Annotated in this window: 45 protein-coding genes and 1 pseudogene (1 of these 46 running past the window's edge); 28 read left to right on the forward strand and 18 right to left on the reverse strand. The window is 73.7% G+C overall.

Going from position 1 to position 44,456, the window contains the following annotated elements:
- The 4 genes from metX to AB0O53_RS25895 all read right to left on the reverse strand — a co-directional run.
- Positions 1-925, reverse strand: the 5' portion of a protein-coding gene (gene metX / locus AB0O53_RS25880) for a homoserine O-acetyltransferase MetX (protein WP_350995570.1). The gene continues 152 nt to the left of window position 1, outside the view; only the first 925 of its 1,077 coding nucleotides appear in the window; it begins with the start codon at positions 923-925; its stop codon lies beyond the left edge, outside the window.
- A 107-nt stretch (positions 926-1,032) separates the two neighbouring features.
- Entirely contained in the window at positions 1,033-2,352 is a 1,320-nt protein-coding gene (locus tag AB0O53_RS25885) for a bifunctional o-acetylhomoserine/o-acetylserine sulfhydrylase (protein ID WP_365198584.1), read from the reverse strand.
- 466 nt (positions 2,353-2,818) lie between these two features.
- Positions 2,819-3,256: a DUF4259 domain-containing protein gene (locus AB0O53_RS25890; protein ID WP_350995574.1), complete on the reverse strand. Its 438-nt coding sequence runs from the start codon at positions 3,254-3,256 to the stop codon at positions 2,819-2,821.
- 133 nt (positions 3,257-3,389) lie between these two features.
- Positions 3,390-3,773: a VOC family protein gene (locus AB0O53_RS25895; RefSeq protein WP_350995576.1), complete on the reverse strand. Its 384-nt coding sequence runs from the start codon at positions 3,771-3,773 to the stop codon at positions 3,390-3,392.
- A 413-nt stretch (positions 3,774-4,186) separates the two neighbouring features.
- Here AB0O53_RS25895 and AB0O53_RS25900 point away from each other — a divergent pair, with 413 nt between their 5' ends.
- Positions 4,187-4,615 (forward strand): CBS domain-containing protein, encoded by a 429-nt coding sequence (locus tag AB0O53_RS25900; protein ID WP_350995578.1) that lies wholly within the window; start codon positions 4,187-4,189, stop codon positions 4,613-4,615.
- A gap of 185 nt (positions 4,616-4,800) precedes the next feature.
- Here the strand turns inward: AB0O53_RS25900 and AB0O53_RS25905 are convergent, their stop codons facing one another.
- Positions 4,801-5,385 carry a TetR/AcrR family transcriptional regulator gene (locus AB0O53_RS25905; RefSeq protein WP_350995580.1) on the reverse strand — a complete coding sequence of 195 codons (585 nt, stop codon included), beginning with the start codon at positions 5,383-5,385 and terminating at the stop codon, positions 4,801-4,803.
- Between the two features lie 124 nt (positions 5,386-5,509).
- On the opposite strand from AB0O53_RS25905, the gene AB0O53_RS25910 reads away from it, so the two are divergent.
- The 4 genes from AB0O53_RS25910 to AB0O53_RS25925 all read left to right on the forward strand — a co-directional run bounded on the left by AB0O53_RS25910 (position 5,510) and on the right by AB0O53_RS25925 (position 8,313).
- Positions 5,510-6,247, forward strand: a complete 738-nt coding sequence (locus AB0O53_RS25910) for an SDR family oxidoreductase (RefSeq protein ID WP_350995582.1) — start codon at positions 5,510-5,512, stop codon at positions 6,245-6,247.
- Between the two features lie 60 nt (positions 6,248-6,307).
- Positions 6,308-7,417 carry a YihY/virulence factor BrkB family protein gene (locus AB0O53_RS25915; protein WP_365198590.1) on the forward strand — a complete coding sequence of 370 codons (1,110 nt, stop codon included), beginning with the start codon at positions 6,308-6,310 and terminating at the stop codon, positions 7,415-7,417.
- Positions 7,418-7,549: 132 nt separating this feature from the next.
- A complete protein-coding gene (locus tag AB0O53_RS25920; RefSeq protein ID WP_350995586.1) occupies positions 7,550-7,963 on the forward strand; it encodes a phage holin family protein in 414 nt (137 codons plus the stop codon).
- On the forward strand, positions 7,960-8,313 hold the full coding sequence (locus tag AB0O53_RS25925) for a DUF3618 domain-containing protein (protein WP_365198594.1): 354 nt from the start codon (positions 7,960-7,962) through the stop codon (positions 8,311-8,313). Before AB0O53_RS25920 ends, AB0O53_RS25925 begins: the two co-directional genes overlap by 4 nt.
- A gap of 105 nt (positions 8,314-8,418) precedes the next feature.
- Here the strand turns inward: AB0O53_RS25925 and AB0O53_RS25930 are convergent, their stop codons facing one another.
- The gene (locus AB0O53_RS25930) at positions 8,419-8,829 is read right to left on the reverse strand and encodes a hypothetical protein (RefSeq protein WP_350995590.1); all 411 of its coding nucleotides are present in this window, start codon (positions 8,827-8,829) and stop codon (positions 8,419-8,421) included.
- 258 nt (positions 8,830-9,087) lie between these two features.
- Here AB0O53_RS25930 and AB0O53_RS25935 point away from each other — a divergent pair, with 258 nt between their 5' ends.
- The 5 genes from AB0O53_RS25935 (at position 9,088) to AB0O53_RS25955 (ending at position 14,691) form a co-directional block, all read left to right on the forward strand.
- Positions 9,088-9,258, forward strand: a complete 171-nt coding sequence (locus AB0O53_RS25935) for a hypothetical protein (protein WP_350995592.1) — start codon at positions 9,088-9,090, stop codon at positions 9,256-9,258.
- Between the two features lie 227 nt (positions 9,259-9,485).
- Complete coding sequence (locus AB0O53_RS25940) at positions 9,486-10,346, forward strand: MIP/aquaporin family protein (protein WP_350995594.1); 861 nt, start codon at positions 9,486-9,488, stop codon at positions 10,344-10,346.
- 95 nt (positions 10,347-10,441) lie between these two features.
- The gene (gene glpK, locus AB0O53_RS25945) at positions 10,442-11,959 is read left to right on the forward strand and encodes a glycerol kinase GlpK (RefSeq protein ID WP_350995596.1); all 1,518 of its coding nucleotides are present in this window, start codon (positions 10,442-10,444) and stop codon (positions 11,957-11,959) included.
- Between the two features lie 148 nt (positions 11,960-12,107).
- Entirely contained in the window at positions 12,108-13,781 is a 1,674-nt protein-coding gene (gene abc-f / locus AB0O53_RS25950; RefSeq protein WP_350995598.1) for a ribosomal protection-like ABC-F family protein, read from the forward strand.
- 166 nt (positions 13,782-13,947) lie between these two features.
- Positions 13,948-14,691: a class E sortase gene (locus AB0O53_RS25955; protein ID WP_365198601.1), complete on the forward strand. Its 744-nt coding sequence runs from the start codon at positions 13,948-13,950 to the stop codon at positions 14,689-14,691.
- Here the strand turns inward: AB0O53_RS25955 and AB0O53_RS25960 are convergent.
- The gene (locus tag AB0O53_RS25960; protein WP_365198604.1) at positions 14,688-16,760 is read right to left on the reverse strand and encodes a SpoIIE family protein phosphatase; all 2,073 of its coding nucleotides are present in this window, start codon (positions 16,758-16,760) and stop codon (positions 14,688-14,690) included. The genes AB0O53_RS25955 and AB0O53_RS25960 overlap by 4 nt on opposite strands.
- Positions 16,761-17,005: 245 nt before the next feature.
- Here AB0O53_RS25960 and AB0O53_RS25965 point away from each other — a divergent pair, with 245 nt between their 5' ends.
- Positions 17,006-17,545, forward strand: coding sequence for a hypothetical protein (locus tag AB0O53_RS25965; protein ID WP_350995604.1), 540 nt, complete (start codon positions 17,006-17,008; stop codon positions 17,543-17,545).
- A gap of 147 nt (positions 17,546-17,692) precedes the next feature.
- On the forward strand, positions 17,693-18,814 hold the full coding sequence (locus AB0O53_RS25970) for a hypothetical protein (protein WP_350995606.1): 1,122 nt from the start codon (positions 17,693-17,695) through the stop codon (positions 18,812-18,814).
- Here the strand turns inward: AB0O53_RS25970 and AB0O53_RS25975 are convergent.
- Positions 18,808-19,650 (reverse strand): class I SAM-dependent methyltransferase, encoded by an 843-nt coding sequence (locus tag AB0O53_RS25975; protein ID WP_365198607.1) that lies wholly within the window; start codon positions 19,648-19,650, stop codon positions 18,808-18,810. The genes AB0O53_RS25970 and AB0O53_RS25975 overlap by 7 nt on opposite strands.
- Before the next feature lie 213 nt (positions 19,651-19,863).
- Here AB0O53_RS25975 and AB0O53_RS25980 point away from each other — a divergent pair, with 213 nt between their 5' ends.
- From AB0O53_RS25980 to AB0O53_RS26015, 8 genes are all read left to right on the forward strand, one after another.
- Entirely contained in the window at positions 19,864-21,054 is a 1,191-nt protein-coding gene (locus AB0O53_RS25980) for a cytochrome P450 family protein (RefSeq protein ID WP_365198609.1), read from the forward strand.
- A 79-nt stretch (positions 21,055-21,133) separates the two neighbouring features.
- Positions 21,134-21,697: an RNA polymerase sigma factor gene (locus AB0O53_RS25985; protein ID WP_350995612.1), complete on the forward strand. Its 564-nt coding sequence runs from the start codon at positions 21,134-21,136 to the stop codon at positions 21,695-21,697.
- Positions 21,694-22,551: a zf-HC2 domain-containing protein gene (locus AB0O53_RS25990; protein ID WP_365198613.1), complete on the forward strand. Its 858-nt coding sequence runs from the start codon at positions 21,694-21,696 to the stop codon at positions 22,549-22,551. The genes AB0O53_RS25985 and AB0O53_RS25990 overlap by 4 nt, the downstream gene beginning before the upstream one ends.
- Positions 22,548-23,381 carry an ABC transporter ATP-binding protein gene (locus tag AB0O53_RS25995; protein WP_365198616.1) on the forward strand — a complete coding sequence of 278 codons (834 nt, stop codon included), beginning with the start codon at positions 22,548-22,550 and terminating at the stop codon, positions 23,379-23,381. The genes AB0O53_RS25990 and AB0O53_RS25995 overlap by 4 nt, the downstream gene beginning before the upstream one ends.
- Positions 23,378-24,760, forward strand: a complete 1,383-nt coding sequence (locus AB0O53_RS26000; RefSeq protein WP_365198618.1) for a hypothetical protein — start codon at positions 23,378-23,380, stop codon at positions 24,758-24,760. Before AB0O53_RS25995 ends, AB0O53_RS26000 begins: the two co-directional genes overlap by 4 nt.
- Positions 24,757-25,332, forward strand: a complete 576-nt coding sequence (locus tag AB0O53_RS26005) for a hypothetical protein (protein ID WP_350995620.1) — start codon at positions 24,757-24,759, stop codon at positions 25,330-25,332. The genes AB0O53_RS26000 and AB0O53_RS26005 overlap by 4 nt, the downstream gene beginning before the upstream one ends.
- 140 nt (positions 25,333-25,472) lie before the next feature.
- Positions 25,473-26,225 carry a hypothetical protein gene (locus tag AB0O53_RS26010; RefSeq protein ID WP_350995622.1) on the forward strand — a complete coding sequence of 251 codons (753 nt, stop codon included), beginning with the start codon at positions 25,473-25,475 and terminating at the stop codon, positions 26,223-26,225.
- Positions 26,226-26,255: 30 nt separating this feature from the next.
- The gene (locus AB0O53_RS26015; protein WP_365198620.1) at positions 26,256-27,503 is read left to right on the forward strand and encodes an FAD-dependent oxidoreductase; all 1,248 of its coding nucleotides are present in this window, start codon (positions 26,256-26,258) and stop codon (positions 27,501-27,503) included.
- Here AB0O53_RS26015 and AB0O53_RS26020 read toward each other — a convergent pair.
- The gene (locus tag AB0O53_RS26020) at positions 27,490-28,596 is read right to left on the reverse strand and encodes a barstar family protein (RefSeq protein ID WP_365198652.1); all 1,107 of its coding nucleotides are present in this window, start codon (positions 28,594-28,596) and stop codon (positions 27,490-27,492) included. The two genes, AB0O53_RS26015 and AB0O53_RS26020, sit on opposite strands and share 14 nt — an antisense overlap.
- A 345-nt stretch (positions 28,597-28,941) precedes the next feature.
- Between AB0O53_RS26020 and AB0O53_RS26025 the strand changes: the two genes are divergently transcribed.
- On the forward strand, positions 28,942-30,447 hold the full coding sequence (locus tag AB0O53_RS26025; protein ID WP_350995625.1) for a SpoIIE family protein phosphatase: 1,506 nt from the start codon (positions 28,942-28,944) through the stop codon (positions 30,445-30,447).
- A 50-nt stretch (positions 30,448-30,497) separates the two neighbouring features.
- Here the strand turns inward: AB0O53_RS26025 and AB0O53_RS26030 are convergent, their stop codons facing one another.
- Positions 30,498-32,324 carry an ABC transporter ATP-binding protein gene (locus tag AB0O53_RS26030; protein WP_365198623.1) on the reverse strand — a complete coding sequence of 609 codons (1,827 nt, stop codon included), beginning with the start codon at positions 32,322-32,324 and terminating at the stop codon, positions 30,498-30,500.
- 70 nt (positions 32,325-32,394) lie between these two features.
- Here AB0O53_RS26030 and AB0O53_RS26035 point away from each other — a divergent pair, with 70 nt between their 5' ends.
- Positions 32,395-32,979: a TetR/AcrR family transcriptional regulator gene (locus tag AB0O53_RS26035; protein WP_350995630.1), complete on the forward strand. Its 585-nt coding sequence runs from the start codon at positions 32,395-32,397 to the stop codon at positions 32,977-32,979.
- Between the two features lie 281 nt (positions 32,980-33,260).
- Positions 33,261-34,835 carry an alkaline phosphatase family protein gene (locus tag AB0O53_RS26040; protein WP_365198627.1) on the forward strand — a complete coding sequence of 525 codons (1,575 nt, stop codon included), beginning with the start codon at positions 33,261-33,263 and terminating at the stop codon, positions 34,833-34,835.
- Positions 34,836-34,850: 15 nt separating this feature from the next.
- Here AB0O53_RS26040 and AB0O53_RS26045 read toward each other — a convergent pair whose 3' ends face one another.
- Entirely contained in the window at positions 34,851-35,819 is a 969-nt protein-coding gene (locus AB0O53_RS26045; RefSeq protein WP_350995636.1) for a polysaccharide deacetylase family protein, read from the reverse strand.
- 150 nt (positions 35,820-35,969) lie between these two features.
- Positions 35,970-36,437 (reverse strand): ribosomal maturation YjgA family protein, encoded by a 468-nt coding sequence (locus AB0O53_RS26050; RefSeq protein ID WP_350995639.1) that lies wholly within the window; start codon positions 36,435-36,437, stop codon positions 35,970-35,972.
- 129 nt (positions 36,438-36,566) lie between these two features.
- Here AB0O53_RS26050 and AB0O53_RS26055 point away from each other — a divergent pair, with 129 nt between their 5' ends.
- The gene (locus tag AB0O53_RS26055) at positions 36,567-37,001 is read left to right on the forward strand and encodes a VOC family protein (RefSeq protein WP_350995642.1); all 435 of its coding nucleotides are present in this window, start codon (positions 36,567-36,569) and stop codon (positions 36,999-37,001) included.
- Between the two features lie 61 nt (positions 37,002-37,062).
- On the opposite strand, the gene AB0O53_RS26060 is transcribed toward AB0O53_RS26055, so the two are convergent.
- Together AB0O53_RS26060 and AB0O53_RS26065 are read right to left on the reverse strand one after the other, a co-directional pair.
- Complete coding sequence (locus AB0O53_RS26060) at positions 37,063-37,551, reverse strand: GNAT family N-acetyltransferase (RefSeq protein ID WP_350995645.1); 489 nt, start codon at positions 37,549-37,551, stop codon at positions 37,063-37,065.
- Positions 37,552-37,650: 99 nt separating this feature from the next.
- Positions 37,651-38,220: a helix-turn-helix domain-containing protein gene (locus AB0O53_RS26065; protein WP_136232124.1), complete on the reverse strand. Its 570-nt coding sequence runs from the start codon at positions 38,218-38,220 to the stop codon at positions 37,651-37,653.
- Between the two features lie 128 nt (positions 38,221-38,348).
- On the opposite strand from AB0O53_RS26065, the gene AB0O53_RS26070 reads away from it, so the two are divergent.
- The 4 genes from AB0O53_RS26070 to AB0O53_RS26085 are packed head-to-tail and all read left to right on the forward strand — an operon-like array spanning position 38,349 to position 42,057.
- Positions 38,349-39,128 (forward strand): ABC transporter permease, encoded by a 780-nt coding sequence (locus AB0O53_RS26070; protein ID WP_350995648.1) that lies wholly within the window; start codon positions 38,349-38,351, stop codon positions 39,126-39,128.
- Positions 39,125-39,841, forward strand: coding sequence for an ABC transporter ATP-binding protein (locus AB0O53_RS26075; protein ID WP_350995651.1), 717 nt, complete (start codon positions 39,125-39,127; stop codon positions 39,839-39,841). The genes AB0O53_RS26070 and AB0O53_RS26075 overlap by 4 nt, the downstream gene beginning before the upstream one ends.
- A 55-nt stretch (positions 39,842-39,896) precedes the next feature.
- On the forward strand, positions 39,897-40,904 hold the full coding sequence (locus AB0O53_RS26080) for an ABC transporter substrate-binding protein (protein ID WP_350995654.1): 1,008 nt from the start codon (positions 39,897-39,899) through the stop codon (positions 40,902-40,904).
- A gap of 31 nt (positions 40,905-40,935) precedes the next feature.
- Positions 40,936-42,057: an aryl-sulfate sulfotransferase gene (locus AB0O53_RS26085; protein ID WP_365198633.1), complete on the forward strand. Its 1,122-nt coding sequence runs from the start codon at positions 40,936-40,938 to the stop codon at positions 42,055-42,057.
- A 117-nt stretch (positions 42,058-42,174) separates the two neighbouring features.
- On the opposite strand, the gene AB0O53_RS26090 is transcribed toward AB0O53_RS26085, so the two are convergent.
- The 4 genes and pseudogenes from AB0O53_RS26090 to AB0O53_RS26105 all read right to left on the reverse strand — a co-directional run.
- Positions 42,175-43,044, reverse strand: coding sequence for a glutathione S-transferase C-terminal domain-containing protein (locus tag AB0O53_RS26090; protein WP_350995659.1), 870 nt, complete (start codon positions 43,042-43,044; stop codon positions 42,175-42,177).
- Positions 43,045-43,166: 122 nt separating this feature from the next.
- Entirely contained in the window at positions 43,167-43,331 is a 165-nt protein-coding gene (locus tag AB0O53_RS26095) for a hypothetical protein (protein WP_365198636.1), read from the reverse strand.
- A gap of 170 nt (positions 43,332-43,501) precedes the next feature.
- Positions 43,502-44,386 (reverse strand): ABC transporter permease, encoded by an 885-nt coding sequence (locus AB0O53_RS26100; protein WP_350995665.1) that lies wholly within the window; start codon positions 44,384-44,386, stop codon positions 43,502-43,504.
- Positions 44,373-44,456: pseudogene (locus AB0O53_RS26105) on the reverse strand (ABC transporter ATP-binding protein); the annotation flags it as partial. The pseudogene AB0O53_RS26105 and the gene AB0O53_RS26100, both read right to left, overlap by 14 nt.

Genomic DNA, 44,456 nt, shown 5'->3' on the forward strand with positions numbered 1-44,456 from the left:
GCTCCTCCTGCTGGAGGAGGGGGTAGAGGCGGTCGGAGTCCACCCCGGCCACCACCGTCCGGGCCCGTACCCGGCCCAGGGCCGCGCGCGTACCGCCCCGGCCCCGCCCGACGTCGTGGGTGTTCATGGCCTCGACGAGGGTGACGTAGCTGGCCGCGTCGAACCGCCGGACGAGCCCCGCGGCCTGGTGGTCGAGGTAGGACTCGACGCCGTACCGCCCGCCGAGCCAGGGCTGTTCGCCCTCCTGGGCGCGGTGGCCGAACCGTGCCTCCAGCTCCGCGGCCGACCGGTAGGTGATGTGCGCGATGCGGCGGGCGAGGCCCAGCCCGGTGTGCGGACCCCGCCCCGGCCCCGCCTCGTGGTAGTCGCCGCCCCGCCAATGGGGGTCGGCGCGGATCGCGCGGACCTGCGCGGTGGCCCACGCGATCTGGTCCGCGCCGGCCGCCGCGGGGCAGGCCAGCAGCAACAGGGAGGCCACGCGCGCGGGTTGCGCGACAGCCCACTCCAGCGCCCGCATCCCGCCCATCGAGCCCCCGATCACCAGGGCCCAGCGCTCCACGCCGAGCGCGTCGGCGAGCCCGACCTCGGCGCGCACCTGGTCCCGCTGGGTCAGACGCGGGAAGGAACCGCCCCAGGGACGCCCGCCGGGGCCCGCCGAGGCGGGGCCGGTGCTTCCCTGGCAGCCGCCCAGGACGTTCGGCGCCACCACGAACCAGCGGTCGGTGTCGAGGGCCCGGCCCGGGCCCACCAGCGCGTCCCACCAGCCCGCGGTGGGGTGCCCGGGCCCGGCGGCGCCCGCGACGTGGCTGTCCCCGGTCAGCGCGTGCAGTACGAGGACCGCGTTGGAACGGTCGGGCGCGAGCCGCCCCCAGGTCTCGAACGCCAGCCGCACCTGCGGGAGTACGCCGCCGGCCTCCAACTCCATCGGCTCCGCGCACCGGTGCCACCGGCGGCGGCCGGGCGGGTCCCCCTCCCGCCACGCACCGGTGGCGGGAGGGGGACCCGGGGTGGCTCGGGCCGGTGCCTCCGGGTTCAGGACGCTTCCTTCGCGGCGCGGAACCCCGCCTCCAGATCGGCCTTCAGGTCGGCCGGGTGCTCGATGCCGACGGACAGGCGCACCAGCCCCGGGGTGGTGCCGGTGGCGGCCAGCTGCGCCTCGTCGAGCTGGCTGTGCGTGGTGGAGGCCGGGTGGATGACCAGGCTGCGCACGTCACCGATGTTCGCGAGGTGGCTGAACAGCTCCAGGCCGTCGACGAACCGGCGGCCCGCCTCGACACCGCCCCGCAGCTCGAAAGCGAGTACGGCGCCGGCGCCGCGCGGGAGGTAGCGGCGCCCCGCCTCGTACCAGCGGTTGGACGGCAGGCCCGGGTAGTGCACCGCCGAGACCTCGTCGCGCCGTTCGAGCCACTCCGCCAGCGCCAGGGCGTTCGCCGAGTGCCGCTCCAGGCGCAGGCTCAGCGTCTCCACGCCCTGCAGGAGCAGGAACGCCGAGTGCGGAGCGATGGCGGGGCCGAGGTCGCGCAGCAGTTGCACCCGCAGCTTGACGGCGTACGCGCCCGCGCCGAGAGCGGGCCAGTACCGCAGGCCGTGGTAGCTGGGGTCGGGTTCGGTGAAGTCGGGGAAGCGCTCGGGGTGCGCGCCGAAGTCGAAGGTGCCCGCGTCGACGACTACGCCGCCGATGGTGGTGCCGTGACCGCCGAGGAACTTGGTGGCCGAGTGGACGACGACGTCCGCCCCGTGCTCGATGGGGCGCAGCAGGTACGGCGTGGGCACGGTGTTGTCGACGACGAGCGGCAGGCCCGCCGCGTGGGCGACGTCGGCCACGCCACGGACGTCGAGGACGTTGCCGCGCGGGTTGCCGAGGGTCTCCGCGAACAGGGCCTTGGTGTGCGGCCGTACGGCGGCCCGCCAGGCGTCGAGGTCGTCGGGGTCCTCGACGAAGGACACCTCGATGCCGAACTTCGGCAGGGTGTGGCGGAACAGGTTGTACGTGCCGCCGTAGAGGGAGGCACTGGAGACGATGTGGTCGCCCGCCGAGGCCAGGTTGAGGATCGCGAGGGTCTCCGCGGCCTGGCCGGAGGCGAGGGCGACGGCGGCGACGCCGCCTTCGAGGGCGGCGATGCGCTGCTCCAGGGCGTCCTGCGTCGGGTTGTGGATGCGGGTGTAGATGTTTCCCGGCTCGGCGAGCGAGAACAGGTCGGAGGCGTGCTGGGTGTCGCGGAAGACGAACGAGGTGGTCTGGTAGATCGGGACCGCCCGGGCCCCGGTGGCCGGGTCGGGGGCGGTGCCGGCGTGGAGCTGCCGGGTCTCGAAGGACCAGGCCGGGTTCGCGGTGTCGGTGTGCTGGCTCATGGATCTCCTCGGAGGCGAGCGCGAGCGGCGGGACGGCAAACAGCCGCCGGCCACCGGGCAGGGGAAGGTACGGCGGGGTACGGGGGTCACGGGCGCGGGCGGCGCGTGTGGGAGGCCGCCGGGGTCACGGTCACCGGGTCACCGGGTTCACGGGGCCCCGGAGCGGCCGGGCATGGCGGGAACCACGTACGACGGGCGACGGGTACGCGGGGTACGGGGAGAAGGGCGCGGGACGAAGCCGCGCGGCGCCGCGTCAGACGGTGACGGGACAACCCGTGGTCGTGACACGCACGTAGTCGACGTGGCGACGGGTCACGAGTACGGTCATGGCCCCAGACAATCACAACCGGGGCACCCTGCACCAGGCCTTCCGGCCGAACCGCCGGAGCACGGCGCGGCGGAGCACCTGCAATCGAGTTGGTGCGTCGATCGAATGGCCCTGCTGTGCAAGGCAGATGAACGACTGTCAGTCGCCGTATGGCGGGAGCTCGAAGAGCGTGAGGGGAGACGGCGGGTAGAGCACCGCGCGAAGGCGGGCGAGCATGGCCCGCCACTCCTTCCCGTCCGCCGGGTCCACCCAGTTCGAAGCAGGCCCGTCCGCGTCGTCGGCCACGCGGACGAGGGCCTCGTCGGCGAGCGCCCGAAGGTCCGCGGAGAAGGCGGGCATGGGGGTCTCCGGGCCGTAGTGCGTCTCGAGGGCTTCGCCTCCCGGGTACTGGGCCGCGACCAGTGCCGCGGCCGCCACCGCCTCGTCGGCCTGCCAGTGGTGGCCGGTGGCGTCGACGGTCCGGACGAGGACGACGCGGACCATGGCCTCGCGTGCGCCGGGCTCGGCACCGTCGAGCGCGTCGGCGAAGTCCGCGGCCGTGTCGTTGTCGAACGGGCCGGTGCCCCAGGTGCCCATGCCGATCTCCTCACGCAGGTTCGCCGGGATCCTCGCACCAGGCGCTGACAACGGGCCGCGGCCGGTGGGATGCCTGGTGCGCGTCCGTGGGCCGCGTGGCCGCGTGGCCGCTCGGCCACGCGGTGAGGGCGGCCTAGCAGTCGTCGTGCGCGTGGTCGGCGTCTCCGCGCAGGACGCAGAATTCGTTGCCCTCGGGATCGGCGAGGACGGCCCACCCCGAACCGTCGGGGTCGCGGCGATCGGTGACGAGGGTGGCCCCGAGACCCAGCAGGCGCTCGACCTCGTCGTCGCGTGTGGTCTCGGGGCGCAGGCACAGGTGGATGCGGTTCTTGATCGTCTTGGGCTCGGGCACCTGGTTGAAGTACAGCACCGGGCCCTCCGCCAGCATCACCAGGGTCTCCTGGTGGCCCGGCTTGGAGTCCGGGTAGATCGGGCGGCCCGTCACCTCGCTCCAGAAGCGGGCCAGCTCGTAGGCATCCGCGCAATCGATCGCTACGTTCTGCAATATCGAAACCATGCGCGCCACCCTTGCCGATCTTGGTGCCGAGTGCCACCCGGTTGCGGGAACAACGAGGGGTTGTTGAGCGTTCATCTTTGCGTGGGGTGCGGGAAGGGTTGACGTCCCCGGGCCCGATCCGGCGCCCGCGATGCCTCCCCGTCGAGGCGGCGCGATGCCCCTCCCGCCCCCCGCCCAGGACGCCCCGGCCCGCCTCCCCCCCGGCCGGCCGGGGCCGCCCCGACCGGCCCACCCCCCCCGCCGGTCGGGGCCCGCTCGTCCACGGGTCCGGGCCGCCGCGCGCGGCCCGCCGCCCTCCCCCGGATACTGGAACAGCCCGTCTCGGGCCTCTCGGGCCTACCTCGCCGGTGGACGGGTAGGCGCGGCGCAGCAGGTGCCGTGTCGCACGGCGGCTTCGACCATCGGGAGGACCGATGACCCGACGAGTGCACGAGGTGATGACGCGCAACCCGGTGACCGTGGAGCGCCTGACCTCATTGGCGGAAGCGGCCCGGGTAATGCGGGACGCGGGCATCGGGGACGTATTGGTCGTCGACCGGGGCAGGCTCTGCGGGATCCTCACCGACCGCGACCTCGTCGTCCGCGGGCTGGCGGAGGACCGTGACCCAGTCGAGACGACCGTGCAGGCGATCTGCAGCGCCGAACCGCGCACGGTCGGGCCCGACGACCACGTCGACGAGGCGGTCGACCTCATGCGCCGGCACGCACTGCGGCGGCTGCCCGTGCGGAACGGGAGCGGCGAGCTCGTCGGCATCGTCACCCTCGGTGACCTGGAAGTCGAACGGGACCCGGGTTCGCCCCTCGCCTCCATCGCGGCGGCGGAGGACGACCGCGACGGGTGACGGTCGAGAGGGCGGCGGCCGGGCCGGCCGGAGGCGGGTGCTTCCGCCCTCCGTGAGAAGGAGCCGTGATCCGGGGGTTTGGGCCCCGGAGGAGTGGCCATAAGCGTGTTCACGGGGGTCCGCGGCGGTGAGCGGCGCGGACCCCCGCGAACGGACCCGGGCCGCGTGGTGGCCTCCCCCCGCCATCACGCGGCCGGGTGCCGTACGGCGAGACCGTCCAACGTGAGGTCGAGCAGGCGCTCCGCCTGTGGGCGGTGCTCCGCGCCGGCCGAGGTGAGGGCGATGCCTTCGAGGGCGGCGGCGACGTCGGTGGGGCCGATGTCGGTACGGATCGCCCCGGCGGCCGCGCACGCGTCCATGAGCGTGGTGATGGCGGCCCGGATCATCTCCCGACTCTGGCCGTACGGGTTGCCCCCCGTCGCGGCGATGGCCCGTAGGGCGTCGATCATGCCGTATTTGGCGGTCACGTAGTCGAGGAAGAGTCGCGTCCAGGCCCGCAGGGCCTCGGTGGGCGAGTCCCGGCTCGCGAGCAGGGCCGGCGCCGCTTCGCACAGGTGCGCCAGCTCATTGCGGTAGACCGCCTCGACCAGGGCCTCCCGGGTGGGGAAGTTCCGGTACAGCGTGGCGCTGCCCACGCCCGCCTCCTTGGCGATGCGCTCCATCTGTGTGTCCAGCCCCTGCTCCGTGAACACGCGCGCGGCAGTGGCGAGGATCTTCTCCCTGTTGCGCCGTGCGTCGGCACGCAACGGTCGCTCCGCTCCGTTGGCCATCGGTCTCGCCGTCCCCTCTCGTCATCGAGTGCCCATCGGCTTGCTAAGTGGGGGACTCCCCACTTAGCCTGACGCTAAATGGGGGACTCCCCGCTTTCACTCTAGGTCAATGAGGGAGCCGGTCATGTCGGGTATCCGGGGCAAGGTCGTCGCGATCACAGGTGCCAGCAGCGGTATCGGGGAGGCGACCGCGGTCCACCTCGCCGAACGCGGCGCCCGGCTGGTACTCGGCGCGCGCGGGGCCGACCGGCTGAACGCCGTCGTGGACGGCATCACGGCCCGGGGCGGCACCGCCACCGGCGTCGTCGTCGACGTCACGCGCCGCGAGGACCTCCAGCGGCTGACGGACACCGCCGTCGCCCGGTTCGGCCGGCTCGACGTCCTCGTCTCCAACGCCGGCACGATGGCCGTCTCACCCTTCGACGACCTGCGCCAGGACGACTGGGACGCCATGGTCGCCACCCACATCACGGGCCTGCTCAACGGCATCGGGGCGGCGCTGCCCGTCTTCCGCGGCCAGCGCTCCGGCCAGTTCGTGAACATCGGCTCCACCGCCGCCTACGTCGTCAAGCCCCCGCAGGGCGTCTACGCGGCCACCAAGACGGCGGTGAAGGTGCTGACGGAGGGCCTCCGCCAGGAGTCCGGCCCCGACCTGCGCGTCACCCTCGTCTCGCCCGGCTTCACCCACACCGGGGGAGTGGGCAGAGGAGCGAGCCCGGAGGTCGCGGCCGCGATGATCCGGCAGCGCGACGAGATCGCCATGCCGCCCTCCGCCGTGGCCTCCGCCATCGCCTACGCGATCGAGCAGCCCGACGGGGTCGACGTCAGCGAGATCGTCGTCCGGCCCACCGTGCAGGCCTGACCGCGCCGCAGGATCCGGGCCGGGGGACATGAGTGGCGCGGGGGCGGACAACCGGTGGGTATGACACGTCCACCGAACCAAGGCCACCACCGCGGCGACCGATCGCGTACCGACACCGACACCGACACCGACACCGGGACCGACATCGGCGCCGGGTGTGAGCCCGAGCACGCGGCCGGGCACGACGCCGACGCCGGACCGGGGGCGCTGGTCGAGGAGCGGGCCCCGGACCGGCCCGCCGAGCTTCCCGCCCGTGCCTGGCGGGCGGTGCTCCGGGGCACGGCCCGGGAGTTCCGCGACGACGAGCTGGCCGACCGGGCCGCGGCCCTGACCTACTACGGAGTGCTGGCGATCTTCCCCGCCCTCCTGGTCCTCGTCTCACTGCTCGGTCTGGCCGGCGAGGCGACGGCCGCGCGGGTGCTGGACAGCCTCCAGCAGCTCGCGCCCGGCTCCGCCCGTGACGTGATCCGGGATGCCGTCGGGCAACTGCAGGGCCGCAGCGGCGTCGGGTCGCTGATGGCGGTCGTCGGTCTGGTCGCGGCCATGTGGTCCGCCTCCGGCTACGTCGCCGCGTTCATCCGGTCCGCGAACGCCGTCTACGACGTGCCCGAAGGCCGCCCGGTGTGGAAGGTGCTGCCGTTGCGGCTGGCCCTCACCGTCACACTGGTGCTCCTCGCCTGCGCCGGCGCGCTGATCGTCGTGTTCACCGGCGGCCTGGCGCGCCAGGCGGGTGCGGCCCTGGGCATCGGCGACGGAGCCCTGACGGTGTGGTCGATCGCGAAGTGGCCGGCCCTCGTCCTCCTCGTCACGGTCATGATCGCCCTTCTCTACTGGGCGGCGCCGAACGCCAAGGGCCGCGGATTCACGTGGGTGACGCCGGGCAGTCTCCTGGCCCTGCTGATCTGGGCCATCGCCTCGGCCGGCTTCGCGTTCTACGTCGCGAACTTCGCCTCCTACAACAAGACCTACGGAGCCGTCGCCGGCGTCGTCGTCTTCCTCGTCTGGCTCTGGATCACCAACCTGGCCGTCCTCCTGGGGCTGGAGTTCGACGCGGAACTGTCCCGTCAGCGGGCGGTGGCGGGAGGGCTGCCCGAGGGCGAGGAGCCGTACGTCCGGCCGCGCGACACGCGTGCGTGGAACGCAGGGGACCGTCGACGCCTGGCCAGGTGACAGGTGACAGGTGACAGGTGACAGGTGACCGGGCGGCCCGGGGGCCGGACGGGCAGATCCGTGGGTGCGGGGGCGTTTACCGGGTAGGCGCGCCTCGACAGAGGCATGTGCATCGTGAAGGGGATACTCGGCATGAGCACGATAGAGCGACCGACCCACGTGGCCGATGAATCCGTGAGCGTGCTCGTCTCGCGCGCTTCGCGGCAGATCTCGGAGCTGGTCCGCGAGGAGATGCAGCTGGCGCGGGCGGAAATGACGCAGAAGGGCAAGCGTTTCGGCAAGGGCGGCGGCCTCTTCGGCGGGGCCGGCCTGCTCGGCTTCCTGGCCTCCCAGGCCTTGACGGTGACCTGTATCGCGGCCCTCGCGCTGGTGCTGCCGGTGTGGGCCGCGGCCCTGATCGTGGCGGTGGTGCTCGCCGCCGTCGCCGCCGTGCTGGCCCTGGCGGGGAAGAAGCAGGTGGCCGAAGCCGGCGCCCCCGTTCCGGCGCGGACCATCGACAGCGTCAAGGCCGATCTGGCCGTGATGAGGGAGAAGGCGCAGCGATGACGCGGGAACCCGACGGAACCCGGCCCGGTGCCGGTGCGGCCACGCCCGACGAACTGCGCGCACAGGTCGAGCGCACGCGTGACGAACTGGGGCAGACGATCGAGGCGCTGGCCGGCAAGGCCGATGTGAAGGCGCAGGCCAAGGAGAAGACCGCGCAGGTCAGCGACCTGATCCAGGAGAAGGCCGCGCACACGGCACAGCTGGTGAAGGACGCGACGCCGGAGCCGGTGCTGGACACCGCGGGCCGGGCCGCGACGGCGGTACGAGCCCACCCCAAGCCGTTGCTCGTGGCCGGCTGCGCGGCCCTGGTCGTCTTCCTGCTGGTGCGGCGCGGCTGCGGACACCGCTGAACACCGCTGACGCCGCTGACACCGCTGACGGCCCCGGGTGCGGGGGCGTAGGCCCCGGCGATCGCGGGGCGGCGGTGGCCGAACCGTCCCCGCCCGGCCGGCGGATCAGCGCGGCGCGGCGCGGTGGCCGAACCAGTGGCCGCGGCTCCGTGGGGCGTCGGCCGCCCGAGGCCCGGTGTCCGTACCCGTGTCGTCGCGTACGGGGCCACCCTCGCCCGCGCGGTCGGCGGCGACGGCCTCGCGCCGGGCCGCGTCGAGTTCCCGTCGGGCCCGTGCCGAACGCCGGGCGGAGCGGCGGGCGCCGATCACGACCAGGGCCAGGCCCAGGAGGGCCGCAGCTCCGACGACGATTCCGCTCAGGAAGAGGGATCCGGTCGAACCGGTGGCGTGGTAGCCGAGAACCGAGAAATCGCCTCCGGCGCCCAGTTCGTGTCCCGCACCGGCGTTGCCGAAGACGCCGGCCAGGCCGACGACGATCGCCGCGATCAGAATGACGAGTCCGAGAACGAGAATCATGGGTCGCTCCTTGCCTCCGCGCCCGGGCGATCCGCCGGACACGCCCGGCGCCTACCCGGTCCTCGGACGTTGACCCCGCCGACCCGTACCCGGCCGACCCCTGCCCCGCCGCACGCGCACCGCGTCGACCGCGTCTCGTAGTCGAAATAATGCGGAAAGTGACCGGCCGTGTCAGCGTGAGGGGGAAGAAGACCGGGGGATCCGCGGAATCCGACGGATCCGAGGGATCCTCACCCCCCTCAGAAGGAGTCTGCCGTCATGGGCGGAATGAAGGACAAGCGCCAGGAACCGGGCAAGGGCCGCGAGGAGCAGCGGCGCCCGCAGGGCCCCGGACTGGATCCGGTCCATCCCGAGCCCCGCCGGCCGTCCCGTCGGCCGGGCCACGAGGGCGAGTCCCGCGAGGACGGCCCGCAGGGCGACGCCTTCTGACCCGGAGCCGCTGAGCCGCACCAGCGCCGCTCCTGAGCATCACCCCACGCACGCAGGGCCCGGCCGGAGCCTGTAGTCACCCCGGCCGGGCCCTGTCACATCCGCGGCGGATCCGCCGGACGAGGGAGGAACGAGGTACCCGCGGCGCGGCAGGGCCGCCCTGCGGTCGCACGAAGCACTCGGGACAGTTCGAAGCCGGTCTTCGGCCCGGCGGGAAGCGGGCACCCATGACGGAGCGCCTCAAGGGATCGGGGCTGGTCGGCGAACTCTTCGCCGAGTTCACCGGCACCATGGTCCTCATCCTGTTCGGCTGTGGTGTGGTGGCCCAGGTGGTCGCCGGTGGAGCCCTCACGGATCCCGCCGGCGGCCTCGGAAACCACGACAGCATTGCCTGGGCCTGGGGTCTCGCAGTGACCCTGGGCGTCTACGTCGCGGCGAGGCTGAGCGGTGCTCACCTCAATCCGGCGGTGAGCGTCGCACTGGCCGCGTTCAAGGGTTTCCCGTGGAAGAAGGTGGGCCCCTACGCGCTGGCCCAGGTGGCCGGTGCCTTCGTGGGCGCCCTGATCGTCCGCTGGAACTACACCGAGGCGCTGGCCGCGGCCGACCCCGGCCACACCATCAAGACGCAGGGCGTCTTCTCCACCCTCCCGTCCAACGGGAACACGAACCTGCCGGTGACGGAGTGGGGCGCACTGCGCGACCAGATCATCGGCACCGCCATCCTGCTCCTGCTGATCTTCGCCGTCACGGATCTGCTGGGCACGCCGCCCGGCGCCAACCTCGCCCCGTTCATCGTCGGTCTGATCGTCGTGGCGATCGGCATGGCGTGGGGCACGAACGCCGGATACGCGATCAACCCGGCGCGTGACCTCGGCCCCCGACTTGCCAGCTATCTCACCGGCTACGGCACCGCATGGAGAGACCAGTACGGGCAGCTCTACTTCTGGGTTCCGATCGTCGGCCCGTTCATCGGCGCCGTGCTCGGCGGGGGCCTCTACAAGGTCCTCATCGGCCGGTTCCTGCCGGAGGCCGAGGCGGAGCCCCCCGGACTCGTGCCGGAACCCGAACCGGAGCCGGAGAAGGGCTGACCGCGCACGGGACGGACCGGCCGCGGCCGTCCGTCCCGGCTGGGCCCCCCACGCGGAACCCCCCACACGCGGAACCCCCAGAGGAGGCGCACCCCATGGCTGACTTCGTCGGCGCGGTGGACCAGGGCACCACGAGCACCCGATTCATGATCTTCGACCATGCCGGCAACGAGGTGGCGAGGCACCAACTGGAGCACTCCCAGATCCTCCCGCGCTCGGGATGGGTCGAACACGATCCGGTGGAGATCTGGGAGCGCACCAACTCGGTGATCCAGAACGCCCTGCGGCACGGCAACCTCGACGCCTCCGATCTGGCTGCCGTCGGCATCACCAACCAGCGCGAGACGACCGTCGTCTGGGACCCGCGCACCGGCCGCCCGTACTACAACGCCATCGTCTGGCAGGACACCCGTACGGACTCCATCGCCGCGGCGCTGGAGCGCGGTGGCCAGGGCGACGTCATCCGCCGCAAGGCGGGGCTGCCCCCGGCCACCTACTTCTCCGGCGGCAAGATCCAGTGGATCCTGGAGAACGTCGACGGGGTGCGGGAGGCCGCGGAGAAGGGCCACGCCCTCTTCGGCAACACCGACTGCTGGGTGCTGTGGAACCTGACCGGAGGACCCGACGGAGGCGTCCACGCCACGGACGTCACCAACGCCAGCCGCACCATGCTCATGGACCTGGAGACCCTCGACTGGGACGACGAACTGCTCGGCTTCTTCGGCATTCCCCGGTCCATGCTGCCCACGATCAACCCGTCCTCCCACCCCGAGGCGTACGGACGGACCCGCACCTCCCGGCCGCTGCGGGAGGCCATTCCCATCACGGGCGTCCTCGGCGACCAGCAGGCGGCCACCGTCGGCCAGGTCTGCTTCGCGCCCGGCGAGGCGAAGAACACGTACGGGACCGGCAACTTCCTCGTCCTCAACACCGGGACGGAACTCGTGCGCTCACAGCACGGGCTCCTGACCACCGTGGCCTACCAGTTCGGCGACAGCCCGGCGGTCTACGCCCTCGAAGGGTCCATCGCGGTCACCGGCTCCGCCGTGCAGTGGCTGCGCGACCAGCTGAAGATCATCACCGACGCCGGCGAGAGCGAACGCCTGGCCCGCACGGTCGAGGACAGCGGAGGCATCTACTTCGTGCCCGCCTTCTCCGGTCTGTTCGCCCCGTACTGGCGCTCCGACGCCCGCGGCGCCATCGTCGGCCTCGCCCGCTACCACGACAACGGCCATCTGGCGCGGGCCACTCTGGAGGCCATCTGCTACCAGAGCCGTGACGTCGTGGAAGCCATGGAGCAGGACTCCGGCGTGCACCTCGACGTGCTCAAGGTCGACGGCGGGGTCACCGCCAACGACCTGTGCATGCAGACGCAGTCCGACGTCCTCGGCGTACCGGTCAGCCGTCCCGTCGTCGCCGAGACCACCGCGCTCGGCGCCGCCTACGCCGCCGGCCTCGCGACCGGTTTCTGGCGGGACACGGACGAACTGCGCACCCACTGGCAGGAGTCCAAGCGCTGGGAGCCCCAGTGGTCCGAGGAGCGGCGCGCGGAAGGGTACGAGGGCTGGAAGCGGGCGGTGGAGCGCACCCTCGACTGGGCCAAGGTCGAATAGCCGCGGAGGCGGCGTAAATCGGTTGAGACGAGACGCATCGTCTTGCTATGGTCGACGCATGTCCTTCTACCGCTTCCCCTGAGTCCGGGTCCGGCGGCCCCGCCGCCTCCGCCGCCCGTCGACCCTTCACGTCACCAGGGAAAGCCCCATGCGCGAACGCGCCCACACCGCCGTGCCCGCTGCCGTGGCACAGCTGTCCGTCAAGGACGTCACCAAGTCCTACGGCACCCGCACCGTCCTCGACCAGGTCTCCTTCACCGTCCGCCCCGGCGAGAGGGCCGCCGTCATCGGCGAGAACGGCTCCGGGAAGTCCACCCTGCTGCGGCTCCTCGCCGCGGCCGAACCGCCCGACACCGGCGAGATCACCGTCAGCTTCCCCGGCGGGACCGGACACCTCGCCCAGACCCTCGACCTCGACCCCGGCCACACCGTGCAGGACGCCGTCGACCTCGCCCTCGCGGACCTGCGCGACATGGAGCGACGACTGCGGACGGCGGAGGAGGGCCTCGCCGACGCGTCCCCCGCCGCCCTCGACGCCTACGGCGAGCTGCTGACCGCGTACGAGGAACGCGGCGGCTACGAGGCGGACGCCCGCGTCGACGCCGCCCTGCACGGCCTCGGGCTCGCCGGGACCACCCGCGACCGTGCCCTCGGCTCGCTCTCCGGCGGGGAGCAGTCCCGGCTCGCGCTCGCCTGCGTACTGGCCGCCGCCCCCGAGCTGCTGCTCCTCGACGAGCCCACGAACCACCTCGACGCCCCGGCCGTGCACTGGCTCGAAGAACACCTGCGCGGCCACCGGGGCACCGTCGTCGCCGTCACCCACGACCGCGGCTTCCTGGAACGCATCGCCACCACCATCCTCGAAGTCGACCGGGATACGCGCACCGTGCACCGGTACGGCGACGGCTGGCCGGGCTACCGCGCCGCGAAGGCGGCCGCCCGGCGGCGCGCGGAGCAGGAGCACGCGGACTGGCGCGCGGAGGTCGGCCGTGGCGAAGAGCTGCTCGGAGCCGCAGCCAAGCGCCTGGCCACCACCGGCAAGGACCCGCGGCAGGGCTTCGGCAAACACCGCCGGTCGCACGAGGCCAAGCTCGGCGGACAGGTCCGGGCCGTCCGGGAGCGGCTGGCCCACCTGCGGCGCAACCCGGTGGCGGCGCCGCCGGAGCCCCTCAGGTTCACAGCGGCACTGCCCGCCGCGGACGACCGGGACCAGGACGCCGCCCGCAGCGGGGACCCGGACGCCGCCGCCCCGCTCGCCGAACTCGACGGCGTGGCCGTCGGGGACCGGCTGCGCCTCGACGGACTGCTGGCCGTCGCGCCGGGCGAGCGCCTGCTGGTCACGGGCGCGAACGGGGCCGGCAAGACCACCCTGCTCCGCGTCCTCGCGGGCGACCTGGAGCCCGACGCGGGGACCGTGCGCCGCCCGGCCCGGATCGGGTACCTCGCGCAGGAGCTGCCCGCCCGCTCCACCCGGCTCCCGCTGCTCGCCGCCTTCGCGGCCGGCCGGCCCGGCCCGCCGGAGGAACATGCGGGGCCGCTGCTGGCGCTCGGCCTGTTCCGCGAGGAGGACCTGCACGTGCCGGTCGCGGCGCTGTCCGCGGGCCAGCAGCGGCGCCTTCAGATCGCGAACCTGGTGACCCGGCCGGCGGACCTCCTGGTGCTGGACGAACCCACGAACCACATCGCCCTCGACCTGGTCGAGGACCTGGAGGCGGCCCTCGCCGCCTACCCGGGAGCGGTGGTCGCAGTCTCGCACGACCGCGGCTTCCGCCGGCGGTTCCCGGGGGAGCACCTGGAGCTGCACGCCGGCCGCAGGCACTGACCGCGGTCCCCTCCCCGCCCCCGGTACCTCCCTCCCCGCCGGGGGCGGGGAGGGAGGTCACAGCCCCGGACCCTTATGGACCTCTTGCTCCGTATGTCACCCTGGCCGTCAACCGGGTCACCCACCTGCCGCTCGACCCGGGCGACCGACCCCCACGGATGCGCCCATGCCCCCGTCGTTCCCGTCCCGAGCCGTGCCCGTCGTACTCGCCGGCGCCGTGACCGCCCTGCTGGCGGCCTGCGGGCCCTCGGCCGCCGCCGGTCCCGCGGCGCCGCCCCGGACGGCCGCGGCTTCCGCGACCGCCGCCCCGGCCACCGGCCCGGCGTCCGCCCTGCCCGCGGCCACCGCCGCGCAGGCCCCCGCGGCCACGCCCGCCCAGGATCCCGCCGACGCCCGCACCCGGGAGTCGACGCTGTCCATACCCTCCGCCGGGATATCCGGGCTGCGCGTGGTGCCGTACGAGGGCACCACCGACGACGTGCCCGGCACGCGCATCCAGGACCGCGGGCACGCGGCCAGCCCGTACGGGAAGAAGGGCGGCGTCGGACCCGGCCAGGTGGGGAACTTCCTGGTCACCGCGCACCGCCTGTCGGCCGGTGGACCGCTGCGGGACCTGCCCGCCGTGGGCGAGGGCGACACGGTGACCGTGACGGCGGGCGGGGTGCGGTACACCTACGAGATCACCGCGACCCGCAAGACGTCCTTCCGGTCGCAGCGCTCCCTCGACGAACAGCGGGCGGCGGTGCCCGGTGAACCCGGAGCGACCCCCACCCAAGCCATGATCACGATCTCGACCTGCGCGACTCCGGAGGACCACGCCGAGGGGAACTTCTGGAGCGACGCCCAGGGCAACCCCGAGCACCGCATCGACAAGGTCGGCGTCCTGCGCGGGACGACGGCCGCGCCCTAGGGTGCGGCGCGGCGGATCCGGGCCAGGACCAGGACCGTGTCGTCGGTCGCCTCGGCGGGCAGCAGGTTCGCGATGATCCGGTCGGCGGCCTCCTCCAGGGGCCCGGTCACCGTGCGCAACTGTTCCCGCAGCGCGTCGAGCCCGGCCTCGATGTCCTGCCCCCGCGCCTCGATGAGGCCGTCGGTGTAGAGGGCGAGGACCGCACCCTCGGGCAGGTCGATCGCCGACGACCGGTAGGGGACGCCGCCCACCCCCAGCGGGATCCCCAGGCCGGCGCCGATGGTCCGGACGGTGCCGTCGGGGTGGCGCAGCAGGGGCGGCGGATGGCCGGCGTTGGCGATGCGGGCACGGCCGGTGTGGGGGTCGTAGACGAGGTAGAGGCAGGTGGCCAGCTGGATGCCGGACTCCTGGGCGCACGTGTCCAGCTCGGTGAGCAGCGCCTCGGGGGTGCGGCTGTGGGCGGCCACGGCCTTGGCCGTGATGCGCAGCCGACCCATCGACGCGGCCGCCGGTACGCCGTGCCCCATGACGTCCCCGACGACCAGCGCGACCCGGTCGCCCGGCAGGTTGATCACGTCGTACCAGTCGCCGCCGACCTCCGTGATCCGGCTGCCCGGGAGGTAGCGGTGGGCGACGCTCACGTGGGCGCCGGATGCCACGGCGCTCGGCAGCAGGGCGCGCTGGAGGGTCAGTGCGATGTCCTGGACGCGGCCGTACAGGCGCGCGTTGTCCAGGCACAGGGCGGCGCGGGAGGCCAGCTCGCCGGCGAGGGTGACGTCCTGTTCGCTGAAGGCCGGGCGGTCGGTGGACCGGCCGAACATGGCGATGCCCTGGACCGTGCCCCGTGCGATGAGCGGGGCGAGGACGATCCCGCCCAGACCGCTGTCGAGCAGCAGGCGGGCCCGGTCCTGGTGGGCGGCCGTGCGGGTCGCGAAGGCCTCGTCGACGACGACGGAGAGCGGGCGGCCGCTGCTCAGCATCTGGTGGATGCCGGAGCCCGGCGGGTACGTGATCCGCTCCAGGCCGCCGACCAGCTCGGGGGCGGGCGGCGGGAGGACGGTGTCGGCGGCGATCCGGCGGGTGGTCAGCGGCAGCGCGGGGTCGAACCGTTCGTCCTCGTACATCCACTCGACCATCTCCACGACGGCGCCGTCGCAGAAGTCGGGCATGACGGCGTCGATCAGCTCGCGGGCCGTGACCTCCACGTCCAAAGTGGTGCCGACCTGGGCCGACGCGCGGTCCAGGAGGTCGAGGCGCTGCCGGGCGGCCGTCGCTTCGAGCAGCGCCTGTTCCCGGTCGGTCACGTCGACGAGCAGTCCGCCCACGCCGGGCCGGGTGTCTCCCGCGCCGCTCAGCGGGAAGAAGCTCACGGAGCGCACCTGGTCCCGGTCGGGCCGGCCGGGTGTGCGCAGCCCGACCAGCGCGCCGACCAGGGGGTCGCCCTTCTCGGCCACGGCCCGCAGCATGCGTTCGTACTCGCCGCCGTCGGACGTGATCATGATGTCGGTCATGCGCCGCCCGAGGTGCTCCAGGACCGGGAGCCCGTCCATGTCGGCCAGCACCTGGTTGAGGTGGACGTACCGCAGCTCCTCGTCGAGCATGACCAGGCCGATCGGGCAGGTCTCGAAGAGGGCGTCGAGGAAGACCAGGTTCGTCTTGACCCGGTCGAGCTCGTCGCCCCTGCTGGCCAGGCCCATGAGCACGGAGTCGCCCGCGGTCCCGGTGACCGGGAACACCCGGAAGCCGCAGTCGAAGACCCCGGCGTCGCGGTGCCGGGCGGGCATCCGGACCCGCCAGTAGCCCAGGCTCCGGCCGCGTTCCAGCAGCCGGGCCGCCCCGCCCGGGGCGCCCGGAGCCGGGTCGGGGAAGAGGACCGAGGCCGGCCGGGACAGCACCTCTTCGGCCTTGTAACCGAACAGGTTCCGTGCGCCCGGGCCCCAGTAGCGGACGCGCTCCTCGTCGTCCATGCCGAACACGGCCACCGACACGTGTTCCAGCAGCGACCCCGGTTCGGACCGGATCGGACCAGGGGTGTCGTCGTCCGCACCCCCTGGCCGGTCCGTTGGCATCGGAGGTCCCCCTTCGATCGAGGTCTCTCCTCATTGTGCCCGTCATCCGGGAGCCGGACCTCATGGCGGGGCTCGGGCCGGCCCACTCGTACCGACCGGTAATTCAAGCCAAATATTGCCATGCACCTGACAGGCCCCTGACACTTCGAGGTGGCTGTGGGACGCTCCCGGCACGCACTCCGCACCCCCTGAGAGGCCCAGCGCCTCGCCCACCCCCACCAGTACGTGGCATGGAGGAGCGACCCATGAGGCACACCACGCCCATCTCCCGCACCACACGACTCGCCCGCGCCGCCGGGATCGCGGCACTCGCCGTCGCGGCGGGCCTGGCCGGCACCGGCACCGCCCTCGCGCACGGGTCCGCCGCCCCGGCCGCGGACCAGAAGGTCGACGGCGTCATGGTCGTCGCCGGCAACAGCTGCAGCTGGACGAACGGGAGCACCAGCGCCGCCGCCCCGAACGCGCTCACCGTCGACCGCACCACGATCAACGCGCCGGGAGGCAATCTCGCCTGCGGCGGCGGCATCGCCGCCACTCTCAACAACAACCCCGCCTTCACGTTCGACGACACGGCGGGTACGGCACGGACCGATCTCATCGACATCACCGGCAGGCAGAGCTTCATCTCCTGCCGCTACAAGGCGACGAACATCGTGTGGGACCGCGACGGCACGAGCCGGAAGTACATCAACCGGGCCTTCACCGCGACCAAGGCCTCGGGCAGCTTCCTGTGTCCGGGCTCGGTGACCACCCCGGCCGGGGACGCGTCCATGCTGTTCCGCTGAGCCGGCCGAGCCACTCGCCCCACGCCCGCCTGCCTCCCGGTCCCGCACCGGGAGGCAGGCCGGTGAGAGTGTGCCGACCGGCCCCGTCGGGGGCGGCGGAGCGGGCCCGGCCGGGGCCCGCCGAGGGCCGGATCCTAGACTGCGCCGATGATCACACCCGACCCGGCGGTCCGCTCCGCCGTAGAGTCCTTCGACGCCGCGATCGCGCAGCACAGCATCTCCCGCCTGGAAGCGGCGTACGAGAGCCTCGCCACCCTCCCCAAGGAAACGCTCGCCAGGAGTTCCCGGGAGCTGGGACCGCACCTGGCCGCGCAGCTGGACGGGATGCCGCAGTGGCACGCGGCCGTCTACAGCGTGTTCGTGGGCGCCCTGGTCGAGTGGAACGCCGACGCCGTGGCCTGCGCGCGCCCCCTCCTCGCGGGGCTGCGCGCGAGCATGGAGCAGGCCCTCGAGTTCGCCCGGCTCTGGCAGGAGCACTACGGCGATGAGGAGGAGCTTCCGGATCCTTCCGGCATGCCCAGTCCGGAACAGCAGAAGGCCTTCGGCGCCGACTACGCACAGGTGTGGCACGCCCCGTACTTCGGCTGGCTCACGGTGGACCAGTGGGAGCGGGCCGCCGTGGCCGTCCTCGCCGACCCCCGGGTCCGGGCGAGCCTGATCGGCCCCGACGCGCCGGCCGACCGCGACGCGCTGGTGGAACTCACCCGCAGGCTCGAACCGCACATCGGTGACCTGCAGTGCGCACAGCGGGCGCTCCTGCTCCTCGACGACGAACCGCTCCTGGTCCTGGACCGCGCCTCCGGACGAGCCTTCCGCATGCGGATGAGCGGCATAGCCGACAACTACCAGCTCCAGACCCTGCTGGCCGGGGTGCTGATCGGTGGCGGACACCTTCCCGGGCACCGCCCCGCGGACGTCCCGAGCGCCGAGGCGCTCGCGCTGAGCACCTCCGCCCCGATCGACATGGCCCGCCTGGACCAACTGCCCGCCACCATGGAGTGCTTCAACCTCGCCGAGCCGTCGGGCCGCTGGATCTGGAGCGCGACGACTCCGGACCGGATCCCCGTGGTCGACGGGGTGCGCCGCCTCGTCCTCGACCCGCCGGTCTTCCGCCACCAGTACCAGGCCGTACGCTTCCTGCCCCGGGTGCCTGGCAGCCTGACACTCGAAGCCGTACTCGAACCGGCCGAGGCCGCACCGTACTTCACCGGCGTGCGGGAGCTGATGTCCTGGCAGGAAGCCGGCCGGTCCGCGGCGGACGGCTACTGATCGGCACTGCCGCTCCCTGCCGGCCGGAGTCCGGCCCCCGGCGTCCGGCCCGCGACGAGGAGGTGCGCCGAGGCGTCGGTGACGTCGGGGTGGTGGTCGGCGAGGCGGGCCGTGGCCAGTGCGCCGTCCAGGAGCGGGGAGTCGAGGAGCGGGGCGCCGGCGGTGCGTTCCGCCGCACGCAGGTAGGCCCAGCCGGGGCCCTCGATTCCATGCACGCGGAGGCCGGCGAGGCCGGCGGCGCCCGCCTCCTCGCGGAGTTCGGCGCCGGTGTGGAAGTGCGCGACGGTGAAGCCGCGGCTGCCGTCGTAACCGCCGTGCCGCAGCACGTCCGCGACTTCGCCGTGGAGCAGTTCGGGCGTGAGCCCGGCGTGCACGGTGTAGTCCTGGAGCAGGCTGTACCGGCTGATACCGGCGGCGGCGACGAGCCCGCCGGGCCGGGCCACGCGGACGGCCTCGACGAGGGCGGCGACCCGGTCGGCCCGGGCTGTGAGGTGGTAGAGCGGTCCGAGGAGCAGCACGACGTCGAAGGAGGCGTCCGCGGCGGTCAGGGCGCGGGCGTCGCCGAGTTCGGTCGTGCAGGCGGCGTACGCGGCGGCCTGCGCCAGGTGCTTCGGGACGGGGTCCACGAGGTGCACGGTGTGGCCGTCCTCGGCGAGCCAGCGGGCATGGGTGCCCGGACCGCCGCCGACGTCGAGGATCCTGGCCGGTCCGGGCGGTATCAGGGACCGGATCAGCTCCTGCGTCCGCAGGAGTTCGAGGCGGCCCGTCGCGGTGGTGTGGAGCCGCTCGGACTCGCCGAACTCCGTGTAGTAGTCGGTGATCTCCCTCTCGACCATGTCAGCGCTCCTTCCGGTGGGTGAGCCGAGGGTAGGGGCCCGCGGTGGGAGCAGTCGCCGGAATTTCGGGTGGCTCCGGAGGCCGCGCCCGAATCGGGGTGGCCGAACATCGCCCCTCCCGGTCGACCGCCGTCGCCCACCGGCGCACGCGCGCCGGCGCACGCGCACCGGCCCCGGGAGAGCCGCTCGCCGCATCACCCTAGAGTTGGGCCCATGGATCTTCAGGGCGAACTGATCGAGCATCCCCACTCCGTCTACGACCGGCTGCGCGACACCGCACCCGTGTGCCGCATCACCGGCACCGACGGCATGCCGGCATGGCTGGTCACGCGGTACGACGACGTACGGGCCGCCCTCGCCGATCCCCGGCTCTCCCTGGACAAGTCCCATGCGGTGGAGGGTGGTTACCGGGGGCTGTCGCTGCCTCCGGCCCTGGACGCCAACCTGCTCAACATGGACCCCCCGGACCACACCCGCATCCGCAGGCTCGTGAGCCGCGCCTTCACCCCCCGTCGCACCGAGCAGCTCCGCACGCCCATCCGCGCGACCGCGGACCGCCTCCTCGACGCCCTCGGCCCCGCCGGAACAGCCGACTTGGTGGCCGCCTACGCCGCCCCGCTTCCCATCGTCGTCATCTGCGACCTGCTGGGCGTGCCGGACGACCACCGCCTCGACTTCCGCAGTTGGACGGACGCGCTCTTCGCCCCGGACCCCAACCGGCCCGGCGCGACGAAGGAATCGGTGGTGGCGATACTCGGCTTCTTCACCGAGCTGCTGGCGCACAAGCGCAGCCGGCCCGGCGACGACCTCCTGTCCGACCTGACAGCCGTCCGCGACACCGACGGCGACCGGCTCAGCGAGGACGAGTTGATGTCGCTCGCCTTCCTCATCCTCTTCGCCGGCTACGAGAACACCGTCCAGCTCATCGGCAACGCGATCCACACCCTCCTGGAGCACCCCGAGGAGCTCGCGCGCCTGCGCAAGGACCCGTCCGCCATCCCGGCCGCCGTCGAGGAACTCGCCCGCTACGAGGGCCCGGCGCCACTCGCCATCCGCCGCTTCCCGACCGAGGACGTCACCATCGGGGGAGTCACCGTCCCGGCGGGGGAGACGGTCCTGCTCTCGCTCGCCTCCGCCAACCGCGACCCGGCCCGCTTCCCCCACCCCGACCTCCTCGACCTGGACCGCGACACCTCGGGCCACCTCGCGCTCGGCCACGGCATCCACTACTGCCTCGGCGCCCCGCTCGCCCGGGCCGAGACCGAGATCGCCCTGACCGCGCTCCTGGAGCGCTACCCCGTCCTCGAAGCCGCAAGCCCCGCCCCCCGCTGGCGCCGCTCCCTGCGCGCCCGCGGCCTGACGGAACTTCCGGTCCGCTACGACACGGCGGGCTCCCCGCACTGACCCCTGCCGGGGCGCCGGCCCCGTGACCCAGATCACCCCGAATCGAAAACCCCCACGCCGAACCGGGCGTCTATCAGGCGTGAGATCAGTCAGGGCGGCGGCGCCGCACGAAGTGGACGAGGAACGCCTCGTCCGCCTCGTGGCGAGGGGCGACCGTGCCGCATTCGAGGAGTTGTACCGGCGGACGTCGCCGTGGCTGGCGGTGCGGCTGCGCCGCCGCTGCGCCGACGAGCAGATCGTCGCCGAGGTCATGCAGGAGACGTACCTGGCGGTGTGGCGCGCGGCCGGGGCGTTCGCCGGGAGCGCCGCGGGCGGCACCGCCGTCGGATGGGTCTGGACGATAGCGGCCCGCCGCCTCGTCGACGCCTTCCGGCGGCGGGCCCACCACGCGCAGCCGCCACCCGCCGCGGCCCCGCAGCCCGTCGCGCCCGCGGCCGAGGAGGAAGCGCTCGCCGCGACCGTCGGCTCCGACGTCGGCGACGCGCTGCGGCGCCTCGCGCCCGAGCTCCGACAGGTGCTGCAGGCCATGGTCCTCGACGGGCTGTCCGTCCGGGAGACCGCCGTTCTGCTCGGGCTGCCCGAGGGCACGGTCAAGACCCGCGCCCGCAGGGCCCGGATCGCCATGAGGGAGGCGCTGTCATGAGCGTGGAACACGCTTCGGCGCGGAGCGTCGAAGCCTACGCGCGCGGCGACCGGGACATCGCCGCCGACGAGTTGTGGGCCCTGGAGGCCCATCTGGAGGCGTGCCGGGTCTGCCGTGACCGGCTGGCGGCCGCCGTCGCCGAACAGGCACCGGCCGTGACGGCGCTGGTCGACGCGGTGTGGTCCGGACTTCGAACCGAGCTGTCCGGCGCTCCCGCCGTGCCCCACGCGCGCAGCCGACGGACGGCCGGCCGGTCGGCCCGCCTGTCGCGCCGGCTGTCGAGATGGCTGACGCCGACGATGGTGCCCTGGCTGGCCATGATCACGACCGTGACCGTGCTCGCCCTCGTACTGGACCTCGCGGGCCCGGGCATCGGCACGGCCGCGGGCGAGGTGTCGCTCGTCCTGCTGCTCGCCCCCGTCCTGCCCGTGCTGGGCGTCGCGGCGTCCTGGTCGCGCGGCCTGGACCCCGCGTACGAACTGACGGCCTCCGCGCCCCGGGCCGGGCTGCCCCTGGTGCTGCGGCGCACCACCGCCGTCCTCGCCGTGCTCCTCCCCGTCCTGCTCGTCGCCGGGTGGGCCACCGGGGTCATGCTCGCGCAGTGGCTGCTGCCCTGCCTGGCCTTCACCGCCGCGACCCTGGCACTCGGCGGTCTCGTCGGCGTCACCCGCGCCGCCGTCGCCCTCGTGGCCGTATGGGCCGCCGTGGTCGTCGCACCGACCCTGGCCGCCGGCCGCGCCGCCTTCGCCCTCCAGAGCGCCGGACTGCCCGCATGGGGCCTGGCCCTCGCCCTGGGTGCCGCCGTCGTCGTCGCCCGCAGGGGCGCCTACTGCGTACTCGGAGCCCATCGATGACCCACCGGAAGGAACCCCACCCCATGCGCGCGGTGAACGCCGCCGACCTCGCACCCACCGCCTACGCCTGGGAGATCCAGGCCCGCGGGCTCAAGGTCACGGTCGGCAGGAACCGTACGGCCGTCGACGGCCTCGACCTGTCGCTCGGCACCGGAGTGCACGGCCTGCTCGGCCCCAACGGTGCGGGCAAGACCACCCTCATCCGGGCCCTCGCCACCGTCCTGAGCCCCGCCGCCGGCACCCTGGAACTGCTCGGCGAGTCCGTCGCGGGCCCGGGCGGACACCGTGCGCTGCGCCGCCGGATCGGCTACCTGCCGCAGGAGTTCGGCTACTACAAGCGCTTCACCGTGCGCGAGTTCGTCGAGTACATGGCCTGGCTGAAGGAAGTACCGGAGGCGGACATCCCGGGCGCGGTCCAGCGCGCCGTGGAACGGGTCGGCCTCGCGGACCGCGCCGACCACCGGATGAAGACCCTCTCGGGCGGGATGGTCCGCAGGGTCGGCATCGCCCAGGCCATCGTCAACGACCCGAAGGTGCTCCTCCTCGACGAACCGACCGTGGGCCTCGATCCGGCGCAGCGGCTGCGCCTGCGCCAACTGCTCCAGGAACTCGGCATGGACGCCTGCGTCGTCGTCTCCACCCACTTGGTCGAAGACGTCGCCGCGGCCTGCACCGACGTCGTGCTCTTCGCCGAGGGCCGGCTGGTCTTCCAGGGCACCCCCGACCGGCTCGCCGCCGCCGGCGGCCCCGAGCACGCCGGCGACAGCCCGCTGGAGCGCGGCTACTCGGCGCTCCTGCTCGACCCCGCCCGGCAGAGGGGGAACTGGTGAACTCCCGCGTCCTGCGCACCGAACTGCGCCGCTCCGTCGCCCCCTGGGCCGGTCTCGTCCTCCTCGCCGCACCGCTGGCGCTCCTCTACCTGATCCCCGGCCTGTGGTGGACGGGCACCGCCCGGTGGACGGCCCAGTGGACCTCCCTGGCCCTGTGGACCCGGTCCCTGCTGATCGTGCTGTGGCCGGTCGCCGTGGGGCTGGGCGCGCTCCAAGGGCTGCGGGACCACCGCTCCGGGACGGGCGAACTGCTGGCGAGCACACCGCGGCCCGCCCGCCACCGCGCCGCCGCGCTCGCCGGCGCCACCGCCCTGACCCTCACCTCGGCCTTCGTGCTCGTCGTCCTCGTCGGAGCCGTCCAGGTGCTCGCCGGCACCGGCTACCCGCACTTCGGCTGGCTGCCGATCTCGCTGGTGGGAGCGCTCTCCCTGGCCGCCGGCGGCGTACTGGGCATGGGGATCGGCCGCGCCGTACCGTTCGTGCTGACCCCGCCCGTACTGACCGTGGGCGCCCTGGTGTTCACCAACGTCCTGCGCGTCTCGGACGAGAGGGCCGTCCCGGAGGCAGCCGTCCCCAACCGCCTCGCGCTGCTGTCACCTGCGGTGGCACAGGTACGCGAGGTGCTGTTCACCCTGTCCGCCTCCGTCCACGTCGGACAGACGCTCTGGCTCCTGGGACTGGCCGCGACCGGCTTCGCCCTCCTGGCGGCGGCGTCCCCGCGGGCCCGGCTGCCGGCCCTGGCACCCGCCCTGGCCGGCGCCGTGCTCGCCCTGCTCGTCCTGCCCTCCGACCCGCGCCGCACGTACGTCGTCGACGAGGCGGCCGCCCAGCAGGTGTGCGACGGCCCCGTGTGCGTGACGAAGACGCACCGGGCACGCCTCGCCGACCTCGCCGATCCGGGCAGGAAGGCCCTCGGTCTGCTGCACCGGGTACTCGGCGACGGGGCGCCGGTGGTCATCCACGAGAGCACCACCCCGCGGGAGCTCGGCGCCGTCCCGGAACGCTACGACGGCGTCCTCGTGGTCGACTTCGACGACGCGACGATCGCCGGGGCGCGCGGCGACGCACTGGTCAGGGCCCTGGTGGCCCAGGGAATGGCCCCGGTCTGCCGCCCCCGCAGCGACCGCGAGGGCGGTCCGGCCACGGAGACCGCCGCGCAGAGCATCGCGGCGGGCTGGGTCCTCGGCGACCTGCTGCCCCTCGACGGCAGCGGCCACTCCCGGGCGGACCAACTCGCCCTGGCCGAACCGGTGTGGCGGGAGCTGGGGGCACTGCCGCCGGCCGAACAGCAGGCACGGATCAACGCCCTGCGCACCGCCGCGCTCGGCTGCGAGGGCGATCCGCTCGGTGCCCTCGCGGGCCGCGGTGAGGCATCGTGAGATGGCTGGTGCTGTACGCACGTTCGCGGCAGGTACCCGCGGCGCTCGCCGCGGCGGCGTGCGGCGCGCTGGCGGTGTGGGCCCTGGCCCGGGACGGCGCCGCAGCCCCCGGGGACCCGCGGCCCGCCGCGCTCGTCCTCACCGTCGCGGCCGCCGCGGCCTCGACCGGGCTCGGTGGACAGGACCCCGCCCTGGACCGGACCGCCGCGATCCGCTGGTGGACCCGCAGGAGCGCGCACGTACTGGCCGCGGGTGCGGCCGCCTGCGCACTGCTCCTCGGGCTCCGGGCCGTGGGGGAGGACCTGGCGACCACCGCGCTCGTGGTCCGGGACGCCGCCGGGCTGATGGGACTCGCCGCCCTCGGAGCGGTGGCGTGCGGCGCGGCGTACGCCTGGACCCTGCCCGTCGGCTGGCTGGCCCTCGCTTCCTTCTCCCCGCCCCTCACGGGCGTGCCGATGGAGGTCGTGACCTGGATGCTGCAACCGCCCGGTACCGCGGCGAGCACCTGGACCGCGGCCGTCCTCACCGTGGCCGGCACCGCCGCCTACGCGTCGACCGGTCCGAGAGGGTGACCGGGCCGGGCCGGTGACCGGGCCGGGCCGGGACTGCGGCCGCGCCCGGGCTGCCCCGGGGGTTGTCAGTGGCTCCCGGTACGTTGGTGGTGCCCGCTCGGGGAAGCGCGGGCACCGCTGCACCACGGGGGTACGACGCGATGGACACGACCACTGCACGCAGGGCTGCCGGGGACGGGGAGCACGAGCGGCCGCTCGACCTCCGGAGCGGGTGGCCGGGCCTGGCCGACGCCTTCGCACGCCTGGGCGGCGAGGACCACGAACAGGTCTGGAGCGACCTGTGGAACGACCTGTGCCACCTGAACTGCGTCGACGACGACAGCTTCCCCGCCCTCCCGTACCTGGCCGCCATCGCGGACGGCCGGGCCCCCGGCGCCCCGGAAGAGGCCGTCTCGATGGCGGGCCTCATCGTCTCGGCGGCGGACGGGGAACAGACCGCGCGCTACGCCGAGGAGATCGCCGTCTTCCTCCGCACGGCCCGCCGGCTGCTCGGTGGGACGGGCGACGACACCGCGGCCTTCGTCTACCTCCTGCAAGGAATCCTCGCCTTCGAGGGCGAGCGGGTGTGGAGCACGGGCCGCCTGGAGGGCCTGTTCACGGAGGAGTACGAGGTCGACTGCCCGGCGTGCTCGTCGACGCTGTTCGTCGCCTTCGGCGCGTACGGGACCTTCGCCTCGGCCGGTGACTACGTGACGTCCGATCCGGTCAGGGCGGCGCTGCTGCCCGCCGACCCGGCGGCCCTGGACCCGTTGCCCGCCCGCCTGCACCGCATGGCGACGGAGGCCGGACAGGAGAGGGTCGCGCACCGTCTGACGTACCTCTTCGGCCGGGCGACCTGCCCGGACTGCGAGGAGGTCTTCGCCGTGGCGGACCAGGTCCTGGAAACCTGCTAGAAGATGCGGGAAGGGAACGGAGGGGTGTCCATGCGCAGACGTCACGCGGTGGTGGCCGGGGCCGGAATCGGCGGCCTGACCGCCGCCCTCGCGCTGCACCGCCGCGGCTGGCGCGTCACCGTGTGCGAGCGCGCCCCCGAACCACCCACCACCGGCGCGGGCATCGGCCTCGCTCCCAACGCCTTGCGCGCACTCGACACCATCGGCGTCGACGCGGCCCGGGCCGCCGGGAGCGCCGTACCCGCCACGATGGGCGTACGCCGCTCCGACGGCCGGTGGCTCACCCGCGCCGAGACCGCGTACATGGCGGCCCGCTACGGCATGCCGCCGATCGCCGTACCGCGCCCGGCCTTCACCGCGGCCCTGGCCGCCGCCCTGCCGCCCGGGGCCCTGCGCTACGGCGCCACCGTGACCGGCGTGGACGACGCCGCCGGCCGCCCGACCGTCCGTACGGCCGAGGGCCCGGACCTCCCCGCCGACCTGGTCGTCGCCGCCGACGGGATCCACAGCCCCCTGCGCCGCGCGTACTTCCCCGGTCACCCCGGCCTGCACTACATCGGGGAGACGGCCTGGCGGACCCTCGTCGACGCCCCGGACCTCGCCATACCGTCCATGAGCGAGACCTGGGGCCGGGGTCAGCGCTTCGGGGTGACTCCGCTCGCCGACGGCCGGTACTACCTCTACGCCACCGCGGTCGTCCCGGCCGGCACCCGGCCGGCCGACCCGCGTGCGGAACTGAGCCGCCGCTTCGGCTCGTGGCACGACCCGATCCCGGCCCTGCTGGACCGTGTCGGCCGCTTCGACCCCGCCGACGTCCTCCAGAACGACCTGTACGACTTGGCGGCCCCGCTGCCCCGCCTGCACCACGGCCGGATCGCCTGGCTCGGCGACGCCGCCCACGCCATGGCCCCCAACCTCGGCCAGGGCGGCTGCCAGGCCATCGAGGACGCGGTGGTCCTCGCGCACCTGCTCCCGGCCGGGGACTCCGGCGACAACACGGGCTCTGGCCACGGCGCGGAATCGGGCGACGGCGCGGAATCGGGGGACGCGGTCCCGGCCGCCCTCGCCGCGTACACCGCGGCCCGCCGCGGCCGCACCGACGCCGTTCGCCTCCGTGCCCGCCGCGTCGGCCGCCTGGGTGCCCTGCGCAACCCGATCGCGGCGACGGCCCGGGACCTGGCAGTCCGTGCGACCCCGACCCGCCTGGCCCTGCGCGGCATGGACGACCTCTTCAACGGCTTCCGCCTGCCCGGCCCGACCGGGCTCACGCCAGGGTGACCCGCACCCCGAACTCGGCCAGCACGTCGAGAACGCAGGCGAACAGGTCATAGGGCCGGCCGTCCGGTGCCAGGGCGCGGGACAGGTGCTCGCGCGCCACGGCGGAGTCCCGCCAGAGCAGCGTCGCCGGGCCGCGATGGCCGAAGCCGCCGCCCAGGCAGTCGGCGAGGGCGTACAGGTCGGTGCCGAGGTAGCCGCCCGGTCCGTTGACCGCCTCGCCGAGCGCGAGGTAGAGCCCCGGCACGTCCGTGACGTGCCCGCCGTCCAGCCCGTAGGCGCGACCCGAGGGCCGGTCGACGTCCGCGTGCGGGCGGGGCCTTCGCAGGACGTGGTCCAGCCAGGCCCAGCGCTGCCGCGTGTCGAGGCCGGCCCAGGTGCCGGTCGTCCGCGGCACCCCGGCGAGCCACTGCTCCCACAGCGGCCGGGCCGGCTCCGGAACGGGCGCGGCGAGCTTGCCCTCCAGTTCCAGGTCGATCAGATCCGGACCGAGCGCCGACGGGCGCCAACCGCTGACCGTGACCCACAGCGACAGTTCGGTGAACGGTTCGCCGCGGTCGTCCCGTACCTCCAGGGCCGCTCCGCCCAGATCCAGCGTCGGCCGGGTGGCCGTCTCCAAGGCACGCCGCAGCTCCCGCCCCGGGGTCAGCCCGCGCAGGACGATCGGCGGATCCGGCCGCCCGGGCGGCGGCAGGGCGCGGGTGAACCCTCGGCAGGAGCCCAGCCGGCGCCGCCCGTCGTGCAGGAGGACGGTGCCGTGGTACTCCTCGGGCGGGGGCAGGTGGTCGGCGAGCCCGGTGACGAGGAGGCCGTCCGTCCAGGGGTGCGGCCCGAGGGCCTCGGCGTCCTCCAGCAGCCATTCGTCGAGCGCCCGGTCCTCGGGAACGCACCACATCTCACGGCCGATCCAGCCGCCTACCCCGCCTTCCCCGTGCTCCTCGGGAACCCAGCCGAACAGTTCGTACGCCTCGCGCCCGGTCGGTCCGAACAGCCCCTCCGCCTCGGCGCAGGTGCCCCAGGCGTGGCCCAGTTCCCGGTCGGTGAGCGTGTACCGCGTTCGCCCGCGACGGGCCTCGTCCTCGTCCACGGGCAGCATCATCGCCCGTTCCACCCCACCACCGCACACCGGGCGTTGTCACGGCCGGGACCTACGCTCGACCCGCACCACGCCGACGCCCTGCGCGGACCGGCCCGGATCCTGCCGCTCCTGCCCGCACACCCCGATACGCCGCGTGCGCTCGGCGTCCTCGTGAGAAGTGCCCGCGCAAGCTGCCGCGGCTGACACCCGCGACCGACACCGCGGTGGCCGGACGGCGACGCACGGTCACCGCTGGGCCGTCCGGCGGGGGTGCGGCGTGCACGCGTGTCGCGCGGAGGGGGACGATGAGAGGGCTGGGAGGGTAGGGCCGCAGTCCGCGGCGGCCGGAAGGAGAGCCCGCAGATGGGAGCGATCGAGCCCTCGCACGGCGATCCCGGAGAGGCACGGCCCACCGCGTCCGGGCCGGGCGGGCTGCTCGACGTGCTGCGCGTGGCCGCCATCCTCCTCGACGCCGACGGCAGGATCGACCTGTGGAGCCCCCAGGCCGAGGAACTGTTCGGTTACACCGCCGAGGAGGCCCTGGGGGAGTACGCGGGCCACCTGCTGCTCCACGAGGAGCACGTCCCGGTCGTGCTGGACATGTTCGCCGAGGTCATGGAGGACGGCGTCAGCTGGGTCGGCGTCTTCCCCGTCCGGCACAAGGACGGCAGCACGCGCATGGTCGAATTCCGCAACATGCGGCTGCTGGACTCCCAGCAGGAGTACTACGCCCTGGGCCTGGCGGCCGACCAGGCGACCGTACGGCAGCTCGAACGGGACCTTGCCCTGTCCGCCCGGCTCGTCGACCAGTCGCCGGTCGGCCTCGGCGTCCTCGACACCGACCTGCGCTACGTCTCGGTCAACCCGGCGGAGGAACGCCTCAACGGCGTGCCCGCCGCCGAGCACATCGGGCGCCACGTCCACGAGGTGCTGCCGGCCGTGGACCCGTCCTTCGAAGCCGCGATGCGCGAAGTGCTGGCCACCGGCGTCCCCATCGTGGACCAGTACACCGTCGGCCGTACCCCGGCCGATCCGGACCACGACCACGCCTGGTCGATCTCCTTCTACCGGCTCGAAGCCCCCAACGGGACCGTCCTCGGCGTGGCCACCGCCAGCGTGGACGTCACCGAGCGCCACCGGGCGGTCGAAGAACAGCGCCACACCGCACTCACCCTCCAGCGCAGCCTGCTGCCGCACACGCCGCCGTGGCGGCCGGGCCTGGAGGTCGCCACCCGCTACCGCCCCGCCCAGGCCACCATGGAGATCGGCGGCGACTGGTTCGACGTGATCCCGCTGAGCGGCGACAAGACCGCCCTCGTCGTCGGCGACGTCATGGGCAGCGGAGTCGGGGCCGCGGCCAGCATGGGCCAGCTGCGCACCGCCACCCGGACCCTGGCCGACCTCGACCTCGACCCCGCCCAGGTCCTGCACCACCTCGACCACGTCACCGAAGGCCTGGAGACGATCGCGACCTGCGTCTACGCCGTCTACGACCCGTGCGCGGCCCAGTGGCACCTCTCCCTGGCCGGGCACCTGCCGCCGGTCCTGCTGCGCCAGGACGGCACGCGCAGGCTCCTGGACCTGCCCACCGGCGCGCCCCTCGGCGGCGTCGGCGTCGCTTTCCACACCGTCAGCATCCCCGTCGAGGCGGGCGACCAGCTCGTCCTCTACACCGACGGCCTGGTCGAGACCCGTGACGATCCGATCGACAAGCGCCTCGACGTCCTCCTCGACGCCCTCGACGACCCCCGTCGGCCGCTGGACGAGACCTGCGACCTGCTGCTGGACACCATGCGCCACCCGGGAGTCCACGACGACGTGGCCCTCCTGATCGCCCGCGCCACCCCGGCACCCGGACAACCCGCCTGAGCCCGGCCGCCGGTGCACTCGGCCGACGCGGGAGCGCGGGGACGGCGCGCTCACGCCATGTCGGCCCCGGTGGCGGTGGTGGTGGCCCCGGTGGTGGTGGCCAGGCGCAGGGCCGCCACCAGTTCGCGGTACAGCGGATCCGTCTCCAGCAGCTCCTCGTGGGTACCGCGGGCGCGGATGCGGCCCGCCTCCATGACCACGATCAGGTCGGCGTCGACCACCGTCGAAAGGCGGTGCGCCACCGTCACCACCGCGCCCGTCGCCGCCCGGCTGCGGATGCAGTCCTGCACCGCGGCCTCCGTCAGCCCGTCCAGCTGTGCGGTCGCCTCGTCCAGCAGCAGGACCTCCGGGGTCCGCAGCAGGGCCCGCGCGAGCGCGATGCGCTGGCGTTCGCCCCCGGACACGTGCGCCGACGACAGCGGACTGTCCAGACCCGCTTCGAGCGCCTCGACCTTCTCCGACAGCCGCACGTCCCGCAGCACGCGGAGGAGTTCCTCGTCGGTGGCGTCCGGCCGGGCGAGCAGCAGGTTGTCGCGGAGGGTGCCGGGCACGACGGGGGTGTCCTGTTCGACGTACGCCAGCCGCGCCCGCACCTCGGCGTGGCTGTGGTCGCGGTACGGCCGTCCGTTCAGGAGCAGTTCGCCGTCGAGGGGCTCCAGGAACCGCAGGACGAGCGAGAACAGGGTGGTCTTGCCCGCGCCGGACGGCCCGACGATCGCGGTGTGACCGAGCCGGGGGACCGCCAGCCGCACGTCGGTGACGGCGTGCGCGGCGTCGGGACCGTACGCGGCGCTGACACCGCGCAGTTCGAGCACGGGCACCTCCGTCCGGGCGCCGGAGTCCGCCGTACGGTCGGTCCTCCCGTCGGGCTGCCGCGGCACGGTCTCGTCGCCCTCCGCCGTCAAGTCGGCCGTCTGCCGGATGCGTTCGGCCGCGGCCATCCCCGCCTGCAGGGAGGTCACGTTCTGGCTGAGCGTGCTGACCGGCTCCATCAGCGTGAACGCGTACAGCAGGAAGGCGATCAGGCTGGAGACCTCCAGGCTCCCCTCGCCGACCCGCCAGGCACCGACGCCCAGGATCGCGATGATGGCCAGCTGGATGCCGGACCCCGCGACCGTCCAGGCCAGGGCCTCCTGGCGGACCGCCCGGATGCCGTAGTCCGCAGCGGCCCGCGCGTCGGCCACGATCCGTTCGGCGGCCCGCTCCTCGGCGCGGCTCACCTTCACGGTGCGGATCGCGCGCAGCGTGCCCTCCAGCAGGCCGCCGAGCCGGCCGATGTGCTCCTGGGAGCGCTGCTGAGCCTGGCCGATGCCCGGCATGAGCAGCGCGAAGAGCGCGGCTGTCACAGCCACCGCGGCCATGGTCGTGCCGAGCAGCACCAGGTCGAGCACGCCCATCAGGACGAGGCTGCCCACGAGCATGACGGAGCCGTTGACCAGGCCTACGAACGACTGCGCGGTGGCCTCGCGGAGCAGGACGGTGTCCGAGGTCACGCGGGTGACGAGCTCACCGGTCGGGCGCCGGGTGAGGGCGGGCACGGTGGCGTGCAGGAACCGTCGCACCATCGACTCGCGCGCCTCCAGCACGACCCGCTCGCCCACCGTGCCGAGCATGCACCACTGCCGGTACGAGACGGCCGCGCCGACGACGAGGAGCACGAACAGCGCGATCACGGGGCCGGTGAGCGAGGCGGAGTCGTTCAGGGCGTCCAGCACCCACTTGGTGATCATGGGCGTGGCCAGGCCGAGGGCGGAGCCGGCCAGGGCCAGGGCCAGCCCCATGGCGAGCGTGCGGCGGTGGGGGCGGGCGAAGGACCACAGGACGCGCAGCCGGGGCGCGTCGAAGCCGGCGCGGGGCGGGGGTGTCGAGTCAGCCATGCCGAAAATGGAACACGGGTGTTCCAATACGGTCAAGTGAGTTTCATTACGGGCGCGCTACCGTACGCCCATGGAGCAGCACCACATCGCGACGGCGGCCACCGAGACCGCCACCCGCGCCCGCACCCGGCGCGCGATCCTCGACGCCGCCGTCACCGTCCTGTCGGCCCACCACGGAGCGTCGCTCGCGGACGTGGCCGAGGCCGCCGGTGTCGGACGCACGACCGTCCACCGGTACTTCGCCGAGCGCTCGGACCTGGTCGCCGCGCTCGGGGCGGACGTACGGGAGCGGCTGCAGGAGGCGACCGTACGCGCGCGGGTGGAGGACGGCCCGGCCCCGAAGGCGCTGGAGCGGCTCTGCCTGGAGTACTTCGAGCTGGGGGACCGGCTCATGCTCCTCTTCGACGTGCCGCAGTTCCTGAGCTGGGCGGGCTTCGAGGAGGAGACCGACTCCGACCGCGTCCTGGTCCGCCTCATCGAACGCGGCCAGGCCGAGGGCACGGTGGACGCCGAGGCGGACGCCGAATGGCTCCAGAACGTGCTGTGGTCCCTGCTGTACGCGGCCTGGATGCAGGCACGCGACTACGGCACGCCCCGCCACACCGCCCTCTCGTCGTGCCTCCACACCCTGCGCAAGGCCCTGGCGGCCTCCTGATTCAGCGGGCGTCCCGTCCGGCGAGGACCAGCCGGCGCCCCGCCCGGTCGATCTCCGTCACGACGACCCCACCGCGGTGCCGTCGGCGAACGCCCGGAAGGGATCGGGCACGGTCGCGCGCAAGGAGAGCCGCCCCTCGCCGTTCCACATCCATGCGGCCGAGCTTCGCTCAGGACGGTGGCGGGGTCGGGGCGGCGGCGTGCGGCCGGGAGTCGGCGGAGGGACGCTGAAAAGGTGGGGTCAGGCCGGCGACCGGGCGCCGGCAGGATGCGAGGTCAGCCATGACGAGTCGGAGCAAGGAGCACGCGCTCGACCACGTGGTGGTCGTCGTGTTCGAGAACCGGTCGCTGGACAACCTGCTGGGCCGGCTGTACGGGCCGCGGGACGGGAAGACCTTCGAGGGAGTGATCGGCAAGGAGCTCTCGAACCCGATCCCGGCATGGGCCGAGCACGGCGCGGACCGCGCGGTGGTGCCGTACGCGGTGGCGACCGACATGGACAGCCCCAACCCCGATACGGGAGAGGAGTATCCGCACACCAACACCCAGCTCTTCGACATCCTCGGCGAGGAGAACCGCTTCAAGCTCGGCGAGGAGATCTCGGATCCGTACAACGCGCCCGAGCCCGGTCGCGCGCCCACGATGGACGGCTTCGTCACCGACTACATCAGCACGCTGACCGGCGAACTGGGCCGCCAGCCCACCTACGACGAGTACGCACAGGTGATGACCGGCTTCACCCCCGAGCAGGTCCCCGTGCTGAGCGGCCTGGCCCGCGCCTTCGGCGTGTTCGACCACTGGTTCAGCGAGGTGCCGTCACAGACGTTCACCAACCGGTCGTTCTGGACCGCCGCCACCGCTTCGGGACTCGTCGTGAACTCGCCGGTGAGGAACTGGATCCTGAAGAACGACGCGGAGACGGTCTTCGACCGGATCGAACGGCAAGGCCGGACCTGGAAGGTGTACGTCGCCGAGCCGGACCGCTTCTCCATCACCGGCCTGATCCACTACCCGCGACTGAAGGACCGCTTCGACACGCACTTCGTGCCGTTCTCGCAGTTCGAGACCGACGCGGCCGGCGGCGATCTGCCCGACCTGTCGTTCATCGAGCCGAGCCTGGTCCTCGGGCACGGGGACTACCACCCGGCGTTCTCGCGCGTCCTCGGCCACGGTGTCGTGATCCGCGGCGCAGACCCGCCGTCCTCCGTCCTCGGCGGCGAGGCGTTCCTGGCCCGGATCTACGACGCCTACCGGGGCATGCAGTCGGCCGGCGGCTCGAACGTGTGGAACACGGCCCTGCTGATCGGCTGGGACGAGCCCGGCGGCACCTTCGACCACGTCCCGCCCGGACCGGTGCCGCCGCCCGACCCGTCCGCTCCGGCCGGACAGCTCGGGTTCGGGTTCGACCGCTCCGGCTACCGGGTCCCGGCCGTCCTGGTCTCCCCGTGGGTGGAGGAAGGCCGGGTGTTCAACGAGGAGCACCGCCACACCTCACTGATCGCGACCCTGCGCGAGCGGTGGGACCTCGGCGCCCCCTTCACCGGGCGCGACGCCGCTGCCCGGACCCTCTCCCACGCCTTCACCCTCGACAGCCCGCGGGACCCGGCCACCTGGCCGGCGCCGGTCCCGCACCCCGTGCCCCGGTACGTCGAGGACGCCCTGCTCGTCGGCAGGACCCTCTCCGCCCTGGGCAGGGCGGCCTTCGAAGGGATCCGGGCCTTCGCGGACCATCACGGCATCCGGATCGAGGGGCTCCCCGACGATCCAGCGACCGAGGTCCCGCCGGAACAGGCCCTGCGGATCATGCGGGACTTCCTCGCCCTCCACTTCCCGCGCCTGGCGCCGCCCGGCGGCTGACCCGCGGCCGGCCCGCTACGGGTTGGTGCGCGCCGGGAAGGTGAAGCGGTAGCCCTGCTCGGTGAGCCAGGGCAGGTACTGCTCGAGGGCCGCCACGGTCTCGCTGCGGTCGCCGCCGCCGTCGTGGAAGAGGACGGTCGGCTGCTGGGGGAGCTTGCCCTCCAGGGAGGAGATGATCGCCGGCAGGCCGGGACGGCTCCAGTCCTTGGGGTCCACGCTCCAGCCCAGCGGCCGCATCCCGCTCTCCGCGGCGATCGCCCGGCTGTCGGGCGTGAAAGCGCCGCCCGGTGCGCGGTAGTAGCCGACCGGTACCCCCGGAGCGGCCTTCTCGATCATGGCCTTGGCCTCGAGGATCTGCTGCTTCTGGTAGGCGACGGGCTTGTGGTCCATGGTCACGTCGTGGTCGACGGAGTGGTTGCACAGGCGGTGCCCGTCGGCGGCGACCGAGCGCACGAGTTCCGGGTACTTCTGCGCCTTGGTTCCGATCATGCAGAAGGTGGCCTTGACGTGGTTCTTCCGCAGCACCTCCAGGACCTGGGGCGTCCAGCGGGGGTCCGGGCCGTCGTCGATGGTGATCGCGACGTCGCGGCCCGGGCCCTCGGCCAGCCGGGAGATCGCCAGGGGTATCCCCGCGGCGCTGCGCGCGTTCGCGGCCTTTGCGGCGTGCGCGGAGTTCTCGGCCGACGCGGCCGAGCCGGCGGGCTTTCCGGCCGACGGTTTCCCGGCCGCCGCGGGCTTTCCGGCCGAGCCGGGCTGGACCTTCGTCGTCGTGCCGGCCGCGGGCTTGTCGGCCCTGCCCGCCTCGGGATTCTTCGCCGAGCCTGCCGCGGGCCTGTCCGCCGCGCCTGCGGCCGGCTTGTCCGCGGAGCCGTCGGTGGCGGCGAGGGCCGGGGCGGCGGTGACGGCCAGGATGCCGAGGACGGCCGCCGTGGCGACGGGTCCCGTCCGCCGGACGCGGCGGGCGGAACTGCTGGTGATGCCCATGGAGGCGCTCTTCCTTTGCGCTCGGCCCCCCGAAATCGCGTTGCCGATCCAGGCTAGGTCATCCGTTCGGGAGCCCTCCTCGGTCGATCGGCCGGCTCCAGGCCCGGTACTACTGGCCGAAACGGGGCATTCCGGGCTCGCGGCGTTCCGTCACGTGTGAGGAGTCTCACCGGCGGGCGGGGCCCCGGCCGTGACCCGGCGGCGCCTCACCATCGCCGTGTGCAGCAGCCAGCCGCCCGCCGCGCCGACCGCGTACCAGAACAGGTCCGGCGCGTTGAAGGTCGAACCGAGTACCAGCCGGGCGGCCACGCTGTCCCGGGACAGTTCCGCCGGTACCGGGCTGAGCTGGAAGAACTCGACGGCCCAGCTGACCGCGAGCGCGGCCCCGGCGGCCCGCAGCGGCGTCCACCGGGGCGCGACGAGCACGACGAGGGTCAGCAGCAGGACGGTGTACAGCGCGTCCCCGCCGTACTTGGCCACGCTCCCCACCGTCACGGCCCGCAGCCCGAGTCCCGCGCCGACCGTGACCACGGCCGCCCCCGCCGCCACCACGCGGATCCGTACGGGGTCGGGGTAGGGGGCTTCGGCACGGTCGGCGGTCACGGGTGCGAGGCTCATCGGGCCATCCTGCCGGAGCCGGCCGGGCCGAGCGCCCCACCGTTCGGCGGGCCCCGCCCGCCCGACCCTCGCTCAAGTGCCGGGAGAAACCCGTGGAGACGGCGCAGGACCCGTCCCTATGATGGCGCGATGGCGCCGATCAAGAAGTTCCAGCTCACTTTCGACTGCGCACAGCCCGAGCGTGTCGCCCGCTTCTGGTGCGAGGCCCTCGGGTACGTCGTGCCGCCGCCACCGGAAGGGTTCGCCGACTGGGACGCGTTCGACCGGGCCCTGCCGCCCGAGCGCCAGGGATCGGCGTTCGCGTGCGTCGACCCCTCGGGGGTGGGCCCCCGGCTGTTCTTCCAGCGCGTCCCCGAAGGCAAGGTCGTCAAGAACCGCCTCCACATCGACGTCCGCGTGGGCACCGGCCTCGTCGGCGACGAGCGCGTGGCGGCCCTGGAGGCCGAATGCACCCGCCTGGTCGCGCTCGGCGCGTCACGCGTGCGGCTGCTCCTCGCCGACGGCGTGAACGAGTCCTGCCTCGTGATGCAGGACGTGGAGGGCAACGAGTTCTGCCTCGACTGAGCACCGTGCCGCTGCCGGCCGGGGGGCCGGCAGCGGCACGGCAGCCTCGCCCCGCCGACGCCTAGACGAGTTCCTTGCGCATCAGCGTGCACATCGTCTCGCGGCGTCGCAGTGATCCGTCGGGGGCCTGCTCGTCCCACGCGTCCGGCCTGCGGTCGTGGGCGACGTAGCCGAGCCGCTCGTACAGCGCACGCGCCCGCGGGTTGCTCTCCTCCACGCCCAGCTCGGCCCACCGCAGCCCGCGGCTCCTGATGCGCAGCTCCGCGGACTCCACGAGGAACGTGCCGATGCCGCACGACTGCAGCGCGGGATGGACCGCCAGCTGCCACAGGGTGCCGGCGCCCTCCGTGACCCGGTAGTCGACGCCCCCCTTCGCCACCGGGACGTCCGCCCCGGTGCAGATCGCCAGATAGTCGACCTCACCGGTCCGCACACGCTCCAACTGCCGGGCCACGCCCGCCAGGTGGTGGTCGGACCCGGCCCACCCGCAGGACGCCAGATCCGCAGGGGTCAAGTCACGGGCCGACAGCTTCAGTACGACTTCGGTCATCGCGAACACCTCCGGCGAGTCAGCATCCACGCCCGCCGCGCCGGGCGCAAAGGGGATTCCCCTCCCCGGTGGCCCCGGCCACCGCCGCGGCGGGCCGGCTCAGGCGTTCGCGATCACCAGGAGGGTGCGGGCGGGGGAGGGGCCCGACAGGCGGCAGCGGTGGGGGACTTCGCCCCGGTGGTGCGCGCTCTGGCCGGCGCGCAGGGTCAGCGGTTCCTCGCCCTCGACCTCCAGGACCACCTCGCCCTCCAGCACGTAGAGGAAGTCCTCGCCGGGGTGCTCGAACCAGCCGCGCTCACCCTGCCCGGGCTCGAAGTGGTGCTCGTACGCCTCCATCAGAGCGCTGCGCCCGCCCGGGATGAGCACCTGCGCGACCTGCCCCGCGGACTCCTCCACCCGGATCACCTGCGGGTCGCTCTCGTGGCTGACCGCGCCCGGGCGCGCGGGCGGCCGCAGGAAGGCGCCCGGGCTCACCTCCAGGGCCTCCGCGATCCGGTAGATCGAGCTGAGACTGGGCGTGGTGAGGCCCCGTTCGAGCTGGCTGAGGAACGGCTGGGAGAGGCCTGAGCGGGCGGCGAGGACGGCCATGGAGACGCCGCTTCGCTTGCGGCAGCTCCGGATCACCCGTCCGACCTCGATCGCCTCCGGCGTGGGTTCGGGTCGAGACACGCTGGTGAACGTACCTCATCTGCGATCAAGGGCTCGAAGCCCCGGAGAGGTTTCGTACTGCTGCAACACTCCCGTCATAAGCGTGGTCAATTATTGACCTCACTTATCGACGACCGAGGAGACGCTCCGTGCACGCCACCCCTTCACCGCCCGGCCGGGCCCTCGGCCGACTGGGCCCGGCCCTGGCCGCGGCAGCCGCCGTGCTCGTGCTCTGGTACCTGCTCGCCCGGTCCGGCGTGGTGGCCCCGTCCCTCCTGCCCACCCCCGCCGAAACCCTGGCCGCTCTCGCCGACAGCGCGCGCAGCGGAGTCCTCGCCGACGACCTCGGCGCCAGCCTGACCCGCGCCGGACAGGGCTTCGCACTGGGAGCCGTCATCGGCAGCGCCCTCGGCTTCGCCACCGGCTACCTGCCGAAGCTCTCCGCCGCCGTCACCCCCGTCGTCTCCTTCCTGCGCCCCATACCGGCCATCGCCCTGGTACCGCTCGCGACCGCCTGGTTCGGGATCGGTGAGACCGCCAAACGCCTCCTGATCGCCTACGCCGTCCTGCTCGCCGTCTGGCTCTACGTCCACGACGGAGTGTCCCGCGTCCCCGTCTCCCACCTTCGGGCGGCCCGGACCCTGGGAGCCCCGCTGCACCGCCGGTTCGTCGAAGTGCTGCTGCCCGCCGCCGCGCCCGCCGTCCTCGCGGCCCTGCGCTACGGGGCCTCGGTGGCACTGCTCGCCCTGGTGGCCGCCGAACTCGGCGGAGCGGACAGCGGCCTGGCGTACCGGCTCCAGGTGGACGGCCAGTTCCTCCGCGTGGACCGGATGTTCGCCGGGCTGCTCGTCCTCGGGCTGCTCGGCGTGGCCGTGGACCTCGTACTGGCCGCGATCGGCCGCCGGTTCGTGCACTGGAGCACCTCATGAGCCTGGCCGTACGCCTGGAAGGGCTGTCCGTGCGCTACGGAGCCGCCCCCGTCCTGGAGAAGACGGACCTGGAACTGCCCGCCGGGTCGTTCACCGCCCTGCTCGGGCCGAGCGGATGCGGCAAGTCCACCGTCCTCGGCGCCGTCGCCGGCTTCGTACCGCCCGCCACCGGGCGGGTGACGGCGGGCTCCCGGCCCGTGCGCGGACCCGGCCCGGACCGCGGCGTCGTCTTCCAGCACTACGCGCTCTTCCCCTGGCGCACCGCACGCGGCAACGTCGAGTTCGCCCTCAAGCGACTCGGACTGCCGCGCGCCGAACGCCGCCGGCGCGCCCTGGACGCCCTCGCCGAGGTCGGGCTGGCGGACGGCACCGACAAGTACCCGGCACAGCTGTCGGGCGGCATGCAGCAACGGGTCGCCCTGGCCCGCGCCTTGGCCGCCGAGCCCGAAGTGCTCCTCATGGACGAGCCGTTCGGCGCCCTCGACACCCTGACCCGCACCCGCATGCAGCACCTGCTGCGGGAGCTGTGGCAACGCCGGGGCACCACCGTCCTGTTCGTCACCCACGACATCGACGAGGCGCTGGCCCTCGCCGGGCGGGTCGTCGTCCTCGGCGGCACCCCCGGCCGGGTGCTCGCCGACCACACCGTCCCCGACGGACCTCCCGACCCGGACCTGCGCTCGCTCATCGCCCGCCGCCTCGGCTCCGACTGAACCCCGCTCCACCCGTTCCCACGTCCCCATGTCCCCACCCCCGGAAGGCACTCCGATGCCCAGACCCCGCGCAGCCACTGCCCTGCTCATGGCAGCCCTGCTCACCACGTTCGCCGCGGCCTGCGCCGACGGCTCCGGACCCGCGAAGACGGGCGGGAACGGCGGCCGCCCGGCCGTCTCCATCGCCGGCAGCGACCACCTCGGCGGAGCACCCGTCCACATCGCCCAGGAACACGGACTCTGGTCCGCCGAGGGCATCGACGCCACCGTCACCACCCAGCCCAGCGGCCGCGACGCCCTCAACGCCGTCCTCGGAGGCCAGGCGCAGCTCGGCGTCGTCGGCGACCTGCCCGCCGTGACCGCGGCGCTCGGCGGACGGGACCTGCGGATCGTCGCGGACCTCTCCCGCTTCTCCGACTGGCGCCTGCTCACCCGCACCGACCGGGCCGTCACCGGCTTCGCCGCCCTCAAGGGCCGCAAGGTGGGCGTCCCGCAGGGCACGAACGTCGAGTACGCCCTCTCGCGCATGCTCGCCTCCGCACAGCTCACGGCCGCGGACGTGACCGTCGTCAACCTCGCCCCGAACCAGGTCACTCCGGCGCTCGCCCGGGGCGACATCGACGCCGGCGTCACCTTCCCCAGCTTCTACGGGGCCGCCCGCACCGCGCTCGGCGAGCGCTACGCCGAGTTCCCCTTCACCGGATACACCGCACGGACCCTGCTGGTCGCCGGCCCGAGGACGAGCGACGAGACCACCGCCGCCGTCCTGCGCACCGTCCTGCGCGCCCAGGGCGAGATCGCGGCGGACCCCGCCCGCGCACGGCAGGCCGTCGTGGCCCAGTCCAAGGGCGCGCTCCAGGCCGGCTACGTCGAGGAGTACCAGCCCCGCTACACCTACGGCGCGACCCTCTCGCCCGAGCTGCTGACCCAGCTGGAGGAGGAGGCCGCCTGGGCCAAGGCCGCCCAGCACCTGCCCGGCGACGCCGACCGCGCCGCCCTGCAGCGGTACCTGAACCCCGGACCCCTGACGACCGTCGACCCGGCCGCCGTCACCGTCCGCTGAACCGCACCCCCACCACGAGGAGACCCGTCCCATGACCGTCGACCAGAACACCCTGCGCCGCCGCGGCGTCGGCCTGATCGCCCACGACCCCGAGCGCAGCCACGGCGGCTACACCCTCTACACCCCGATCACCAGCGCCGGTGAGATCCACCTCGTCGACATCGAGGGACGCACCGCGCACACCTGGACCTCCCCGCACCCGCCCGGCCGCCAGGCGCAGCTCCTGCCGAACGGCAACCTCTTCTACGCCGCCAAGGACACCGACGGCCCGACCCTCTTCCCCATCTGGGACGTCTACCACGGCGGCATCTTCCAGGAACTGGCCCCCGACTCCACGGTCGTCCGCGAGGTCCGCCACCCCTTCCACCACCACGACGCCTCGCTGCTGCGCAACGGCAACCTCGTCATCACCGTCGTCGAACCCCTCGCCCCGGCCGACGCCGCCCGCATCCGCGGCGGCATCCCCGGCTCCGAGGCCCCCGGCGGCGTCATCTACGGCGACGTCGTGTACGAACTGACCTGGGACGGCGAGGAAGTGTGGCGCTGGGCCGCCATCGACCACCTCGACCCCGAGGACTACCCGCTCAACCCGCACTTCGCCCGGGAGCACTGGCCCATGGCCAACACCGTCAACGAGAGCGCCGACGGCTCCATCGTCCTGGGTTTCCGCAGCGCGTCCTCCGCCGTGGCCGTCGACCGCACGGACGGGTCCGTCCTGTGGCACATCGGACCCGACGTCCTGGCACAACAGCACCACCCCCACGAGCTGCCGGGCGGCACCGTCCTCGTCTTCGACAACGGCACCTACCGCGACACCACCTCCGTGCCCTACTCACGGGTCCTGGAGCTGGACCCGCGCACCGGCGAGGAGGTGTGGTCCTACCAGGACAACCCGCCGCAGAACTTCTACAGCCCGTACATGTCCAGCGCCCAGCGCCTGCCCAACGGCAACACCTTCATCGCCGAAGGCTCCTTCGGACGGCTCTTCGAGGTCACCCCCGAAGGCCACGTCGTGTGGGAGTTCGTCGTGCCGCAGTTCCGCTCGTTCGGTGACGGCGTCGGCCTGGAGTCCTCGGCCGGCGCCCAGAACTCCGTCTTCCGCGCCCACCGCTACGACGCCGACCGGATTCCCTGGCTGAACACGACAGCCTGACAGCGCGACGGCCCGGCCCCGGCGACCGCCGGCACGGCGCTGGGCCACACCTCCCGGGCCCTCGCCCGGGTGACCGTCCGCTGAGCCGCGGTCCCCGCCCTCAGCTCCCGATCGCCTTCACGGCCGCGCCGGCGCCGGTGCGGATCGTGCCCAGTCCACGATCCGCACCGCCGCACCGGCGGCCTCCCGGCCCCGGCAGTGGGCGTGGTGCCGCAGCGCGATGCCGTCCAGGTCGAGGTGCGGCCCGAAGGCGGGATGGGCGGCCAGCCGCCTCGCGTACGACCAGAGACGGGGGTGGTCGGTGATCCGGTACACCGCCGCGGCGTCCAGGTGCCAGCGGTGCACCGTGTCCAGTTGCACCAGCGTCACCCACAGCTGCACGTCGGCGGAGGTGAGCCGGTCGCCCAGCAGGTAGTCGGCCGAGGCCAGCCGCCGCTCCAGCACGCCCAGCCCGTGCAGCAGCGCGGCGAGTGCGGCCTCGCGGGCCGCCGGGTCGCCACCGTACTGGCCGGCACGCTGCGCCGCCGCGTTGATGCCCTGCTCGCAGAGCCGGCCGACCTCCTCGATGTGCGCGTCGGCACCGTCCGGGTGCAAGCGCGGTCCGGAGGCCCCGACGGAGGCCCCGAACCGCCGCGTCAGGTCCTGCACGATGTCGTGGGCGCGGGTACTGACGATCCGCCCGCTCCAGCCGTCGCTGAGCACCGGCGCGAGTGCCGGCCCGGGGTACAGGTGCGCACTGGCCTCGTACAGCGGGCGCAACGCGACGTACCCGCCGTCGGACGCGTCGGGCACGGCGGGCAGCACCGTCACGGGGAGGACGTCCCGCAGGCCCAGCAGGCTGTGCGTGACGGCGATCCGCAGGCAGTTCGGACAGGACGGCGTCAGGTGCAGCCGGTAGCGGTGCGGAACGGCGGGGAAGCCGCTGCGCGCGTCCCGGCCGATCCTGCTCCGGAAGGACGGCACGGCTTTCGGGTACGTGGCGGACATGCGTCTCCCTGGGATTGCTCGGGCACGGGCATACGGCGACGGACCGCGACGGCTTCGGCGCGGGGGGACCCGGTGGGCGGGTGCGCGGAGGCGGCGTGCGCGGAGGGTGCGTGCGCGACGGGTCAGGAGCGGGCGGGCACGGGGCCGCCGCGGTGCAGGGGACTCGCCGCGCTGCACACGCGAAGCAGGTCGATGTGGCGCCGGGAGGTCAGCAGCGGCAGCGGCAGCGGCAGGCGGACGACGGCGCGTGCGCCGTCGGTCCCGCGGCCCTGCCCTGAACGTCCCATGATTCCTACCAGTTCACCGGGATTCGCCGAAGTGGAGTGTCGAGCCGGGCCCGGTCGCTGTCAAGAGGGCGTGGCTCCGTCCGAGGCCACGTGGAAGCCGATGGTGCCGGTCGAGCTGGGGGGAGTGTGGGAGTTGCGGGCCGCGACCCGGGGGCGGTCGTCCGGTCCGTTCAGTTCTTGACCAGCAGGCCGCGGCTGCGCAGGACGTAGCGCTCGACGGGGCTGAAGATGAGCAGGTCGATGGCGATGCCGACGACGAGGATCAGGGTGATGGCGAGGAACACGCCGGGGAGGTCGATGTTGTTGCGGCCGTTCTCCAGGAGCTGGCCGAGGCCCAGGCCGAGGTCGGGGGAGGAGGCGATGATCTCGGCGGCCATGAGTGAGCGCCAGGAGAAGGCCCAGCCCTGCTTGAGACCGGCCAGATAGCCGGGCAGCGCGGCCGGAATGACGACGTGCCACACCCCCTTGATGCCGGTGGCGCCGAGCGTGCGTCCGGCCCGCAGGTAGAGGGGCGGGACCTGGTCGATGCCGGAGACGAGCCCGTTGGCGATGGAGGGGACGGCGCCGAGCAGGATCACGGTGAACATCATGGCGTCGTTGAGGCCGAACCAGAGCACGGCCGGCGGCACCCAGGCCACCGACGGCAGGGACTGCAGGCCGGCCAGGATGGGGCCGATCGCGGCGCGCACGAACTTCACCCGGGCGACCAGCAGGCCGAGCGGGGTGCCGATGGCCAGGGCCAGCAGGAAACCGAGCAGACCGCGGGAGACGGAGGTCCAGATGACCTCCACGAGCGTGCCCTTGACCCACATGTCGGACAGGCTGTCCCATACTGCGGACAGCGGGGGCAGCTTGTTCTCCTCGGTGACCCCGGCGGAGACGAGGAGCTGCCAGACGGCGAGAACGAGGGCGACGGCGATGAGCGGCGGAAGGGCCTTCTTGACGAGGACCTCCCGGACGGGGGAGCGGCGGACGTCGACGGCGTCCAGGGCGTCGAGTCCGGCCTCCAGTCCCGCGAGGTCGTCCGTTGTCGCCTTCGTTTCAGTGCTGGCCATGGCGGCGGATCTCCCCACGCAGGTGTTCAGTGATCTCGAGGGACAGTTCCGCGACGTCGGCGTCCTCGAT

The organism is Streptomyces erythrochromogenes (assembly GCF_040684695.1).
GTDB lineage: Bacteria > Actinomycetota > Actinomycetes > Streptomycetales > Streptomycetaceae > Streptomyces > Streptomyces erythrochromogenes_C.

What these genes read in the sequence shown, in the direction of transcription:
- AB0O53_RS25885 (WP_365198584.1), bottom strand. Translation starts at nt 2,352, where the DNA reads ATGAGCCAGCACACCGACACCGCGAACCCGGCCTGGTCCTTCGAGACC.
- AB0O53_RS25890 (WP_350995574.1), bottom strand. Translation starts at nt 3,256, where the DNA reads ATGGGCACCTGGGGCACCGGCCCGTTCGACAACGACACGGCCGCGGAC.
- AB0O53_RS25895 (WP_350995576.1), bottom strand. Translation starts at nt 3,773, where the DNA reads ATGGTTTCGATATTGCAGAACGTAGCGATCGATTGCGCGGATGCCTAC.
- AB0O53_RS25900 (WP_350995578.1), top strand. Translation starts at nt 4,187, where the DNA reads ATGACCCGACGAGTGCACGAGGTGATGACGCGCAACCCGGTGACCGTG.
- AB0O53_RS25905 (WP_350995580.1), bottom strand. Translation starts at nt 5,385, where the DNA reads ATGGCCAACGGAGCGGAGCGACCGTTGCGTGCCGACGCACGGCGCAAC.
- AB0O53_RS25910 (WP_350995582.1), top strand. Translation starts at nt 5,510, where the DNA reads ATGTCGGGTATCCGGGGCAAGGTCGTCGCGATCACAGGTGCCAGCAGC.
- AB0O53_RS25915 (WP_365198590.1), top strand. Translation starts at nt 6,308, where the DNA reads ATGACACGTCCACCGAACCAAGGCCACCACCGCGGCGACCGATCGCGT.
- AB0O53_RS25920 (WP_350995586.1), top strand. Translation starts at nt 7,550, where the DNA reads ATGAGCACGATAGAGCGACCGACCCACGTGGCCGATGAATCCGTGAGC.
- AB0O53_RS25925 (WP_365198594.1), top strand. Translation starts at nt 7,960, where the DNA reads ATGACGCGGGAACCCGACGGAACCCGGCCCGGTGCCGGTGCGGCCACG.
- AB0O53_RS25930 (WP_350995590.1), bottom strand. Translation starts at nt 8,829, where the DNA reads ATGATTCTCGTTCTCGGACTCGTCATTCTGATCGCGGCGATCGTCGTC.
- AB0O53_RS25935 (WP_350995592.1), top strand. Translation starts at nt 9,088, where the DNA reads ATGGGCGGAATGAAGGACAAGCGCCAGGAACCGGGCAAGGGCCGCGAG.
- AB0O53_RS25940 (WP_350995594.1), top strand. Translation starts at nt 9,486, where the DNA reads ATGACGGAGCGCCTCAAGGGATCGGGGCTGGTCGGCGAACTCTTCGCC.
- glpK (WP_350995596.1), top strand. Translation starts at nt 10,442, where the DNA reads ATGGCTGACTTCGTCGGCGCGGTGGACCAGGGCACCACGAGCACCCGA.
- abc-f (WP_350995598.1), top strand. Translation starts at nt 12,108, where the DNA reads ATGCGCGAACGCGCCCACACCGCCGTGCCCGCTGCCGTGGCACAGCTG.
- AB0O53_RS25955 (WP_365198601.1), top strand. Translation starts at nt 13,948, where the DNA reads ATGCCCCCGTCGTTCCCGTCCCGAGCCGTGCCCGTCGTACTCGCCGGC.
- AB0O53_RS25960 (WP_365198604.1), bottom strand. Translation starts at nt 16,760, where the DNA reads ATGCCAACGGACCGGCCAGGGGGTGCGGACGACGACACCCCTGGTCCG.
- AB0O53_RS25965 (WP_350995604.1), top strand. Translation starts at nt 17,006, where the DNA reads ATGAGGCACACCACGCCCATCTCCCGCACCACACGACTCGCCCGCGCC.
- AB0O53_RS25970 (WP_350995606.1), top strand. Translation starts at nt 17,693, where the DNA reads ATGATCACACCCGACCCGGCGGTCCGCTCCGCCGTAGAGTCCTTCGAC.
- AB0O53_RS25975 (WP_365198607.1), bottom strand. Translation starts at nt 19,650, where the DNA reads ATGGTCGAGAGGGAGATCACCGACTACTACACGGAGTTCGGCGAGTCC.
- AB0O53_RS25980 (WP_365198609.1), top strand. Translation starts at nt 19,864, where the DNA reads ATGGATCTTCAGGGCGAACTGATCGAGCATCCCCACTCCGTCTACGAC.
- AB0O53_RS25990 (WP_365198613.1), top strand. Translation starts at nt 21,694, where the DNA reads ATGAGCGTGGAACACGCTTCGGCGCGGAGCGTCGAAGCCTACGCGCGC.
- AB0O53_RS25995 (WP_365198616.1), top strand. Translation starts at nt 22,548, where the DNA reads ATGACCCACCGGAAGGAACCCCACCCCATGCGCGCGGTGAACGCCGCC.
- AB0O53_RS26010 (WP_350995622.1), top strand. Translation starts at nt 25,473, where the DNA reads ATGGACACGACCACTGCACGCAGGGCTGCCGGGGACGGGGAGCACGAG.
- AB0O53_RS26015 (WP_365198620.1), top strand. Translation starts at nt 26,256, where the DNA reads ATGCGCAGACGTCACGCGGTGGTGGCCGGGGCCGGAATCGGCGGCCTG.
- AB0O53_RS26020 (WP_365198652.1), bottom strand. Translation starts at nt 28,596, where the DNA reads ATGCTGCCCGTGGACGAGGACGAGGCCCGTCGCGGGCGAACGCGGTAC.
- AB0O53_RS26025 (WP_350995625.1), top strand. Translation starts at nt 28,942, where the DNA reads ATGGGAGCGATCGAGCCCTCGCACGGCGATCCCGGAGAGGCACGGCCC.
- AB0O53_RS26030 (WP_365198623.1), bottom strand. Translation starts at nt 32,324, where the DNA reads ATGGCTGACTCGACACCCCCGCCCCGCGCCGGCTTCGACGCGCCCCGG.
- AB0O53_RS26035 (WP_350995630.1), top strand. Translation starts at nt 32,395, where the DNA reads ATGGAGCAGCACCACATCGCGACGGCGGCCACCGAGACCGCCACCCGC.
- AB0O53_RS26040 (WP_365198627.1), top strand. Translation starts at nt 33,261, where the DNA reads ATGACGAGTCGGAGCAAGGAGCACGCGCTCGACCACGTGGTGGTCGTC.
- AB0O53_RS26045 (WP_350995636.1), bottom strand. Translation starts at nt 35,819, where the DNA reads ATGGGCATCACCAGCAGTTCCGCCCGCCGCGTCCGGCGGACGGGACCC.
- AB0O53_RS26050 (WP_350995639.1), bottom strand. Translation starts at nt 36,437, where the DNA reads ATGAGCCTCGCACCCGTGACCGCCGACCGTGCCGAAGCCCCCTACCCC.
- AB0O53_RS26055 (WP_350995642.1), top strand. Translation starts at nt 36,567, where the DNA reads ATGGCGCCGATCAAGAAGTTCCAGCTCACTTTCGACTGCGCACAGCCC.
- AB0O53_RS26060 (WP_350995645.1), bottom strand. Translation starts at nt 37,551, where the DNA reads ATGACCGAAGTCGTACTGAAGCTGTCGGCCCGTGACTTGACCCCTGCG.
- AB0O53_RS26075 (WP_350995651.1), top strand. Translation starts at nt 39,125, where the DNA reads ATGAGCCTGGCCGTACGCCTGGAAGGGCTGTCCGTGCGCTACGGAGCC.
- AB0O53_RS26080 (WP_350995654.1), top strand. Translation starts at nt 39,897, where the DNA reads ATGCCCAGACCCCGCGCAGCCACTGCCCTGCTCATGGCAGCCCTGCTC.
- AB0O53_RS26085 (WP_365198633.1), top strand. Translation starts at nt 40,936, where the DNA reads ATGACCGTCGACCAGAACACCCTGCGCCGCCGCGGCGTCGGCCTGATC.
- AB0O53_RS26090 (WP_350995659.1), bottom strand. Translation starts at nt 43,044, where the DNA reads ATGTCCGCCACGTACCCGAAAGCCGTGCCGTCCTTCCGGAGCAGGATC.
- AB0O53_RS26095 (WP_365198636.1), bottom strand. Translation starts at nt 43,331, where the DNA reads ATGGGACGTTCAGGGCAGGGCCGCGGGACCGACGGCGCACGCGCCGTC.
- AB0O53_RS26100 (WP_350995665.1), bottom strand. Translation starts at nt 44,386, where the DNA reads ATGGCCAGCACTGAAACGAAGGCGACAACGGACGACCTCGCGGGACTG.